The organism is Staphylococcus sp. HMSC077D08, assembly GCF_001837945.1.
GTDB classification, from domain to species: Bacteria; Bacillota; Bacilli; order Staphylococcales; family Staphylococcaceae; genus Staphylococcus; species Staphylococcus epidermidis.
In genome coordinates, this window is the sequence record NZ_KV834754.1 from 57,672 (window position 1) to 108,740 (window position 51,069).

Annotated in this window: 49 protein-coding genes and 1 pseudogene (1 of these 50 cut by a window edge); 12 read left to right on the top strand and 38 right to left on the bottom strand. The window is 32.6% G+C overall.

All coding sequences use genetic code 11. The annotated features are described in order from the left end of the window. On the top strand, positions 1-11 hold the 3' end of the coding sequence (locus HMPREF2663_RS02570; protein WP_002484947.1) for a GNAT family N-acetyltransferase. It extends 271 nt beyond the left edge of the window; 11 of the gene's 282 nt are visible here — the last part of the coding sequence; its start codon lies beyond the left edge, outside the window; its stop codon occupies positions 9-11. A 261-nt stretch (positions 12-272) separates the two neighbouring features. Then, positions 273-1,070, top strand: a complete 798-nt coding sequence (locus tag HMPREF2663_RS02575; protein ID WP_070845732.1) for a VOC family protein — start codon at positions 273-275, stop codon at positions 1,068-1,070. A 324-nt stretch (positions 1,071-1,394) separates the two neighbouring features. On the opposite strand, the gene HMPREF2663_RS02580 is transcribed toward HMPREF2663_RS02575, so the two are convergent. The 3 genes and pseudogenes from HMPREF2663_RS02580 to HMPREF2663_RS02590 form a co-directional block, all read right to left on the bottom strand. Further along, the gene (locus HMPREF2663_RS02580; RefSeq protein ID WP_002458205.1) at positions 1,395-1,700 is read right to left on the bottom strand and encodes a TM2 domain-containing protein; all 306 of its coding nucleotides are present in this window, start codon (positions 1,698-1,700) and stop codon (positions 1,395-1,397) included. Positions 1,701-1,900: 200 nt separating this feature from the next. Next, positions 1,901-3,394, bottom strand: coding sequence for an aldehyde dehydrogenase family protein (locus HMPREF2663_RS02585; RefSeq protein WP_002447113.1), 1,494 nt, complete (start codon positions 3,392-3,394; stop codon positions 1,901-1,903). Between the two features lie 379 nt (positions 3,395-3,773). Next, positions 3,774-4,435 (bottom strand): annotated as a pseudogene (locus tag HMPREF2663_RS02590) (NAD(P)H-dependent oxidoreductase). Positions 4,436-4,680: 245 nt separating this feature from the next. On the opposite strand from HMPREF2663_RS02590, the gene HMPREF2663_RS02595 reads away from it, so the two are divergent. Further along, positions 4,681-5,673 (top strand): D-lactate dehydrogenase, encoded by a 993-nt coding sequence (locus tag HMPREF2663_RS02595; protein ID WP_002447110.1) that lies wholly within the window; start codon positions 4,681-4,683, stop codon positions 5,671-5,673. A 184-nt stretch (positions 5,674-5,857) separates the two neighbouring features. On the opposite strand, the gene HMPREF2663_RS02600 is transcribed toward HMPREF2663_RS02595, so the two are convergent. Then, on the bottom strand, positions 5,858-6,667 hold the full coding sequence (locus HMPREF2663_RS02600) for a Cof-type HAD-IIB family hydrolase (protein ID WP_002447109.1): 810 nt from the start codon (positions 6,665-6,667) through the stop codon (positions 5,858-5,860). A 343-nt stretch (positions 6,668-7,010) separates the two neighbouring features. Continuing rightward, positions 7,011-7,622 carry a class A sortase SrtA gene (srtA, locus tag HMPREF2663_RS02605; protein WP_002447108.1) on the bottom strand — a complete coding sequence of 204 codons (612 nt, stop codon included), beginning with the start codon at positions 7,620-7,622 and terminating at the stop codon, positions 7,011-7,013. A 172-nt stretch (positions 7,623-7,794) separates the two neighbouring features. Here srtA and HMPREF2663_RS02610 point away from each other — a divergent pair, with 172 nt between their 5' ends. Then, positions 7,795-8,289, top strand: a complete 495-nt coding sequence (locus HMPREF2663_RS02610) for a GNAT family N-acetyltransferase (RefSeq protein WP_002475106.1) — start codon at positions 7,795-7,797, stop codon at positions 8,287-8,289. A gap of 62 nt (positions 8,290-8,351) precedes the next feature. Here HMPREF2663_RS02610 and HMPREF2663_RS12650 read toward each other — a convergent pair whose 3' ends face one another. The 14 genes from HMPREF2663_RS12650 to pgsB form a co-directional block, all read right to left on the bottom strand. Next, positions 8,352-8,528, bottom strand: a complete 177-nt coding sequence (locus HMPREF2663_RS12650; RefSeq protein WP_002447106.1) for a hypothetical protein — start codon at positions 8,526-8,528, stop codon at positions 8,352-8,354. Between the two features lie 197 nt (positions 8,529-8,725). Then, on the bottom strand, positions 8,726-9,625 hold the full coding sequence (gene sdaAA / locus HMPREF2663_RS02615) for an L-serine ammonia-lyase, iron-sulfur-dependent, subunit alpha (protein ID WP_001832363.1): 900 nt from the start codon (positions 9,623-9,625) through the stop codon (positions 8,726-8,728). A 12-nt stretch (positions 9,626-9,637) separates the two neighbouring features. Further along, a complete protein-coding gene (sdaAB, locus tag HMPREF2663_RS02620; RefSeq protein WP_002458212.1) occupies positions 9,638-10,318 on the bottom strand; it encodes an L-serine ammonia-lyase, iron-sulfur-dependent subunit beta in 681 nt (226 codons plus the stop codon). 2 nt (positions 10,319-10,320) lie between these two features. Further along, positions 10,321-11,364, bottom strand: a complete 1,044-nt coding sequence (locus HMPREF2663_RS02625; protein ID WP_002490645.1) for a PTS sugar transporter subunit IIC — start codon at positions 11,362-11,364, stop codon at positions 10,321-10,323. Positions 11,365-12,016: 652 nt separating this feature from the next. Further along, positions 12,017-12,802 (bottom strand): hypothetical protein, encoded by a 786-nt coding sequence (locus tag HMPREF2663_RS02630; protein WP_002490593.1) that lies wholly within the window; start codon positions 12,800-12,802, stop codon positions 12,017-12,019. 273 nt (positions 12,803-13,075) lie between these two features. Then, positions 13,076-14,566 (bottom strand): xylulokinase, encoded by a 1,491-nt coding sequence (xylB, locus tag HMPREF2663_RS02635; protein WP_083319962.1) that lies wholly within the window; start codon positions 14,564-14,566, stop codon positions 13,076-13,078. Between the two features lie 290 nt (positions 14,567-14,856). Further along, positions 14,857-15,780: a ribokinase gene (gene rbsK, locus HMPREF2663_RS02640; RefSeq protein ID WP_070593125.1), complete on the bottom strand. Its 924-nt coding sequence runs from the start codon at positions 15,778-15,780 to the stop codon at positions 14,857-14,859. A gap of 53 nt (positions 15,781-15,833) precedes the next feature. Continuing rightward, positions 15,834-16,238: a D-ribose pyranase gene (gene rbsD, locus HMPREF2663_RS02645; protein WP_070845734.1), complete on the bottom strand. Its 405-nt coding sequence runs from the start codon at positions 16,236-16,238 to the stop codon at positions 15,834-15,836. Between the two features lie 21 nt (positions 16,239-16,259). Then, positions 16,260-17,141 (bottom strand): ribose/proton symporter RbsU, encoded by an 882-nt coding sequence (gene rbsU / locus HMPREF2663_RS02650; protein ID WP_002447102.1) that lies wholly within the window; start codon positions 17,139-17,141, stop codon positions 16,260-16,262. A 251-nt stretch (positions 17,142-17,392) separates the two neighbouring features. Then, positions 17,393-18,997 carry a gamma-glutamyltransferase gene (locus HMPREF2663_RS02655; protein WP_002447101.1) on the bottom strand — a complete coding sequence of 535 codons (1,605 nt, stop codon included), beginning with the start codon at positions 18,995-18,997 and terminating at the stop codon, positions 17,393-17,395. Between the two features lie 2 nt (positions 18,998-18,999). After that, complete coding sequence (locus HMPREF2663_RS02660; protein ID WP_001832373.1) at positions 19,000-19,161, bottom strand: hypothetical protein; 162 nt, start codon at positions 19,159-19,161, stop codon at positions 19,000-19,002. After that, positions 19,151-20,224 carry a CapA family protein gene (locus tag HMPREF2663_RS02665; RefSeq protein ID WP_002447099.1) on the bottom strand — a complete coding sequence of 358 codons (1,074 nt, stop codon included), beginning with the start codon at positions 20,222-20,224 and terminating at the stop codon, positions 19,151-19,153. The genes HMPREF2663_RS02660 and HMPREF2663_RS02665 overlap by 11 nt, the downstream gene beginning before the upstream one ends. A gap of 23 nt (positions 20,225-20,247) precedes the next feature. Beyond that, positions 20,248-20,700 (bottom strand): poly-gamma-glutamate biosynthesis protein PgsC, encoded by a 453-nt coding sequence (gene pgsC / locus HMPREF2663_RS02670; RefSeq protein ID WP_001832320.1) that lies wholly within the window; start codon positions 20,698-20,700, stop codon positions 20,248-20,250. Between the two features lies 1 nt (position 20,701). Next, entirely contained in the window at positions 20,702-21,859 is a 1,158-nt protein-coding gene (gene pgsB, locus HMPREF2663_RS02675) for a poly-gamma-glutamate synthase PgsB (RefSeq protein ID WP_070845736.1), read from the bottom strand. A 448-nt stretch (positions 21,860-22,307) separates the two neighbouring features. On the opposite strand from pgsB, the gene HMPREF2663_RS02680 reads away from it, so the two are divergent. After that, positions 22,308-22,625: a hypothetical protein gene (locus HMPREF2663_RS02680; protein WP_002458219.1), complete on the top strand. Its 318-nt coding sequence runs from the start codon at positions 22,308-22,310 to the stop codon at positions 22,623-22,625. 71 nt (positions 22,626-22,696) lie between these two features. On the opposite strand, the gene HMPREF2663_RS02685 is transcribed toward HMPREF2663_RS02680, so the two are convergent. The 3 genes from HMPREF2663_RS02685 to HMPREF2663_RS02695 all read right to left on the bottom strand — a co-directional run bounded on the left by HMPREF2663_RS02685 (position 22,697) and on the right by HMPREF2663_RS02695 (position 25,118). Then, the gene (locus HMPREF2663_RS02685; protein ID WP_002491014.1) at positions 22,697-23,677 is read right to left on the bottom strand and encodes an alpha/beta hydrolase fold domain-containing protein; all 981 of its coding nucleotides are present in this window, start codon (positions 23,675-23,677) and stop codon (positions 22,697-22,699) included. Positions 23,678-23,759: 82 nt separating this feature from the next. After that, positions 23,760-24,608, bottom strand: coding sequence for a YitT family protein (locus HMPREF2663_RS02690; RefSeq protein ID WP_002458221.1), 849 nt, complete (start codon positions 24,606-24,608; stop codon positions 23,760-23,762). A gap of 183 nt (positions 24,609-24,791) precedes the next feature. After that, positions 24,792-25,118: a thioredoxin family protein gene (locus HMPREF2663_RS02695; protein ID WP_002447094.1), complete on the bottom strand. Its 327-nt coding sequence runs from the start codon at positions 25,116-25,118 to the stop codon at positions 24,792-24,794. Positions 25,119-25,341: 223 nt separating this feature from the next. Here HMPREF2663_RS02695 and HMPREF2663_RS02700 point away from each other — a divergent pair, with 223 nt between their 5' ends. Then, the gene (locus HMPREF2663_RS02700) at positions 25,342-26,394 is read left to right on the top strand and encodes a zinc-dependent alcohol dehydrogenase family protein (RefSeq protein WP_070845737.1); all 1,053 of its coding nucleotides are present in this window, start codon (positions 25,342-25,344) and stop codon (positions 26,392-26,394) included. A 64-nt stretch (positions 26,395-26,458) separates the two neighbouring features. Here HMPREF2663_RS02700 and HMPREF2663_RS02705 read toward each other — a convergent pair whose 3' ends face one another. From HMPREF2663_RS02705 to HMPREF2663_RS02735, 6 genes are all read right to left on the bottom strand, one after another. Beyond that, complete coding sequence (locus tag HMPREF2663_RS02705) at positions 26,459-27,226, bottom strand: CPBP family intramembrane glutamic endopeptidase (protein ID WP_083319963.1); 768 nt, start codon at positions 27,224-27,226, stop codon at positions 26,459-26,461. Between the two features lie 347 nt (positions 27,227-27,573). Beyond that, complete coding sequence (gene ptsG, locus HMPREF2663_RS02715; protein ID WP_070845741.1) at positions 27,574-29,601, bottom strand: glucose-specific PTS transporter subunit IIBC; 2,028 nt, start codon at positions 29,599-29,601, stop codon at positions 27,574-27,576. A gap of 242 nt (positions 29,602-29,843) precedes the next feature. Then, complete coding sequence (locus HMPREF2663_RS02720) at positions 29,844-31,583, bottom strand: pyruvate oxidase (protein WP_002447089.1); 1,740 nt, start codon at positions 31,581-31,583, stop codon at positions 29,844-29,846. A 49-nt stretch (positions 31,584-31,632) separates the two neighbouring features. Continuing rightward, positions 31,633-32,322 carry an LrgB family protein gene (locus tag HMPREF2663_RS02725; protein WP_002447088.1) on the bottom strand — a complete coding sequence of 230 codons (690 nt, stop codon included), beginning with the start codon at positions 32,320-32,322 and terminating at the stop codon, positions 31,633-31,635. Next, a complete protein-coding gene (locus HMPREF2663_RS02730) occupies positions 32,319-32,711 on the bottom strand; it encodes a CidA/LrgA family protein (protein WP_070845743.1) in 393 nt (130 codons plus the stop codon). The genes HMPREF2663_RS02725 and HMPREF2663_RS02730 overlap by 4 nt, the downstream gene beginning before the upstream one ends. A gap of 313 nt (positions 32,712-33,024) precedes the next feature. Continuing rightward, positions 33,025-33,909, bottom strand: a complete 885-nt coding sequence (locus HMPREF2663_RS02735; protein ID WP_002458227.1) for a cidABC operon transcriptional activator CidR — start codon at positions 33,907-33,909, stop codon at positions 33,025-33,027. 187 nt (positions 33,910-34,096) lie between these two features. Between HMPREF2663_RS02735 and HMPREF2663_RS02740 the strand changes: the two genes are divergently transcribed. After that, positions 34,097-34,312, top strand: a complete 216-nt coding sequence (locus tag HMPREF2663_RS02740) for a sterile alpha motif-like domain-containing protein (protein WP_002447085.1) — start codon at positions 34,097-34,099, stop codon at positions 34,310-34,312. 257 nt (positions 34,313-34,569) lie between these two features. Then, positions 34,570-35,004: a CHAP domain-containing protein gene (locus HMPREF2663_RS02745; protein ID WP_001832340.1), complete on the top strand. Its 435-nt coding sequence runs from the start codon at positions 34,570-34,572 to the stop codon at positions 35,002-35,004. 76 nt (positions 35,005-35,080) lie between these two features. Here HMPREF2663_RS02745 and HMPREF2663_RS02750 read toward each other — a convergent pair whose 3' ends face one another. After that, on the bottom strand, positions 35,081-36,358 hold the full coding sequence (locus tag HMPREF2663_RS02750) for a hydroxymethylglutaryl-CoA reductase, degradative (protein ID WP_001832354.1): 1,278 nt from the start codon (positions 36,356-36,358) through the stop codon (positions 35,081-35,083). Positions 36,359-36,603: 245 nt separating this feature from the next. Between HMPREF2663_RS02750 and HMPREF2663_RS02755 the strand changes: the two genes are divergently transcribed. After that, positions 36,604-37,770, top strand: coding sequence for a hydroxymethylglutaryl-CoA synthase (locus HMPREF2663_RS02755; RefSeq protein WP_001832323.1), 1,167 nt, complete (start codon positions 36,604-36,606; stop codon positions 37,768-37,770). A gap of 236 nt (positions 37,771-38,006) precedes the next feature. Here the strand turns inward: HMPREF2663_RS02755 and HMPREF2663_RS02760 are convergent, their stop codons facing one another. The 7 genes from HMPREF2663_RS02760 to HMPREF2663_RS02790 form a co-directional block, all read right to left on the bottom strand. After that, positions 38,007-38,543 (bottom strand): methylated-DNA--[protein]-cysteine S-methyltransferase, encoded by a 537-nt coding sequence (locus HMPREF2663_RS02760; protein ID WP_070845745.1) that lies wholly within the window; start codon positions 38,541-38,543, stop codon positions 38,007-38,009. Between the two features lie 304 nt (positions 38,544-38,847). Next, positions 38,848-39,312: a hypothetical protein gene (locus HMPREF2663_RS02765; RefSeq protein ID WP_002475791.1), complete on the bottom strand. Its 465-nt coding sequence runs from the start codon at positions 39,310-39,312 to the stop codon at positions 38,848-38,850. Positions 39,313-39,493: 181 nt separating this feature from the next. After that, the gene (locus HMPREF2663_RS02770) at positions 39,494-39,676 is read right to left on the bottom strand and encodes a FeoB-associated Cys-rich membrane protein (protein WP_002447079.1); all 183 of its coding nucleotides are present in this window, start codon (positions 39,674-39,676) and stop codon (positions 39,494-39,496) included. A 14-nt stretch (positions 39,677-39,690) separates the two neighbouring features. Continuing rightward, positions 39,691-41,685 carry a ferrous iron transport protein B gene (gene feoB / locus HMPREF2663_RS02775; RefSeq protein WP_002475792.1) on the bottom strand — a complete coding sequence of 665 codons (1,995 nt, stop codon included), beginning with the start codon at positions 41,683-41,685 and terminating at the stop codon, positions 39,691-39,693. 5 nt (positions 41,686-41,690) lie between these two features. Beyond that, positions 41,691-41,918 carry a FeoA family protein gene (locus tag HMPREF2663_RS02780; protein WP_002447077.1) on the bottom strand — a complete coding sequence of 76 codons (228 nt, stop codon included), beginning with the start codon at positions 41,916-41,918 and terminating at the stop codon, positions 41,691-41,693. Positions 41,919-42,220: 302 nt separating this feature from the next. After that, positions 42,221-43,765, bottom strand: coding sequence for an L-glutamate gamma-semialdehyde dehydrogenase (pruA, locus tag HMPREF2663_RS02785; protein WP_002475786.1), 1,545 nt, complete (start codon positions 43,763-43,765; stop codon positions 42,221-42,223). A gap of 506 nt (positions 43,766-44,271) precedes the next feature. Continuing rightward, a complete protein-coding gene (locus tag HMPREF2663_RS02790; RefSeq protein ID WP_002447075.1) occupies positions 44,272-45,141 on the bottom strand; it encodes an SDR family oxidoreductase in 870 nt (289 codons plus the stop codon). Between the two features lie 202 nt (positions 45,142-45,343). Between HMPREF2663_RS02790 and HMPREF2663_RS02795 the strand changes: the two genes are divergently transcribed. The 3 genes from HMPREF2663_RS02795 to copZ all read left to right on the top strand — a co-directional run bounded on the left by HMPREF2663_RS02795 (position 45,344) and on the right by copZ (position 48,511). After that, the gene (locus tag HMPREF2663_RS02795) at positions 45,344-45,550 is read left to right on the top strand and encodes a hypothetical protein (RefSeq protein ID WP_002447074.1); all 207 of its coding nucleotides are present in this window, start codon (positions 45,344-45,346) and stop codon (positions 45,548-45,550) included. A 238-nt stretch (positions 45,551-45,788) separates the two neighbouring features. Further along, a complete protein-coding gene (locus tag HMPREF2663_RS02800) occupies positions 45,789-48,173 on the top strand; it encodes a heavy metal translocating P-type ATPase (protein ID WP_070845746.1) in 2,385 nt (794 codons plus the stop codon). 131 nt (positions 48,174-48,304) lie between these two features. Further along, positions 48,305-48,511 carry a copper chaperone CopZ gene (copZ, locus tag HMPREF2663_RS02805; RefSeq protein WP_002476992.1) on the top strand — a complete coding sequence of 69 codons (207 nt, stop codon included), beginning with the start codon at positions 48,305-48,307 and terminating at the stop codon, positions 48,509-48,511. 53 nt (positions 48,512-48,564) lie between these two features. On the opposite strand, the gene HMPREF2663_RS02810 is transcribed toward copZ, so the two are convergent. Both HMPREF2663_RS02810 and HMPREF2663_RS02815 read right to left on the bottom strand, forming a co-directional pair. After that, positions 48,565-49,563: a D-lactate dehydrogenase gene (locus HMPREF2663_RS02810; protein ID WP_070593155.1), complete on the bottom strand. Its 999-nt coding sequence runs from the start codon at positions 49,561-49,563 to the stop codon at positions 48,565-48,567. Between the two features lie 12 nt (positions 49,564-49,575). Next, positions 49,576-50,736, bottom strand: coding sequence for an aminotransferase class I/II-fold pyridoxal phosphate-dependent enzyme (locus HMPREF2663_RS02815; RefSeq protein ID WP_002490660.1), 1,161 nt, complete (start codon positions 50,734-50,736; stop codon positions 49,576-49,578). Positions 50,737-51,069: the final 333 nt, after the last annotated feature.

The following is a 51,069-nucleotide window of genomic DNA, read 5'->3' on the forward strand; positions in this document are numbered from 1 at the left end:
ATTTAGGATAGTTTATGTGAATGTACTCATATCAATTTGAGATATACGTCGTTCGCTTATTTCACCGAAAATTTATAGCAGTTGACTAAATATGCAATACGTTTATCAAATGGGCACACATATAGTTAACTATGTAAGGGTAGGACTAATTTCAAAATAATTTAGTTCTACTCTTTTATTTAGATTTTATATTAGTTCAATATATTAGCTATTTTAGTATCTTTTAAGTATATTAATTATACTTATTTTAAAATTGAAAGGAACACGAAACGATGACAAATTTTCATTCTATAGATGCTACACAAGTAACAAACGTCACTTTAAATGTTAAAGATTTAAATAAATTAACTGATTTCTATTCTAATGTATTAGGTTTTTCTATTGAAAAACAAACGAATCAACAGACCGTATTCAACATCGGAAATCTTGGTTATACTTTAACTTTAAATGAACTCAACAATGGTCGACAACCGGAATTTAGAGAAGCAGGTTTATTCCATGTTGCTTATCTTTTACCGACTCGTAGCGATTTAGCAGACTTCCTTTATCATGCTAACAATCACAACATCGCAATGGGTGGCGGAGATCACCTTGTCAGTGAAGCGCTATATTTCGCTGATCCTGAAGGTAATGGTATTGAAGTCTATCATGATCGTCCTTCAGAAGACTGGGTATGGCGAGACGGTTTTGTCAAAATGGATACATTGGAAGTTGATGTCAATGATTTAATGGCTCAACGCTCAAACGAAGGTTGGCAAGGTTGGCCGGAAGAAGGAAAAATCGGCCATTTACATCTCAAAACCCACAATTTAGAATCAGCTTATGAATTTTATGTTGAAAAGCTAGGGTTCGAACATATATCTAATTTCCCACAAGCACTATTTATGTCTACTCAAAAGTATCATCATCATATAGCGACAAATACTTGGCAGTCAAATAAGATTAGAACTCAAAATGAACAAACTTATGGTTTATGTCACTTTGACATATATCAACCTAATGCAAATAGTAGTCATGTTACTTCACCTGAAGGCTTTGACATTACAATTCATGGTAACAAAACAAAATAACGATGATAACTTACCGTAGTTGATACACACCTTATTTTGAATAAGTTATCCAAGTTACCGACAACTTGCTTTGCCCTGGGAATTTTTCGGTGAAATTCTCTTTGTTGGAGCCTCGAACCTCAACTTTTCTAATCCATTGAATTCCAACATATACTTCGTCTTTATGGGGTTTGTTGAAAGTGTTTGATATAAGGTAGATGTAATTTCTAGTGTTTTGTCTATATATTAAGAAAACCTGAGACAAGATTGATGTGTACTATACCTCACAATGTTAGAATTTAGTCTAACTTTACGTTGCACTCAATGTCTCAGGTTTTTATAATTTTATTTATTTTTCATTAATTTTACTTCGCTTAATGCTTGCTGACGTATTCTTTCTTCATCTTCTCTAACCCAGTTTGGAATTAAAAAAGCATCAATAATAGCCCAAATTAATGTAGGAATTCCAAAAGTAAACCAAACAGTTAATAATGTTAAGACTAATAATCCAACTCCACTTCCTACTTTACCATGATAAAATCTATGTGCTCCAAATCCTCCTAAAAAGAACCAAAGTACATAAGATACAGCAGTAGATTTTCCACGATTCGTTACTTGTTGTTCAATATAACTCTTTTCTTCTAAATTCATAAAATCCCTCACAACATTTTCATATTTAAAATTATTGTACCATACAAAATATAAAAACAAATATTAATTTATTATTTTTCACCAGATAAATAAATTTTTGTGTAATACTCAAAAATATTTTCTGCTTTTAATTGAAGTAAAATTTCAACAAAAAACAGGATGCACGCATACGCATGCATCCTGTAAAGTGCCTCTTTTTATTAATATAAACCTTTAGTTTGGTTGCTTGTATCAATAAAGATATTTTTAACTTGTTGATAGTTTTTGATAGCATCTTTATATACTTCGCGCCCAATACCTGATTTTTTATATCCTCCGAATGGCGCACCTGCAGGAATTTGATTATAAGTGTTAATCCAAATACGACCTGTTCTCATAGCTTTAGCTACATTTAATGCACGATTTAAATTTGTAGTAAAGATACCTCCAGCTAAACCATACTCAGAATCATTTGCAATTTCGATAGCTTCTTGCTCATCATCGAATTTTTCAACTACTACAACTGGACCAAAGATTTCTTCTTGAGCAAGTTGATGTTTATTATCGTTAATCTCAATAATTGTAGGCTCAAAGAAGTAACCTTTGTCTAAGCCGTTGTCTGTGATTCGATGACCACCAGTTAAGATGTTAGCTTTGTCATCTTCTTCAGCAATTTTTATATAACTTTCAATTTTATCTAATTGTTCTGGTCCAGTTTGCGCACTCATTTTAGTATCTTCATCAAATGGATCGCCAACTTTAATATTTTCAAATGCTTCTTTCAATTTTGGCAATAATTCATCGTAAATAGATGATTGTACTAATAATCTTGAACCTGCACTACATACTTCACCTTGGTTAAATAATATACCAAGTTGAACACCTTCAATCACTTGCTCTAAATTAGCGTCATCAAAGATAATATTAGCACTTTTACCACCTAATTCTAATGTTGTAGGAACGATACGTTCAGCACCTGCTTGTGCTACACCGTAACCCACGTCAGTAGAACCTGTAAATGATAATTTGTCTACACCTTCATGATGGAAAATAGCGTCTCCTGATTCAGACCCTTTACCAGTTAAGACATTAACTACTCCTTTAGGAAGAACTTCTTGGAAAATTTTAGCAAGTTCAATTAATGATAAAGGCGTAGATGATGATGGTTGAATTACTACTGTATTACCTGCTGCTAAAGCTGGTCCTAATTTCCATGATGCTAATAAAATTGGGAAGTTCCATGCTACTACTGCACCAACAACTCCAACAGGTTCATTAACAACTAAACTCATTGTATTTTGATCAATTTCATTAACTGAACCTTCGTCAGTTGTTAAAACGCTAGCAAAATACTTAAATTGATTGGCTGCTTGTGGTACATCAATTGTTGATGTTTCACGATAGGGTTTACCATTTTGCAGTGATTCAACTGTCGCTAAATGTTCAGTTTTCTCATGAATACGTCGACTAATTTCTAATAGATAATCTGCACGTTCTTCTTTAGAAATCTTACTCCAACTATCAAATGCATCATGAGCTGCCTGAACAGCTTTATCCACATCTTTTTTACCAGCGCGTGCAACTTTAGCTAAATCTTCACCATTAGCTGGATTAGAAACAGTTAATGTTTCCCCACTATCACTAGCTTGGAATTCATTGTTAATAAACAAGCCGTAACTTTCATCTATATAATTTCTTACGTTAATATTTGTCATTAAAACCCATCCTTTTTTAGTGATATTTGAAGTAATCGCTTATCCCTAATAAAATGTAAGCGTTTACTCAATGTAACACTTATTTTAACCTCTTTTGTAAATAATGCAAAATTATCTGTTTGCATCATCAATAAAAGTGACTATGTTTGTGTTGTACCCGCTTCGAGTTTTATTATTCAACGTATAAAAATTTTATTATATTCAACAAAACAATCTGAGGCTTCAAGTAGAAGTCTCAGGTTGTTTATATATTAATTATTGATAACTCACTCAATTTTAAATTCATATAATCGTACTTGATTAAAGTTCTCACTATCAGGAGTAAACTATAGTATTTAACATAAACCTATGCTATACCTTGTGGTTTCATAAAATTTCTTTATTCAATCCAACTAATGATGTCGTCTTCATTTTGTCTAACTTTGCCATGTTTAGGCTCTTGTGCTCTGTAACCAAAGCCTACCATAACTGAAATACCAAATTGTTCTGTATCTAAAACACCTCATCAGAAAGAATTTCAGTCACTTTGTCTAAATCAAATCCTTCAATTGGACATGAGTCGATACCTAGTAATGCAGCACTTGTCATCATGTTTGCTAACGCAATATATGTTTGTTTACTCGCCCAATCATACAATGTTCGTTCATTATCGGCGATATGGAAACTTTCTTGGAAATCATCAAATTTATTTTCAACAGCTGGAATTGTACTTTCTTCATATTTTTTAACACCACGAAGTAAATGTTGCACGTATTCTGTATGAGCCGTCACATTCTTACGGGCAAAAATTAATACAAAGTGACTTGCTGTATCAAGTTGCTTTTGTGCTCCCCAACTATAGGCTTTCAATTTTTCTCTCAATTCTTTATTTTGAACCACTACAAAGTGCCAAGGTTCTAAACCTAGTGAACTTGGAGATAATCTACCTGTTTCTAAAATCGTATTAAAATCTTCATCACTAATTTTTTTCGCAGGGTCAAATTCTTTTGTCGCATGTCTAAAATGGAATGCATAAACAATCGTTTGATTCATTTGATTCACAATCATACCTTCCTCTCTTTACTTCTGTTGATACAAATTATATACGACTTCAAAGTGTAACTAAAGTAATTGATTTCTAATCTCTTCAGCTCACTTATATAGTTAGTATAATTTAGAAATTTAAAAGACCTATGAAATAACTTGTTTAGTGAATTAAATCACATATAATAAAAAAATCATAAGTACTGACTTGTGAATGTTTTTACTATTCATTAATTCTAAATTTTAGAAATGAGGTAATTTTAATGACAAAAATTATGTTTTTCGGTACAAGAGCATATGAAAAGGACATGGCATTACGTTGGGGAAAGGAAAATAATATCGATGTTACTACATCAACAGAACTTTTAAGTGTAGATACAGTCGATCAATTAAAAGATTATGACGGTGTGACAACAATGCAGTTCGGTAAATTAGAACCTGAAGTTTACCCTAAATTAGAGTCTTATGGTATTAAACAAATTGCACAACGTACGGCTGGATTTGATATGTATGACTTAGAACTTGCAAAAAAACATGGAATTATTATCTCGAATATACCTAGTTATTCACCTGAAACAATTGCTGAATATTCGGTATCTATCGCTCTGCAGCTCGTACGAAAATTCCCAACAATTGAAAAACGTGTGCAAGCACATAATTTCACGTGGGCGTCCCCTATTATGTCTCGTCCAGTAAAAAACATGACCGTAGCAATCATCGGTACAGGACGTATTGGTGCTGCAACAGGTAAAATCTATGCTGGTTTTGGTGCGAAAGTAGTTGGTTATGATGCATACCCTAATCATTCTTTATCTTTCTTAGAATATAAAGAAACAATAGAGGATGCAATTAAAGATGCTGATATTATCTCTTTACATGTACCCGCTAATAAAGATAGTTTTCATTTATTTGATAACAATATGTTTAAAAAAGTTAAAAAAGGTGCCGTTTTAGTTAATGCTGCAAGAGGAGCTGTGATTAACACGCCTGATTTAATTGAAGCAGTAAATAATGGTACATTATCAGGTGCTGCCATTGACACATATGAAAATGAAGCTAATTATTTCACCTTTGATTGGTCAAATCAAACGATTGATGACCCAATATTATTAGACCTAATTAGAAATGAAAATATTTTAGTTACACCTCATATTGCCTTTTTCTCTGATGAAGCAGTACAAAATTTAGTCGAGGGTGGTTTGAATGCTGCATTATCAGTAATTAATACTGGCACATGTGATACGCGATTAAACTAATACGAATAAAGTCAGTAATCACTGTAATCAAGATATTATTTATCATTATTTCGATTTACTTACCCTATATCATTACATTATCACTTGGTATTAATGTGAATAAAATAAAAAACATTTTACTTTTCTAATAAAAAAATGGTTAAGCGTCTGTACATGTTAATGTTTCAGACATTTAACCATTTTATTATTTATTAGAATAACCGAGAACAACATTTTCGATTGTTGATAGTACGCCTTGTTCATCATTGGAAGGTGCCACATGACTCGCTATATTAAATAATGATTGATCTTCACTATTAGCCATGACATAACTATGTTCGGCGAGTTCCAACATATCTTTATCGTTATTTGCATCTCCAAATGCCATTAAATGTGAAGCAGACATTTGCCATTCTTTTAATAATCTAGACAAAGCTTGACCCTTAGTCATATTTGGCATAATAACATCTATACTATCTCTTCCACTTGATACTAGTTTAATATCATCTTTAAACTTAAGAGCTAATTTCTCATCTAAGTCTGGATGAGTTTGACGATTAATATTGAAAGCAATTTTTACATAATCATCGTCAGGTAATGTTTGTAAGGAGTCAATCTCTATGAGTTGGTGATAATATGTACGTGCATCTTGCTTAAATGCTTCGCTTGTCTCTTTTAAAATATATGCACTTTTTACGCCACAAATAATCAAATTGTTTATCTTTTGATTCAAATTTAAATAATTTACAACTTTTTGAAAAATATACTGATCAAAACTTCGATAATTATAAAGTTGATTCCCTTTATAGATGACTGCTCCATTTTCAGATATAAAGAACATTTCCCTATCTCCAAAAATTGATTTTAGCTTTGCAAATTGATTCCCACTCGCAGCTATAAATTTGATATTTTTATCTATTAATTCTTTAAAAATAGTTTCAAAACGATTTCTATCAAACTGTTTATTTGAGTCAAGAAATGTTCCATCCATATCTACCGCAATGGCTTTAATCATCGTTAAGCCCCCTATCTATAGATTAAAATTCATAATCATTATATAGCTGTTGGATTTGGGATTGAAGCAATATCAAATATAGTGAAAACATATTCATATATTGAAATTGTTTTCAACATAAAAAATAATTACCTTTGTCATTCACACTATCGCTTAATATATAAGATAAATCTCTTATTTTCATTTATATAACTTGAATCGACATATTAAAAAGAGCCAAGGACAATCACTTTGTCCTTAACTCTCTAATCAATAAGTTATTAAAATTCATTTTAACAAAGCTTCTTCTCGAAGCAGAACATAATTCATACAGTTTATTACGTATCTTTCACTTATAAGAATATTAGTTAATTTGTGTAGCTATGAATATTTTCCTTGTTTCCCAAACACCCGTTTCTTCATTATAGTCATCACAAGTAATTAATGTTAATTGATTTTTCTTATTAGGATGTTCGTCTAATACCTTAACCTCTGTAGGTTTAACATCACGTATTTTAGTTATTTTATACTTTCTAGTTTGATTTCCAGTTTTAAAATACACTTTACTACCGATTTTTGCTGATTTTAAATTTGTAAATTGATAGTGCGGACGATCAGTAAACGTATGACCAGCAATTGAAATGTTCTGTTGATTAAGAGATTCGTCACCTTCTGCAAAACTTACACCTCTATTGAGTTGTTCTGGCGTTGCTGGACCAGGGTATACAGGTTCTTTTATTTGCGCATCTGGAACTTCTATATAACCAGCCATTTTAGATTTATCGGAAGGTATCTTTGGCGTCGATTTAGATGTCTTTGTCTGTTCTTTTTCCTTTTTATCATAATTTTCAATTTTATGATCGTTATCTTTTTCATGAAGATAATTATCGATATATGGCTTTGAGAATAAATAAATAGCTAAAATGATTAACAATACGCCTATTAAGGTGATTAATCTATTCATCCACTGCTTCATTTATGTTACTCCTTTATATTTATTTCGCAAATTATATAATTTTAGTTTAGTATAGCATTAAATTAAAAATTCAACATTACATGATGTGATATCTGAACTAGATGAGAATGCCTGAAGATGATGCATTGTCTATTGAATAAAAATAATAATTTTAAAGATTTGAGGGATTGAGATGATTAGATTTGCACGACTAGAGGATCTTCAAGATATTTTGACAATTTATAATGATGCTATCCTTAATACAACAGCTGTTTATACGTATAAGCCACAACAATTAGATGAACGTCTTCAATGGTATCAATCTAAAGCAAAAATAAACGAACCTATATGGGTTTATGAAAAAGAAGGGAAAGTGGTTGGTTTTGCCACTTATGGTTCCTTTAGACAATGGCCGGCCTATTTATATACTATTGAACATTCAATATATGTTCATCAACAGTACAGAGGACTAGGTATCGCTTCTCAATTATTAGAGAATTTAATTCATTACGCTAAAGAACAAGGTTATCGCACCATTGTTGCCGGGATTGATGCATCGAACATGGACAGTATCGCATTACATAAGAAGTTTGACTTCTCACATGCAGGTACAATTAAAAATGTAGGTTATAAGTTTAATCGATGGCTCGATTTATCATTTTATCAATATGATTTATCCGATTCATAAGAAAGTGTGGAGTTATTATTAAATAAGTTAATCCAAAAAGATACTCTTTATTTTTTATTTCTTCAGTCTTCTTTTTTATCTTCAATAACAAAACGAATGTAATAGAATATAAAAACAATTATCATGCTCAATGATAATGATTTAAATAGCAAGTTGGGCCATGTTCCCTCGATGGTCCATAAATAAGTTATCGTCGTGTTAATGATGAATGCGATGAAGATCAAAAATAATCTCAGCATTTCATCAACCCCTTTTTAGCTATTTTATGTTGTTGTCAGAAAATTTGCAATATATAAAACGCCTATAATCATATGATTAAAGGCGTTCTTAATATAAGAACTTTATCTTTTATAATTTTTTCTTTATTTTTAACATCTTTTACTACTAAAAATGCTCAAGCTTTATAATTTATAAAGCCTGAGCATTTAAATATTAATTATTTATTTTTAACCATGTTGTCTGCTTCGCCGAATATTTTACGTTTGATTTCTTCGCCAGTAGGTGTACCTGCTAAACCACCTAAACCTGTTTCTCTTAATGATGCAGGTAAATTACGACCCACTCTATCCATAGCACCTATGACTTCATCTACTGGAATTTGACTTTCAACTCCAGCTAGTGCAAGGTCTGCAGATATTAATGCATTTCCTGAACCAATAGCATTACGCATTACACATGGAATTTCAACTAAACCAGCAACTGGATCGCAAACTAAGCCTAATAAGTTACTAATTGCCAATGCCATGGCATGTCCTGATTGTTCAGGTGACCCGTTAAAAATTGATACTGCAGCAGCTGCAGCCATTGCAGATGCCGAACCCACTTCGGCTTGACAACCACCAGTTGCACCGGCAACGCTCGCATTGTTTGCAACTACTCGCCCGAATAAAGCTGATGTGAATAGAAAATCTATCATTTGATCTTCAGTGATATTATGAGTTTTTTCTAATTTAAATATTACGCCGGGAATCGTTCCCGAGGAACCAGCTGTCGGAGTAGCACAAATAATACCCATTGCTGCATTAACTTCGTTCGTTGCAACTGCACCTTTGACTGCATCAATCATTTCATGACCTGATAATGCATGATTATTCTCGTTGTAATCTCGAAGTTTAGCAGCGTCATGTCCTGTATAACCTGTCACACTTTCTACACCGTCGCCAGTCGTACCTTTTTCAACCGCCTCACGCATAACGTTTAAGTTTTGTCTCATTAAATCACGCACTTCTTCGCGAGATTTACCTTCTCTTTCCATTTCATCATTAATCATCATATCAGCAAAACTGATGTTATTTTCAACTGAATAATCTATTGTCTCTCTAATTGAATCAAACATGTTAATCCCCCTCTATTTGATATAGGAAACGTTTAAATCACTATGTTTATCTTTAATAATATTTAATGCTGATTCTGAGATTGCTTTATTTAAAGGAAATACAACTAAACCTTCATTATCATTTGTTTTTATTAATTCTTCACCTAGGTCTAAGTTCATATCTGATAAATCATTAATAAGATGATTTATTTTAGCTTTATTCATATTTCCATCTATAACTAACATTGGAAGCCCATGATTCAGTTCCACATCTAAACCATTTACATTGATACCTTTTAGTTTGATTGTACCGCCACCAATAGAAATACCTATCACTTCTATATAACGTCCGTCTTTCGTATTTGCTTTGATATAAGCACAGTTAGGATGTTGACCAATACTTTCTCCTTCATCTTCAATAATATCAATTGTAATATTTTCATCTTTTGCTATGTCTAAGGATGATTTAATTCTACTATCGAAAGTGCTGTAGCCCATAGCACCTCCGACAATAGCAACGTCTGTACCATGCCCTTGATGCGTTTTAGCAAAAGATTCATAATAACGAATTTCTATATGCTTAGGCATATCTCCTAACACAGCTCTCGCTGAATTACCAATTTTTACTGCACCTGCTGTATGAGAACTTGAAGGTCCCATCATTACTGGTCCAATAATATCGAAAGCACTTTGATAATCATAGCTTTTAGCCATCATTAAACACTCTCCTTAACTTGGTTTTTTCTACGTGGTAACTTGAATCCGACATTCATCAAGTTAAATTTATTAATAATAGCACTAATAACGTACGCTAATATCACACTTGCAATTGCTACTGCGATAATTGTAATTGTAGATCTTACAGCATCGTTAAAGCCATAAAGTACAATAGCACCTGCTATAGGTGTTGCCATACCTTTAATATCAATAACTAGTCCACTGTATGTGACAATACAAGCATTTACAACACCAATAATGGCATTCGCACCAAACAGTTGTAGCGGATATTTGGCAATTAAGTCAATTTGAGTTAACGGCTCTACAAATACCGCGAAGGCATTACCTTTATTACCAATTTTTAATTTGCTAAATAAGATTCCATTAACAAAAGATGCTCCTGTACATGTTAACGCACCAATTGCCATTGGAATACCAGTTAAACCTAATAAGCTTGTAAGTACCATTGAGCTTAATGGCGTCATACCAGTTACAGGAATAACAAGTCCTAAAATGACTGCTAATGCATATGGGTTGTTATCACCTACTGAAGTGATTGCACTACCAATTTGTTTAAGTACTGCAATAACCCCTGGAGAAATTAAGTTTGCAAGACCAAATGTAACTGCTGGAGCCAATAAAATAACAACAATTAAATCTAGTCCCTCTGGAACTTTTTTCTCAACAAACTTGATTCCAAATGCAACAACATACGCTGCGATAAACGCAGGTAATAATTTTGAGTCATGTAATATTAAACCTACAATGACTGCAAATACTGGAGACACTTCTAACTTTAGACAAGTTAATATACCAACAGCTATACCACTTAAACTCCCTGCTAAATCACCAATTTCTTGGAAAAATTTAACATGGAATACGCCACCAATTGCGTAACTTAAGAACGCCTGTGGTAAAAACGTGGCACAAGCAGCCCCTGATAAAGCTTGTAAACCTTGTTTACCATATGGCGCAAAATTTAAGAAAAGCGTCATGATAATAAGAACGAGTACTAAAGTCCCTACTCCTAAAATAATATCCATTTCCCCAAAACCTTCTTTCTTTATTTTTAGGCCATAGTTATCGTACACCCTAAAGAAAGCGATTTCAACAATTTATTGAACACAATTAAGTCTATATTGTGAATTAATTCACAAAACCGTTTTAATAGTCTTTCTAAAACATTTATATACACGAATTTTATATTTTAAGATGGTTTCAAATTACTTTTTTTAGTTAATTGGTTTTATTTATCTACTTTAAATACTGTAAAAGTAAAATGTTAATCACAATAATTCAATATTTTGTCAATGCATAACTAAGATGACTCCATGTATTCTAACGCTAAAAGTCATATTTGTAAAAAATTAGTCACAATTAAAAAAGGAGCGGAACTGAATTCATCTAAGAATTTTATGTCCCGCTCTATCGCTCTTATTGACTGAGTTTATAAAAAACTTAATGAACCAAAAATTTCATTTCAATCAATGATTGCGAAAAGATTGAGAATCTACACGTAATTTTATGGTATAGATTCTAAGCAATATGAATGTTTATGTTAAATAATGTGTTTTAATGACTTAATATCAAATAAATGAAACGAATTTTATCATACTTTAACCTTCTTATAACTTACCTTTCGTACCTTTTATGGTGGTGCTCGACATCTCACTATCAAATGTTTTAAGTGTCCATTTAATCTTTTGTATGGCATTGCGAGTAAAAATAATATTGACTCAATGAATATTCTTGTCTCGCGAGATGTTCAGGTAATTGAAATATAAGTAAAAAAAGCTTTTGTATATGGAAAATAAGATCATTCAAAGACGGTATCATGAAGGTATTTGAGATTTCGAGATATTGGAAATCTCTATGCCATGCGTGGATGCTATATTGTAATGGATATAAATGGTCTTGCTGTTCGTGATAGTTTAAATCGACCTTTATGATATAGTTTGGTAGTTTTATTTCGAAAGAATTATTCTTTAGAGAAACAGGAACTTGGCATTTGGTAATTTCGTTGATTAATTTTTGTAATAGACAAATTAAAATATCATTGTCTTTGTCAGAGCTTTGAGGTGGTGTAATTTCTTTACGAATAGAATGCTGATCTAAGGGGAATTTGAGTTTTAAACAATGTAATTGAGGCCGTAACTTTAGACTTTTCATTCTAGAATAAGCACTCAAAATTAAATGTATTTGCTGACGTGAATAAAAATGCAGGAAACTTAATTGTTCATTATTAATTGGGGTCGGAATTTCATCCTTTAAATGAATATAACAATTGTCTACGCGATTCTTAGGCTTCATAATTTTACTTCCTCGCAATGTTTTTCGAAGTTGATGAATCGGTGGAATAGATATTTGATGCTCTTCAATTATCATTAATAAGTTATAATAATCTATTTCATTCAAGTAGGCAAACGTTCTTGGCGTAACATATTGTAACTTTTCATATAATTCTTGTTTTGAAATAAACATAGTATCATCCTCTCGATGCTTATATAGTCTTGAGTGCTCAAATCTTAAAAATGATATCTATATTAAACGTATAATTTAAATCAATGTCAATATTCATTTTAATAATTAAATTTTTACTTATCATTTTTAGTTGACAGTTTTTCAATTTTTGAACTTTTCTACGACGAAATTGTATGTACTGTTGATAAATATAATTATTTTTTCATTTTCTTATAATTGACTATAATAAAAAGACTCATCGCCATTAAAAGTGAGCGATAAGTCTTTAATATTTTAATTCGTTATCGTTAACAAATCAGCAGTAAGCTGTTTCGTTTGTTTATATATAGCTTCATAAACTGAATAGTATTGTTCATAAAGGTCATGATTTTCATTATTCGGCTCAAACACCTCGTCTACTTTAATAAATGCCTCTACACAAGACTCAATTGTTTTAAACCATCCTAGACCGTATGCCGCTAAAATTGCCGCTCCCATGCTTGGTCCTTCTTCATGCTTCAACCTTTTTATTTGTACATTAAAAATATCAGCTTGAAGTTGTAACCAAAATCTACTCTTAGCACCACCACCGATTGAAGTGATAGAGTTCATTTCATGACCAGCTCGTCTCATAATCTTTATAGAATCATATAAAGAATACGTTATGCCTTCGATTACTGATCTCGCAAAGTCAGCTTTAGTATGTTGCCCACTGATACCTATAAAACTTCCACGTATTTGAGCATCACCATGTGGCGTACGTTCTCCAGCTAAGTAAGGTGTAAATAGTAGTCCATTGGCACCTATCTTTGAAGATGCAGCTAAATTTAAAATCCCTTCAAAAGAATCATTTTCAAAAAAAGTTTGTTTTAACCAGTTTAAACTATAGCCTGCTGCCAACGTTACTCCCATTGCGTAATAAGTGTCTGGAACACTATGATTAAATAAGTGTAAATTACTATCATATGAAGTCACACGTTGGTATTCAACATTTAATACAACACCTGAAGTACCTATGCTACATAATGCACTTTTATCATGGATGACACCAGCACCAATTGCACCACATGCATTATCGCCACCCCCAGCATATACAGCAACATCACTAGATAATCCTAATTCATTAGCCAGTGATTCAGTCACATTTCCAACATATGAATGTGATTGTACTAAGGGTGGGTAGATATCACCAATGTTAAATGTATCTCCAACATCTCTTGTCCATTCACAATTCTCAGGATTGAATAATAATGTACTACATGCATCACTATATTCCATATGAATTGTCTGAGTTAAGCAATAACGTAAATAATCTTTAGGCAACATAAAAACATCAACTCGACTCCAAATTTCAGGTTCATGTTGTTGTACCCATAACATTTTGGGAAGTGTAAATCCTTCTAATATCGGATTATAATTCAATCTTTCACCATATATATTTTCAATTTGTCTGCATTGTATTGAATTTCTAGTATCATTCCATAAAATCGCTTTTCTCAAAGGAATGCCGTTATCATCAACTATGACCAACCCATGCATTTGACCAGAAAAAGAAATCCCCTTTACTATCTTATCTGACATTTCTGTTGATTGAATTAATTCTTTTATCCCTTTCTTAGTAGCCTCAAACCATTCATTAGGGTCTTGTTCGCTATAACCAGGATGCTCTTGGTATAATTTTAATGTTTCACTTACTGATTCAATGACATTTCCTAATTGATCAACAGCAATAATTTTTATTGCGCTTGTGCCTAAATCAATTCCTAGAACTACTTCTTTCACCATCGTTCACCCTTTGTTTAAAATGTTAATTAATTATAAATATATTATAAATAGTTAGACTGAGAATTAAAACTTAAAATTAAAAAGTATCCATTACACAAAATAAGGGCGTGGAGAAGAATTCGTGTTAAATTTCGTCCTCGTCGTGCAACTGGCTTAATCTGTTCGATCTTTCTATAATTCCTTTTAATTGAGCCTTTGATATTATTTAAAAAGTTATAAAATTTAAAGATTCCCTCTTTATAAGTGAAGAAAGTCTGCGACATTATTTCATGTCACAGACTCTCATTTCATTAATTATATTCTCCCTCTACTTCTTTCCGTGTTGGTATAGAAGCTTGTGCTCCTTTTCGTTGTACTGTTAGAGACGACGCTTGATTTGCAAGTCGAATAGCCGATTCTAAATTGCTCAAATCTTTATTTAACTCACTTAAAAAAGCACCTATAAATGTATCTCCTGCTGCTGTCGTATCTACTGCTTTTACATTACAAGCAGGAATCATTTTGTATTGTTCTTGATATGCACAATACGTGCCTTGCTCCCCTAAAGTAATTAATACTGCAGATATACCTAAATCGAGAAAATATGTTGCTGTTTCTTTCATATCACTTTCATTATTGATTGAAATACCTGTTAATAATTCTGCTTCTGTTTCGTTTGGAATAATTATATCAGTTAACTCTAAAAGTGACTTAGGCAATTCAATTGCTGGTGCAGGATTTAATACAGTAGTGATATTTTGCTTACGAGCAATTTTAAATGCTTGTTCTATCGCCTCAAATGGAACTTCAAGCTGCGCTACAACAAAGTCTGCACCAATAAACGCTTCTGCACTCATCTCAACATCAGTTGCACTTAATGTCATATTCGCACCACCGTAAACAAGAATCGTATTTTGTCCTGCTTCATCAACAGTGATAAATGCTTGCCCAGTTTCTTCACTTTCTGACGTTAAAATATATTGTGTATGAATACCTGCTTTTTTGAAATCTTCCAATATAAAGTTGGCATTGCCATCTTTACCAATTTTACTGATAAATGTTGTATCTGCTGCTAATCTACTAGCTGCTATGGCTTGATTGGCTCCCTTGCCCCCACCAAACTCCTTTTGAGCTTGATTAATATGTAACGTCTCACCAGGTTTTGGAAACCTTTTAACATTAAGAAATTTATCTACATTTGTTGATCCAATTACAATCACTTTATTTTTATTCATTTCAACTTCACCTACTTTATCTTTTTAAAAGCACAATCACATGACTATTAAACTTAAAAAGTCACATTAGATTCTAGGATAATGTTAGAAAAAGGGGTGATTTCACCAGTTCGTATATTCCCTTTATTTAAAGGGGATTTTAACATTTCTTTCATCTCAGAATGCGCAATAAATTTAATTTCTACGTCATCATTGATTAATTTCTTAATTGCTTTTAATTGCTGTGCATTCGTAGTTTTAATTTCTTCTGCTAAATATACTTTTTGTATTTCCATTTCAGTTAACACTGTCTCCAACATATCAATAAAACGTGGCAATGACTTAGTCACTGCTAAATCTATACGTCTGTCATCATTAGGTATAGGCATACCTGCGTCATTAATCGTTAATAACTCATAGTGACCTAGTGTGGAGATTGCGCTTGAAATGTGACTATTTAATACTGCTGTTTTCTTCATCTTATTCTTCCCTTCTTAATATTATTTAATAAACACTGTGATTGATGCTGCAACTAAAATAAGAACTAATCCCACAATTGTAATCATTAATTCTTTTGATGTTTTTTTCTGATTTAAGAAAAAAATGCCTGTTAGCGTTGCTAATACTACAGATGTTTGAGATAGAACAAATCCTGTTGCTAAACCATTCATATTAGGTTGTGCTGAAATTAAATAAGTTAAAGCAGCAAATGCAAAGAAAAATCCGGATATTATTTGTTGCCAACTTACTTTCTCTTTAAAAGCATTACCTTTAGACATATTCATCAACGCATAGATAACAGCCACAATGACCATCCCTATAGCTTGAGGTAAAAATGCTTTAAAACCACCAATATCCGTTGCTTGAGGTGCAGCAGAATATATCCAATAGCCAATTTCACCTACAAGTAATAAGAGCACTGCACTTCTTAGATTTTTACTATATTCTTGTTGTTTTGTTTCAGTCCATACAGTCATACGTGCACCTATAAGAATTACGAGTAAAGCTAGAAATCCAATGATTTTGTTTGTTATACCTGGCCAGTTGCCAAGCGCAAAAACGCCCCATAATGATGCACCAAGTAATTGAAATGCAGTAGTAATTGGCATCGCTCTTGATGAACCTACTAATTCGAACGCTTTAAAAGTAATAATTTGACCAAATGCCCATCCTGCACCTGATATGAGCGAAAATACTAATGCCATACCTCCTGGTAAACCGATACCTTTAAATAGTGCTAGAACAATTGCGAAAATCAAAGTACCAACAGTAGCGCCAAAGATTTGATTGACTGGACGTCCACCAAACTTAGAAGCAATCGTTGGAAATAATCCCCAACCTAATAGTGGCCCTAATCCGATTAAAATAGCTATAAAGTCCATAAGACACCTCTATATATTTCATTTTTTTATGTAAATCTTCCACTCAATCATCATACTACTTCTTTTATTTATTGTATACGCTTACACTCTTTGTCAAAAAATTGTCTTAAATTATATTCATATTTGAGTTATTTTTGTCGTTAAACTTGAAAGCAAATAAATATATATAGTTTGTAATTTAATACACACAAAAAAGCACCTTAAATGTTTTCGTTACTCATTTAAGGTGCTTTTTAAATTAAATATTTATTTTAACGGTTACCTACATCATGACCGACATCTACAGTATTTTTATCTTTATCATAAACAGCACCTTGGACACTGCCAAAGTTTGGATCATTATGCTTTTCTTCAACACCATAACCAAGACTTTTAAAGATATTTATATCTTCATCAGTCATAGCATTTTCGTAAAATATCGTGCCGCCGTCATTATAAAATCTTGGTTTATTAATAGATTCTTGTAATGAACCATCACTGTTTAAATAATCGACAATCACTTCATTAAGAATTGTTGGAATTTTGTTCCCACCTGGTGTACCAATGCCCATATAGAAATTAGGGCCAACAATTACTGACGGAGAAATAAATGATCTAGGCGCCTTGTGAGGTTCACCGTGGTTTGGGCTTAATTTATCCTTACTAAAGTCGCCTAAAGAGTTATTCATATAGAAGCCCTCTTTCATATAGTCTCCTGTCCCGAAGTAACTAGATAGTGTATTAGTCGTACTTGCTAATTTACCATTCTTATCAATAATTACAAAATGGGTTGTACTTGTATTATCCGTTCTAATTTGATTAAAATCACTGCCATTATCTGTGTTTTCACCAATATTAACTTTGTTAAGTTCACCAAGTAAATAATCATCAGTCAGATGTTGTTCATTACTAGGCTCATTGCCATTAACTATGTCCCTATTCTTATACATGACATCACGTGATTTAATCATTGCTGTGATAAAATTATTGCGATCCATATTGTCTACGTTTTCTTTTTCATCAATTTTCAATCCTTGAAGCATTAATGTGCCACCTAAAGGATTAGGTGCTGAATACACTTGATTATTCTTATAATCAGTACTTACCGCTTCTTTTTCTTCTGTTTTAAATTCTTTGAAATCTCTTTCAGTTAATTTATTATCTAATTGTTTTGAGACACTCTTACCAATATCTTCATAGAAGTAATCAGGACCTTTATCTTTGATTTTAGTTAATGTATTAGCGAGTTTATCTTGTTTTACAATATCTCCTTCGCGAACACTTTTATTTCCTTTATAGAATGGTGAGTTGTGATCAATATCACGACCGTATAATTTTAAACTTCTTTCTAGTTCTGAATCTACCTCAAAACCATCTTTAGCAAGCGGAATGACGTAATCTAAAATCTTTTTCTCATCCATTTTTCCTTCTTTCACGTGCATATCATGTAATCCTCTCACTAAGCCAGGAACTCCAATTTTGTCTCCTTCTTTATATTCATATGAGGACATCGTTTTATATTCATAAGCTTTAGGTGTTTCATTCTCTTTACCATTATATGTAAGTGTCGCACCACCACCTCCTAGTCCTGATGAATGAGGTTCTGTCACTGCAAGTGCATAAGAAACACCTATTGCCGCATCAACCGCATTTCCACCATCTTCAATAATCTTATTTCCGACTTTCGTAGCTATTTTATTATTAGATGCGACACCATAATTCTTAGGTTTACCTGCTTGTTTATGATTTGTAATTTTGTTTTCATACAATTTATCTTTGTCCACTTTTTTCTCTGTTGTATAAAAATAGAAGAGGAACGAAATGATAATTGTTATAACTAAAATGACAGATAATGTCACTTTATTATATATATTCATAATTAGCTTGCCCCTTTTGAAAGATATTGCTGTTCACCATTATTTAATTCATGTTGCTCATAATTATCTAAACCTTCATTTGCTCTAGCGAAAGTAACTAATAAAAAGATAACAACGACAAGAATGACTACAACAATTGGTAACCAATGCTTTTTAATATTCAAAAGTATAACCTCCATTTTGATCAGACTTTAAATCAATTGATTTATCTTTAATGTTATTTTTGAATCGAATATGATCCATTTTGTTCATATTATCTTTAGAGATTTTTCCATCTTTTGATTGTATTGGTGTGATATGGAACTGATTATGCGAACCTTTCCAGTCTTGTTGTACAATCATTCCTTTCTGATTTTTTGATAAGAAGTTATCAGACGTTGTGTTACCTAAACTATAAAAAATAGGCGTTCGCTTATAATTTTCAACTTTTTGAATTACTGTATTATGACCAATAATGACATCTGCACCAGCATTCGCTAACGCATGCGCATATTCTTTTTGACGTGTAGTCACATTTCGTTCATTAGGTATCCCCCAATCTACATTGACTACGACGTAATCATTATTTTCCTTTAATTTTTTTATTAAAGGATAAAATATATCTGGATCTAAACTGATTGACGTTGTGTTTTTTAAAGAGTTAGTATAGTTAGATTCGATATCGGTAAATGAAACATTAGCTATTTTTTTACCTTTAATGTCTTGTTGTACAGTTTTACTATTAATTGGATTTGAACCATTACCTGTTAAAAAATTATAACCTGCTTGGGAATCTATTTTTCTCATCATTGCTGTCGCTTGAATATTATCCATAGATTCATTGATTAAGTTAACACTTTTTACATTATGCTTGCGTAGAAACATGATATTTTCAATATTTTTATTTATGTTATCTTTTTGCTTTTTTGAAAAATCATTTACTATTAATGAACCTGTTGAAAAATCACTATGATCTAGAGTATCTTGAATACCTTTAAAAACATCATTCAAGTTAGTTTGTCGAATATGTTTGTTTAAAGTGACGTTACCTAAATATGTGAGACGAATGCTATCTTTGTCTCTAGTATCACTTTTTACAGGTTCTACTTTTATTGAATTAACAGCAAATATGAGTAGAACTAACGCTACTAAAAGTACAATTGCCGTGTAAAGTGTATTTTTCCTTTTATGTCTTTTAGATTGTTTAAGCAACCACTCACTAGGCGATAAACGTTTTTTCTTTGTCATTAATACGCGCTCCTTGTTCGTGATTAATTAATAAAACTATATAAAAATAAGATGATATATGTAATACATGTTAATAACATTGTTGTTGAAAGTGTAATGACTACACCTTGTTTTTGAATTGTATTCGCAATAATACCAGGAATGACAACACCTATACCTGAAACTTCAACCATTTCAAATGGGGTCAATGGGTACAAGAGATCAAATATAAATTTAATCACCATTCCTGTCAGTATCATGGCAGCGAATTTTCTTCTACCATATAAAATAACCCACTTACTAATACCGTTGCTTACGATAAAATAAGTTAAGCAACTAATGATTAATACTGATAACAACATAATCGGTTGATCAAAAATCAAAGCTAAATAACCTGGAACGACTAACCCTGCTGGATTAATCCCAAATTTCTCAGCAAATATCAAACTGAGTACGACACCTACGAATAAGGAGAAATATAATTCTGAACCTATCATTTTATTCTATCCCTTCTATGAATTCCGCTATTCTACCACCCGGGCCGTGGATGTTTCCTACACAAAAAACAAGTGCATTCTCAGCTTCATGTAGAATACCTTTTTCAATCTCTACAAAGTCTCGTCCTTCATAATTGATATAAGTTTTTTCTGGCATTGTTTCCATGAACTGTGTCACCATTTGTGTACTTTTTCCTGTACAAATGAGAACATCGTAATCGACTTCACCTAAAAAGTTATCAACAAAGAGTTGTGTTCTATCAACCCTGTCTGAACGACAATTGAGAATGATTATTTTCTTATCGTATGGATATTTATATGATTCCACTTTATTCAAAATCGCTTTTGTAGACTGCGGTTCATTAGCAGCGAATGCATTAACAAATACATTTTTTGTGCGATTTGCATGGAAATATTTAATTCTAACAGCACCTGGATCGGCTGGTGCATTTAACATGCCTTGTAATGCAGTTTCTTCGTCTACACCAACTGCTTGCGCTATTCCTAACACAATAGCTACATTATCAGGAAATACTAAATAATCGAACTTCCGCAAATATGATTCTGGTATGACATCTTTATTTACAACAATGAGTTCTGAATTACGTTTTTTAGCTTCCTTTGCAAAGAAACTAGTATAGTCATCTTTCATTACAACTAATTTCCCGTTATATGGAATTGTTGCAGTAAATGCTTGCGCTACATCTTTAAGTGTCGGTCCTAAGACATCCATATGGTCTTCCATCACATTAACAATTACACCGATATTTGCTTTTACTAAATCATTTTGAAAGGTAATTTGATAATCTGGATTTACAGCCATACACTCATTAACTAGGGCATTTGCTTTTTGTTTAACCACCTTACGAATAATATCTCGTTGTTCTCCAATGTTGGCGCCTTGTGGTTTTCTGATTACTGGATATTCCTTTTCCGTAAACCAATAAAGCATTCGTGCATCTGTTCCTGTTGTCTTTCCAATCACTTTATAGTTGTCCTCACGTAGAACACTGTAGGCCATCCGAGTAATCGTAGATTTCCCACGAATTCCATTAATATTGATACGTAATGGAATTTTATTAAGTCGATTTGCATGACGCTTCTTCTCTTTAATTCCTAGCCAGAGAATAAGCGCAACACACGCTATAATGAGTAACAATCTGCTTTACCTCTCTTTTCTTATGTATGTAAATCATGATACCTATAAATCTTTTTAATATTAAATTGTAAATTTTAAAGATAGTTAAATAACCTTAAATCATCAAATATAAATAAACTAACCATTTGTTAATTTAATATTCTACATATTTAAGACTTATACTATAAGTGGCTTAATCTTTTGCTAGTAGTAGACTATCACTTCGATATTGATTCAGTTTTAAAAAGTTTAAATCAATGTTATGTTAACGTAAATTTATGTAAATTCATACCATAATAACAATTTGTTTGTGAATATAAATTAAATTTCAAAGAATTAAATTACGCTAATCACAATAATTATAGCTTATCATAGTTGGGTCATAATAAATTTACTTATAATTTACATTAGATTAAAACAACGATGTTACATTATATATGAAAGATATTACGACTTTAGGAGGAGAGGTATGGAGAAGTCAGTTAAACTTGCTGTTGGCATCTATCTAGCAATTATTTTAATTATTTGTAGTATTTACCTCGCATTTATACTTATTGGAAGCTTAAATGGTAAAGACATGAGTAATTCTGTTCTAGATACTGATCACTCTCGTATCAACAATACTTCAAGAAACAGTAACGAAGATGTTACGTCATCAAATAATGAGTCAAACGATACAAAAGCACACTCATTTTCAAACTCTGAATATAAAGCTGTAAACATAAACGAAGCATATAAAAATAATAAACATATTAAAAAAGCGAATTCGAGTTATCAATACTATTGATAACAAGATTTCGCTTTATTTTTGGGAATACATAATTATAACTTTTCATTAAGTATCCGCATCTCATTTGATTATAACTCTTTTGTGACAATGATTTTTTTAAGCTGTTCTAAAAAGCGTTGGCGTTCTGGGATAGGGAATAAAGGATAAATATGAAATAAATTGTATCCTGGTATAAACTGATGCTTAATGTTTTGCTCATTCAGCATATGAGAGAACTTAACTGCATCAGGATATAATGTTTCTTTGGTTCCTACAGTAAGTGTAATATGTCCTAGGCCTTCTAAATCACCATTCATTGGAGACATCTTATAGTCATCTAATGGTGTATCACCAGCCCATAACTCTACAAGATATTTACTGCCGTCAATACCAAGCATTGGATCTTCTTTTTCATATTTTCTTGCTTCTGGATTCTTAAATGTCGCATCAAGCACCGGTGAAATAAGAACAATATGGCCAGGTTGACTGAGTTGCTCTTTTTTTAACATTTGTGCGAAAGCTAATGCAATTTGTCCCCCGGCTGAATCTCCAATAATGACTAAGTTTTCAGGTTTATCAATTTTAGTCAATAATCGCTTATATATTTTTGTTAATAATTCAAATGTCGTACGATAATCTCTGTGTGGTATTTTAGGATATACGGGCATAATTACCCTAGCATCGAGCGCATCAACGAGTAAGTCTAAATATTCAAAATGACTCTCCAAAGGATCTTGGAACCATGCGCCGCCATGTACATATAAGACCGTGCGTTGATCTGGAAGACCATGATCATTAACAACATAGACTAAAGAACCATAGTAATCTCTAATTTGAACTTTATGCTTAAATTCATATGTGGTTCCACTATATTTACCTGCAGTTTGATATTTCGTTTCATTCAATGCCTTTTTGGCATCATCTACACTTTCAAATGTCTTTTTCATTCCTGACATTCTAATCATTTTCTCTTGTAAAAAACTTTTATAACTACGCTTTTCTTTCACTTTTGCGAATAAAACTGTACCAAATAATGTCGAACCTATTATAGTAGCAATCTTTTTAAACATGAATGTGCTAACCTCCTCAATCTATAATCATTTTAAACCATCAGCGTCTAAACGTTGAGTAATTGGCTCGATTTATTAAATCTTATTTAATATTAATAAAACCATTACCTAAGACATCACGCACATCATGAATCACTAAAAAGGCATTTTCATCATTGGCATTAACAATCTTTTTTATTGCTCCAACTTGATTTTGGGATACCACGGCATAGAGAACCTCTGTATCACTTTTTTGGTAAGCACCTTTACCACTTAATAAGGTTGCCCCTCTTCCAGTCATTTCATATATATCAGCACTGATTTCTTTATTATATTTTGAAATAACTGTCACAGCTTTTTTAGGATTAAATCCTTCAACAACAAAAGACATAGACTTCTCAACAATAAATAGCATCACAATGGTATATAATACATTCGTTATAGGTAATACAACGATAAATGATAACACGATAATTGCATCTAAAATGAGTAACGCTTGTGACGTTTTTATCTCACTATACTTTGAAATAATACGTGCAATGACAGATGTCCCACCTAATGTACTATGAGCTGTGATGACTAAGCCAGAACCGATTCCCAACATTAAACCTGCAAAAATTGAGTTAATAAAATTATCATGAATACCTAATCCGAATGTGTGCGTTAAATCAAGAAAGATTGAACTTGCGGTGATTGTTATAGCAGTGTAAATCGCTGTCGTTCTACTAAGAAATTTCCAACCTACAATTATTAATATTGCGTTAATGATGAAGGAACTGAGTGCGGGTGAAATACCTAGAGTATAATTCAGAATTAATGAAAGGCCTATAGAACCACCCTCACCTAAATTGCCCGGTATAACAAAACTATTTACTGCGATTGCAATAAGTAATGTTCCTATAAGGCATAAAGATATATTAATCATATGGACTTTATTCTGTTGCTTCTTCATTTTGGCCTCCTTCATCTATTGACTGTTTAATTTAAAACATACGAGATTAATCATAACACGAATGAAGATACAGCCCAATGATTAAAAATACAAAAAAAGAAATGCCTGAAAATCAATAATTATTTTCCAAAGCATTTCTTTACAAATTCGTTATTTGATTTTGATTTATTTTACCCCGGTATCTTAATCAATGGCATTTTGCATCATATACAATTGTTTTTCAAACGATTGCATATCGATAAAACGTGCTTGTCTATGCATTTCTTTCCCATTAAAAAAAATTAAATCAACAGGTACTGTAAAAATAGAAAGTTCTCCGGCAATCTCTTCAACATTAGATTGATTAATCACACCTAATTGTGCTTTCGGATAGTCCTTTAGTAAATCTTGAATTTGGGGTAATACTGCATGACATACTGTACAATTATCTCTCATAATATGAACAACAGCTAAATCATGTACATTTATAAATCGATAAAAATCTTCAATATTTTGTAAATTCTCATACATGATATACACCTACTATCTTTCAAAGATTTAACTCAATCATAAATGATTTAAGTGTAAATGAACAATGTATCGCACTTCACTAATTTAAATACTCTATTTTAATTTCAGAAAGAACTGAACACACTGATTAAAATGTATTTTTTCACGAAAGTTATATATATCCATTCAAAAAACGTGGTATAATTATTGTGAAAAAATTCACATAGTAAATGGAGGTATTGATATGAAAGCTTATGAATACTTAAAACCTGGTCACGCACAACTTACGGATAAAGAGAAGCCAACAATTACGAGCAGTACTGACGCTATTATGCGCATAGTTAAGACGACAATTTGTGGTACAGATCTTCATATCATAAAAGGAGATACACCTGAAGTTCAATCACATACGACACTAGGTCACGAAGGTATTGGAATCATTGAAGAAATTGGTGACAACGTTAACAACTTCAAAGTTGGAGATAAAGTGATTATCTCTTGCATTTCATCATGTGGCAAATGCTACTATTGCAAAAAAGGTATCTATGCACATTGTGAAAACGGAGGAGGATGGATATTAGGACATTTAGTGAATGGTACTCAAGCAGAATATGTTAAAGTTCCTTTCGCAGATAATTCTTTATATCACGCCCCTTCAAATTTAAAAGACGACGCCCTTGTAATGTTATCAGATATACTTCCAACCGGTTATGAAATTGGTGTTTTAAAAGGTAAAGTTAAACCTGGCTGTACAGTAGCCATTGTAGGTGCTGGTCCTGTAGGTTTAGCAGCATTACTTACAGCACAATTCTATTCACCTTCAAAAATTATTATGATTGATTTAGATGATAATAGATTAGAAACCGCTAAAGAACTAGGTGCTACACATTTAATTAACTCTAAAGAAACTGAAACTGCAATAAAAAAGGTAAAATCGTTAAATCCACGTGGTGTTGATGTTGCTATTGAAGCTGTCGGAATTCCACAAACCTTTGATCTATGTCAAAATTTAATTGGTGTTGATGGTACGATTGCTAATGTTGGTGTGCATGGGTTACCTGTACAACTTGATATAGATAAATTATGGATTAAAAATATTAACGTAACTACTGGATTAGTTTCTGGAAATACAACTGAAGAATTACTTGAAGCGTTAAAAAGCAAAATAATACAACCAGAACAACTCGTGACACATTATAGTAAACTGAGTGAAATCGAAAGTGCCTATGATTTATTTAGAAATGCAACAGATCACAAAGCTATTAAATTAATCATAGAAAATGATATCACAATTTAACATGTAAAATAGACCTGATCAAAAGATACATCTACTTTTAATCAGGTCTCTATTCTTATGTTTACTATCTAAAATATAGCCATAAATAACCAACAAATACCGGTAATGTTGAAACAGAATTATTCAGCATGTGAACCATCATACTATCTTTAATATTACGTCTTCTGTTATAGGCAAGGTATAATACACAACCCATTAGAAAATAAATTGCATATGAAAATATATTTGTTGATAAATGTTGTGAACTAAAAATAATAGAAGATATAATGAATGGTAGCCAAAATCGATATTTCATAAATAATGTTTCTTTAAAAATTCCTCGAAAGAGTAATTCCTCTAAATACGGACCTATAATACATATCATTAAAACAACAGTTGCAACAATTGAAATATGTGGTAAATGGTCTTTTTGTAAAAGTAGATCTAAACTTTCATTGATTTCTTTCTCATTAGCTGTAGTATCGTTACCAGTAAATATGACCATTAATAGACTACTTAGAATACTAAAAACCATTGCTAATATCAGAAAGCCAATATTAATAAAGATATCTTTTCCCCTCATTGATTGATATTGTCTTTCATATGTATGACTCAAATAATAATTCCTAACTAACCATATGATTAATAGTGCTATACCAGTTATTAGCATACTTAATGCGATGGAAGTTAACTGACTGAATTTCACTGAAAATGGTAAAGCTATTAGTGACACGCCAATAGGTATTTGAATTAATAAAATCATTCCGATGAATATCAAAATATTAACTATTTTATTACCTTTAGGTTTTTCGCTAGCAGATTGATTTTGCTTCAAGTCATCCATGATTATCAACTTTCCTTTCACTTTAAAATGATATGTCCAATATCAACATTGCCTATAATTATCACGCTTGTCAACTTTGTAAAATTTCCCCTATTAAAACGAGCGCCAAATTAGGATAGAAATCATAGTCCCCTGTCTTCTACCCAACCCCAACCTGCTTTGTCCGTGGAATTTCTTCGGAAATTCTCTCTGTTGGGGCCCCAACCCCAACTTGCTTTGTCCATGGTATTTCTTCGGAAATTCTCTCTGTTGGGCTCATCTCATAAGAATTTGTATATACATAAAGAAAGTCTGGGACATAAAATATCATTGTCCCAGACTTGTTTGTTTTAGCCATCAAGTTATTCTTATAGACTTTATTTAATTGTCATAATCGCTTTACCAGGATCGACTTGTTTTACATCTTCAATTGTTAATGTTTTGTCTTCTTGGTTTGTTATGATTACTGGTGTAATAATACTTGGAGCATGTTCTTTTAAGTATTCTAAATCAATCTTCATTAATGGTTGACCTTGTGTTACTGGTTCATCAGTATTTACTAAACTTTCAAAACCTTCACCATTTAATTTAACTGTATCGATACCAATGTGAATTAACACTTCAACGCCACTATCAGATTCCAATCCTATCGCATGTTTTGTAGGGAAAATTGTTTTAACCGTACCATCGAATGGTGCTACAATTTCTCCTGAATCTGGTACAAATCCGATACCATCACCCATCATCTTTTCAGAGAAAACTTTATCAGGTACTTCAGATAACGGAATTATCTCGCCATGTCCAGGTGCGTAAATTTCTGTTTCTACAATATCTTCCACATGTACAGGCTCATCTGACACTTCTTCATCAATTGTTGTTTCACTTGGTTTTGTAATTTCTCCACTTATTATCTTAGCCATATCGTGTTTGATTTGGTCAGATTTAGGACCGAAAATGGCTTGCATATTGTTACCGACTTCAAGTACTCCTGAAGCGCCTAATGATTTAAGACCGGCAACATCAACTTTTGATTTTTCATTTACTTCTACTCTTAGTCGAGTAATACAAGCATCTAGATGTTTAATATTTTCTTTACCACCCATTGCTTTCAAAACATTGAATGGCAGTTGACTAGCTGATGTTGTTGTTACTGTTGATTTTTTATCTTCACGACCTGGTGTTTTATAGTTAAATTTAACAATAAGGAATCTAAATACAAAGTAGTAAATCACTGCATAAATAATACCTACTGGAATGACAAGCCACCATGCCGTTTTATTAGGTAGAATGCCTAATAAGACATAATCTATAAATCCTCCAGAGAAAGTATATCCCAAATGTACATTTAACAAGTACAGTGTCAAGAATGATAAACCATCTAATACAGCGTGAATTACGAATAAGAATGGTGCTACAAATAAGAATGAGAATTCTAATGGTTCAGTAATACCAGTTAAAAATGATGTTAATGCAGCAGAAATCATTAAACCTGCAACTACTTTCTTATTCTCAGGTTTTGCTGTTTGATAAATAGCCAATGCTGCAGCCGGTAATCCAAACATCATGACTGGGAATTCCCCTTGCATGAATTTACCAGAAGTTAAGTGAGCACCTTCACGGATTTGTTCAATAAAAATACGTTGGTCTCCTCTAATTATCTCGCCGGCAGCATTTTTCCAAGAACCAAATTCAAACCAGAATGGTGCATGGAAAATGTGATGTAAACCAAATGGTATTAATAGTCGCTTAATAAATCCAAATAAAAATACAGCTAAACCTGTATTAGAATCTAATAACCCCTCACTAAACGCATTTAAACCGTTTTGAATCGTTGGCCAAATAATTGCCATCGGAAAAGCTAAAATAAAAGATGTTGTTGCCATCATAATTGGTACAAAACGTTTACCTGCAAAGAATCCTAAATATGATGGTAAGGTAATATTATAGAATTTGTTATAACACCAAGCCGCTAGTGCACCTATAATAATACCTCCGAACACACCTGTTTGAAGTGTAGGAATCCCTAATACATTTGCGTATCCATTAGTTGGATCTGATAATTTATCTGGGGTTACATGCAGGAATGCACCCATTGTTTTATTTAAAATGATAAAACCAACAAATGCAGCAATAGCAGCTACACCATCTCCACCTGCAAGACCAATTGCTACACCTAAAGCAAAGATAATAGGTAGATTATCAAATATGATACCACCAGCACCTGTAAGCATATTAGCGATTTGTTGAACAATATCATTTTTTATAAATGGAAGATAATGTTGTAACGCTTCGCCTTGAAATGCAGTCCCAATTGCTAATAGCAACCCTGCAGCTGGTAAAATAGCAACTGGTAACATTAAAGCTTTACCGATACGTTGCATTTGACCAAATAGCTTTTTAAACATAATCAATTCATTCCTCTCTATCTTCTTATTCACGTGCCACAAAAAAAGCATGAACAAATAAGACTATCAATTTCATATCACGAAAGATAGACACTCTTATTTGCTCATGCCTGCATAACCAGTAACACGCAATGATTTTATTTACCTCTAGTATACACATTCAATAAAGCGTTTACAATAATTTTTGAAAATTTACATAAAAAAACTCGACTACTTAGAGTCGAGTTTCTACAAATTTATTATTATAAGAAACGTTTAGCTGCTACAGAGATTGGTGGGATTTGATCAAAGTCTAAGTTTTTATCTTCAGTAATTGATCTATAAGCCCATTTACTGTAACCAAATGCTTCTTCGTTTACAATTTTACCTGGTAATGGTGCAGCATTAGGATCAACATGAACGTCAACGATTGTTGGAACATCTTGAGCCATTGCCTCTTCAACGATGTCGTCAAGACGACTTACATCTCTCACAACATAGCCTTTACCACCAGCAGCTTCAGCAAATTTAGCATGATCCATATCAGAGAAATCAATGGCATACTCTAATTCACCAGCAGCTTGTTGTTCATATTTAATGAATGACAATTGTTTGTTATTTAATACAAAGATTGTCATTGGTAAGTTATATTGAACAGCTGTAGCAAAGTCTTGCATTACCATTTGGAACGCACCGTCGCCTGTGATAGCTACTGCTTGACGGTTTGGATAAGCAATTTTAGCTGCCATAGCACCTGGTAAACCACAGCCCATAGTACCTAACCAACTAGAAATAATGAATTTATTATTTACAGATAAGTTTAAGTAACGCGTAGACCATACTGTAGATGTACCAACATCTGCTGAGATAATTGCATCATCTTTTAAGTTAGCATTGATTGCTTTCATTAAACGTTCTGGACGTAATGGTGAATTGTCATTATTCAAATCTTGTTTCATCCATTTATCCCAAACTGCTTTACGTTCTAATGTCTTATCTAAGAATGGACGTTTTGCAACATGCTTAATGTTTTCAGTTAGTTGATGGAAAGCAACTTTACTATCGCCTAAAATACCTACATTAATTTTAAAGCGTGCACCAATATTTTCTTCGTTCGTATCAATTTGAATAGCTTTAATGTTTTTCTTAGGTAAATAGTTAACATACGGATAGTTTGTACCAGCCATAATTAGTAAGTCTGCATCTTGAATTGTTTGATAAGATGTTTTAGTACCAATTTTACCTAAGTTACCAATACTATAAGGATGATCATCAGGTAAAATTGTTTTTGCAGGTAATGTGTGAATAACTGGAATTTTTGCAGCTTCAATAAATTCACGTAATTCATCTTTAGCGTGTTGTGTACCTAAACCAATAAGCATTACTGGTTTTTTAGCTTTATCAATTAATTTAGCTGCTTTTTTAATACTTTTGAATTTTGGTGAAACTGGTTTTGGTTTAGTTGTATCAACTGCACGATTTGTAGTGTCTTTAATTTTTTGAGTTAATAAGTCATTCGGACAAATGATAACAGAGACACCTTTTTTCTCGTATGCCGTACGAATTGCTTCATTTGTAATTTCAAATACGTTATCACCTTTTTGAATTTGGTGGTGATATACAGCAACATCATCAACCATTTTAGAAATGTTTGTCTCTTGGAAGAATTTTGTACCTAATAATGTACTATTTGTTTGTCCAGCAATAATAAGTTGAGGTACATTATCCATTTTAGCATCGTACATACCATTTAATAAGTGTACAATACCAGGTCCCCCGATACTTAAAGCTACACCAATTTTACCTGTCATTTTTGTGTAACTTGCAGCAGCTAAACTCGCTACCTCTTCATGACGTACGTGATAGAATTTAAATTGATCTCTGACCGTACGTAAGCTATCAACAACAGCATCTACTGAGTCGCCAGGAATACCATATAAATGATCAATATTCCAAGTTTGTAATGCTTTAACTAATGCTTCATTTGCTTTAATTTGTGCCATTTTTACAAATAGCCTCCCTTTCTATTAATATGAGTAAATCTTTTTCCCTTTAGTAAAACAATAAAATCAGTACTGGTATAAGAACAGAACTAATGACTGCTGTTAAAATCATACCAATTGAACTGAACGCTCCTGATTCAATATCAAGCTCTAATGCTTTTGCGGTACCAAATGCGTGAGAAGCATTTCCATAAGTTAGTCCTCGCGCAATGGAAGATTTAAAACCTCCCATACGTAAAAGCATTGAACCTAAAATACTGCCGATTAAACCTGTAGTTATAATAAAGAGCACAGTAATTGTATCTGTTCCTCCCAACTCTTGAGAAACCTCTATACCTACTGCTGCTGTAATTGATCTAGGTAATAGGGTAACAATTGTGTCTTTAGAATAACCAAAGATTTTCAACGTTGTAAATACTAACACAAAATTGAGAACTACACCAGTCAACACGCTTGTGAAAATAATTGTTAAATATTTTTTTATTTTCTTTTTATTTTGATAAAGTGGGTATGCAAGACATACAACTGTAGCGTTTAAAACATGGTTAATCCAGGTACCACCTTTCATATACCCCTTATAACTTACTCCGCAAACCAATAAAACAATAATTATTGCAATTGATGCAATAAGAGCTGGATTTAATAGTGGATTTTTATATTTATCTTGAATCTTTTTGGAAATATAATATAAAACGATGGTTAATAAAATCATTAGAACTGCTTGTAAGTATTCATTCATGAGTGATCAGTTCCTTTACGTCTATTGTTTTTTTCTAGCATTTTTTCAGCGATATAACCTGATGAAAGTGCTACAAGGCATGTACCAAATATAATAACAATAAAGAATAATATATAATTCATCGTGATATTAGATGCAACATCCATAATTCCTACCACTGATGGGATAAAGAAGAAAACCATTGTTTTAAGTAAAAAGTCTGCTCCTACATTAATCCATGATTCAGGTATGATTTTAAATTGTAACAATAGGAAGAAAAGCATTAGCCCTACAATACTACCTGCTAGAGGTATATGAAGTAATTTTTGAACTTCAGTGCCTATAAAAGTAATAAGCATGATAAGGGCAAGTTGAAGTATTAACTTAATGACAAATTTTGCTTTTTCCATCAACAACACCCCTTTCTAAAAATGTGTCCAAATTGTTACTGTGTTTTTTAGTGACATTTTCCATTATAGTGTTTACTATTATATATTAAAAATATTTATTCATGATATTTTATATTCCTTAAATCTATGAAAACGCTAGCAAATTAATAGTGCTACAAAATTAATAATTGATAATAAAAAACGTAAGGCAGAATTAATCTATAATTCAAAACCCTACGTTTTCGTTGTAATATGACTTTGTGAAAATAAATCATTTCACATCTTTAACAACTTCGCTCTTTTATTAAATGCGTTGTTTATTATTATATTTATATTATTCTTCAGATAATCTTTCTTTCAAAAATTCTATCCATTTATTTGTCGCATGACTTAAACGTTTATCTTTTTTCCAAACGACACCAAGCTCCCAAGTTGTATGTGCATTTTCCAAACGTACAATTTTGACGTCATCATTAAGTAATTGTGCTATAGTGGCTGGCAATATGGAAATACCTAATTGATTAATGACAAGATTCTCAATCACATTCCATTGTGAGATTTGTGAGGCCATGTTCGGCACGAATCCTGCATTCTTCGCATTTTCAATAATTTTATCGTTGAGATAGAAATCTTCATTAAATAAAATGAAGTTCTCATCAGCTAATTCTTCCATTTTAATAGAAGATTTTTGTGCTAAAGGATGTTCTTTATTTAAAACTACAGTCAGTTCTTCTTTGTTTAAAGATATACATTCAAATTTGTGATGATCTACTGGCAATGTTGTCACACCAATATCCACTTCATCATTAAGTATAAGGTTTTCAGTCGTCTTACCACCACTTTCGATTAAGTTGTAGGTGATATTCGGATAAAGTTGATGAAAGTCTCCTAATACGCCAATAAATTTACGCATGCTCATCACTGCAGACATACTAATAGTGATGTGACCTGTTTCTAAACCATACAAACTATTAATTTCAGTGGGCAAATTATCATATAGTGCGATGATTTCTTGACATTTCTTGAAAAAAATTTTACCTGCATCAGTAAGTACTAAACTTCTTTTACTCCGGTCAAATAAAGGGACAGCCATCTCTGCTTCTATATCCTTAATTGCTTTACTGATAGTTGGTTGCGCAATATACAAAGATTTTGAAGCGTTTGTCATACCACCTTGTTTGACAACTTCAACAAAGTATTTCATGTGTTTTATATCCATGCATATCCCCCTAGTTTTTATATGATTCAATAGTAAGTTTAATTATACAATAAAATTGACCTTTCTTGCGATTAATAAATTTAAAAACTATAATTCAAAACATTTTATTTTGTTTTTCAAGTATTTTAAAAAACGAAAATATGTTACAATGAGAGTCGGCTCATATAATATATTATGAGGTGAGATATTGAGCTTTTACGAATTTATGCAAAATTTCCTTGGTGATGACACGCCATTAGGTGAATTGGTTGATTGGATTAATCAAGATATCAATTTCCCTAAAGACGTGAAGAGCCAAAACGAAATCTTGACATATTTTCGAAATCATCCATGTCCGGAAAACATACCAGTGGCGAGTATCAAACGGGCACTAGCTGTTTTCAACCAATTCACTAAAGTATAAATTGATGTTATGACATGACTTTAACATTAACGCATACTTATATACATGGAGTTAATCATCTCGTACCTGAGTGAGATTACATTTAATATAAATGTAGTCTCTCTCTTTTTTTACTCAAACCATTATTACGATAAAAATATGTATATTTCATTAATGTTACATTTACTTTGATAATTCGTTTCTTATATTGTATAGCGCATTTTCAAATATTATTATTATTACTGTCTTTAAATAAAAACATTTTTTGGGAGAAAGAAATGAAATTTAAAAAATTATTATCACGTATTATTATCGCTACCATGATTACGTTTACTGGAACACTCTCATATCAAGCTATTGAACAAACGCATATTTCACATGCTGCTTCACATAATTATTATGGTAAAAAACAATGCACTTGGTGGGCATTTAAACGTCGTGCTCAATTAGGCAAACCTGTATCAAATCGATGGGGTAATGCTAAGAATTGGTATAGCAATGCACGTCGATCTGGTTATGCAACTGGACATAAGCCTCGCAAATACGCTGTTATGCAATCAACAAGAGGCTATTATGGGCACGTAGCAGTAGTTGAAAAAGTATATAAGAACGGAAAAATCAAAATTTCTGAATATAATTATAATGTGCCATTAGGCTACGGCACACGCATTATTAGTAAATCGTCTGCACGAAACTATAATTATATTTATTAAACAAATCAAACAAACCGTCAAATAAGTATATCCTTAAAGCTATATATCAAGATATACCCGTTTGACGGCTTTTTAATTATGATTCTCTTATATTCATCAAGATTTCTTGAGCTTTAGCAGTATTAGCTTGTGATTCATATTTGAGCGCTTCAGCTACTTGCGCAATTTCTTCACCTTTTGCACCTACAACAATCGCTAATGATTTATATTGTAAACTCATATGTCCTTGTTGTATCCCCTCAGACACTAGCGCTCTACATGCGGAGAAATTTTGTGCTAATCCAACAGCAGCAACAACTTGCCCTAGTTCCTGTGCATTTTCAACATTGAGCAAATCTAAAGAGGCTTTAGCAATAGGTAAAACTTTCGTACCTCCACCTACTGTAGCTAAAGTCATAGGAACTTCAATAGTTCCAACCAATTTATTACGTGAGCGATCATATTCCCAAGTAGCTATCCCTCTATAATGACCATCTTTGCTTGCATATGCATGAGCACTTGCCTCAACGCCTCTTGTATCATTGCCTGTAGCCAATACTACAGCATGTATACCATTCATCACACCTTTGTTATGTGTTGCAGCACGATGTATATCTACTTGTGCAAGAACCGACGCTCGTTCCATACGTTGCGCTACCACTTCGCCACTTCTCTCTCCTCTATGTAAATCTTCAATATCTATTTCTCCTTGTACTTTTACTACTGATGCTGTCGCATGATTAGATAAAATGCTCATTAAAACATTTTGATTTGAAAATTTAACTTTAAGATGTGCAGTGATTGCTTCTAATATCGTATTTAACATATTGGCACCCATAGCATCTTTAGTATCAACAAAAACCTTTAAAGATAATAATTGTTGATCAGGAAATGTATCTATTTCAATACGTTGATATCCTCCACCTCTTGCTTTAATAGAAGGGTAAGCCTCATCAGCAATTTGATGAATTTGTGATTCAATTTGATATATTGAGTTAGCTAATGAGCCTGTGTCATCTACATCATCAAAGACAATTTGTCCAATCATTAGACGTTCACTTGAAATCGTCTTAAATCCTCCACTTTGATTAACGAGTTTTGCACCATAACTTGCTGCTGCTACGACTGACGGTTCCTCTACCATCATAGGTACTACATATTCTTTACCATCAACTATAATTTGAGGTAATAATCCTACTGGTAGTGCACCTTGACCAATGACATTTTCAATTAAACTGTTAGCGACTTCCTCATTAATTAACGGATAATTAAGTAATATTTCATAGTTTTCATCCTCTAGCCAACCGTATTCAACAAGTTCTTTTAATTTATCTTTTCGTGTTAAATGTCTAAATCCTTTATCTAAACTTTTCATTCATATACTCCTTTAAAATATCTTTATATTAATGTAGTGATGTAATCATTTATACTTCTCTTTAAATATCAACTGCCAACATTGTCTTGCACAAAAATAATTCTAAACTTTTTACAATTGTTGTAAAGCGCTTACAAATTTATTATATATTCCTGGTCATGTCTGTTATATTTCATTGTATAAAAAGAATTTTCTTTGGTATGATACTAGTGCTACTTCTAAAAAAAGAAAGGATGTCACACCTTATGAATATAGGTATAGATAAAATAAGTTTTTATGTACCCAAATATTATGTAGACATGGCTAAACTTGCAGAAGCGCGCCAAGTCGATCCTAATAAATTTTTAATTGGAATCGGTCAAACTGAAATGGCTGTGAGCCCAGTGAACCAAGATATCGTATCTATGGGAGCCAATGCTGCTAAAGATATTATAACAGAAGAAGATAGAAAGAATATTGGTATGGTTATAGTAGCAACTGAGTCTGCGATTGATAACGCTAAAGCAGCAGCCGTTCAAATTCACCATCTTTTAGGTATTCAACCCTTTGCAAGATGCTTTGAAATGAAAGAGGCTTGTTATGCAGCAACACCTGCAATCCAACTTGCCAAAGATTATCTAGCTCAACGCCCTAACGAAAAGGTTCTTGTCATTGCCAGTGATACAGCTCGTTATGGTATTCGTTCTGGTGGTGAGCCTACTCAAGGTGCCGGTGCAGTTGCAATGATGATTTCACATAACCCAAGTATTTTAAAACTTAATGATGATGCCGTAGCATATACTGAAGACGTTTATGATTTCTGGCGTCCAACGGGTCATCAATATCCCTTAGTTGCTGGTGCATTGTCGAAAGATGCCTATATCAAGTCATTCCAAGAAAGTTGGAATGAATATGCACGCCGCCATAATAAAACACTCGCTGATTTCGCTTCACTATGTTTCCATGTACCATTCACCAAAATGGGACAAAAAGCTTTAGATTCTATTATTAATCATGCCGATGAAACTACACAAGAACGCCTTAACTCTAGTTACCAAAATGCAGTTGATTATAATCGTTATGTCGGTAATATTTACACAGGGTCCTTATATTTAAGTCTCATCTCTTTATTAGAAACACGTGATTTAAAAGGCGGACAAACGATTGGTCTCTTTAGTTATGGTTCTGGTTCTGTAGGCGAGTTCTTTAGTGGAACATTAGTAGATGGGTTCAAGGAACAATTAGATGTTGAGCGCCACAAATCTTTATTAAATAATAGAATAGAGGTTTCTGTTGATGAATATGAACATTTCTTTGAGCGCTTCGATCACTTAGAATTGAATCATGAACTTGAAAAATCAAATGAAGATCGTGACATTTTCTATTTAAAATCTATTGATAACAATATTCGCGAATACCATATAGCAGAATAATCTAAACTCAATTCTTTTGCTCTTTTAATTTTTTAATATGAAATAATCAAACTTGCTGTTCATATTTACCCCTAAAAACAACGTCATATAGCTGTTTTTAGGGGCTTTTTTAATCCCACGATAATACAATTTCATCTAGTATAGACCTCTACTATTTATATACTCTTTATCTACTATTCATAGATAAAAAACGAACCCTATCCATAGATCAACATTAACAAATAACTAAAGCAATTCTATATAATGACGTATCTCAAGGTTTCGTTGTTTTTTTTAGGTCTATATAAATGTGTCATATCTATTTCTTCCAATTTTAATAATTTTATTTTGTTATCTAAAGTACCTCCATATCCTGTTAAATTTCCATCCTTACCAACCACTCGATGACATGGTATAAGTATAGAAATAGGATTACTCCCAACAGCACCTCCTACAGCCTGAGCTGACATTGCTGGTTTATTCATTGCTCGACCTATTGTTTTAGCAATCTCTCCATATGTTTTAAGTTCTCTATAACGAATTGTCTGAAGTTCATTCCATACCTTCTGTTGAAAATCAGTGCCTTTTGGTGCTAACGGTACTTTTATCTCAGGATAATTCCCTTTAAAATACTCTCTTAACCATGCTTTAGTATCTTTAAAAATATCTAAAGTATCCTTTGTTTTAATTCCTTTCAAATGTTGATTGGGATATAAGACATGTGACAACGAGATGCCATCGTTTGTAATTAATTGCAATAAGCCGACGGGCGAGTCATACATAGACTGATACATATTTCACCAACTCCTTAAGTGTGTATATCATTCTAGTCATATCCTTATAAACTAACGCATTCTATCCTGAACATCATTTTATAATATAGATAATTGCTATATTTATGAAATTGGATAAACACTTGAATAAAATATGATACACCAACAACGATAACTAAAATTGAAAAATGTCATTATCTTTATATTAAGTCAATTATTGACAGTCCATACTTTAAGAAAGTCTGGAACTTTGTTTTACGTTCCAGACTCGTCAAGATTTAGAATTTAAAGTCCAAATCAACCTTTTGATTAGATGTCATTGTATTTATTGAAAATTATAAAGTTCATACCCCTTATTTTTTGCATATTCTAATGCTAGAATTTCTAAAACATTAATGAACGCAGGTTCGTCTTTTACTTTTATATATTGGAAAGTGAAGCCGTAATTATCTGCAGTAATGTCTTTTAAATGGTTTTGATTTAAGTCTTTATTTTGAGCAAAAGCTTTTCTAAATTTAGTCGTACCTGTTTCTGAATGTGAATTGTATTGTCCTAATTTTGTATACAAATCACTATTAATAGGTTGATGTGTGGATGAGTATCCTCCAGTTTGACCTACAAACACTGGTTTTTCCTCATCGAAAATCACATAGACACCAAACTTATCCTTAACTTTTTCTCTATCCTCTGGTGTAAACGCCAATGCCTTTTTATGATCATACTTAAATAATTTTTTTAGTTTCTTATGATTATCTTCTAGTAATTCATTTAATTTTTTGCTACCCTTCATACATTTATTCCTCCCAATTAGTAATTGACTTATATACATACATTTTACATGTAGTATATCACTTTTTAAAACTTTTAATCATTATTGTACGGAGGTAACATGTCAAAATTTTATCAATACAAATAACCTCTTTCATTCGTAAATACATTTCCGAATGAAAGAGGTTTGTTATTGTAATTATCTATGACTTAATATGTGGAATATTTAATTTATTTTTATGAGGTGAAGGATTCGTATCGCATTTGCAATTAGATTTACACCCACCACAATCACCTTCTTTTGAACGTTTAAAGAATTTTACTAATGTCATTGCTGTATAACCAAAAATCGCTATGAACAATATTGTATTGACTAAAATAAACATGACGAATTCATCCTTTATATAAGTAATTGACTAACTTGATAAAATATGAACGTTAATATATATGCTGTTACTATTGGATAAACAACCGCTAATAATGTCCATTTCCAAGAACTTGTCTCTTTACGAATCGTTGCGACTGTTGAGATACAAGGAACGTAAAGTAAAATAAAAATCATGAATGCATAAGCTGAGAGTGGGGTGAATTGATGTTGAATGACTTGTGTTAAACCACTTTCGCTAGAGGAGTATAAAATAGCCATAGAACTGATAATCACTTCTTTAGCAAGAAAGCCGGGTATTAAAGTCGCTCCTGCCTGCCAAGAGCCAAATCCTAAAGGTGCAATTAAATTCGCAAACCCTTGACCAATCATGTGCATAAAACTTTGATTAATTGGCACATTAACACCGTGCGGACCGATGTATGTAAGTGTCCAAATAACGACTGAACCACCAAAAATAAAGGTACCTGCTTTTTTGACAAAACCTTTTGCTTTTTCCCAAGTACTGCGCCAAAGTGTTTTAAATGATGGAAAACGGTATGTCGGTAACTCCACAATAAAAACAGACTGATTATCTTTTAATATCAATTTATTCAATAACGTACTTACTAGTAAAGCGACAACTATACCTAAAATATATAAGCTTAATACAACTAGTGATTGATGTGCTGAAAAAAATGCTCCTACAAAAAGTGCATAAACCGGTAAACGTGCTGAACATGACATGAAGGGTGCAACCAATATTGTAATCAAACGTTCTTTCTCATTCTCTATACTTCTTGCTGCCATAATACTTGGTACATTGCATCCAAATCCAATAATCATAGGAATAAATGATTTTCCACTTAAACCTATAGATTCCATTGTTTTATCCATTAATACAGCTATTCTTGCCATATAACCTGAATCTTCTAATAAAGAAATAAAGAAAAATAACACAACAATTTGTGGTACAAATACCAATACAGAACCCACACCAGCGATAATTCCATCTGTAATAAGATCTTGAAGAAACGACGTAATATGTAATGTATTCATAACAGATTTAATCCATTCTGATAAAGGACCACTTATAAAAGCGTCTAATTGATCAGATAATGGTGTTCCTATCCATGTAAAGGTTGTTTGAAAAATAAGCCACATAATGCCTAAAAATATAGGTATACCTAGATATCTATTTAATAATAATCGATCCACTTTTGAAGTAAAGAATTGTTTATCCTCTTCGGGATATTCTACGATATCTTCCAATAGCTGATTAATGTAATCATTTCGCACAGCTTCAATTCTTTGTCGTGTTGATTGTTCTGTCGCGTTACTCAACCCTCGCTTAATGGGCTCTAACTGTTCTAAAGTCATGGCGTCGAGTTCTTGATAAATTTGAACATTGTCTATTAAATACTGTATGGCTATAAAACGTAAACGTTCAGTTGGATACATATTATCTTGTTTGATAATTGAACAAATTTGTTGAATTGCAGTTTCAATTTCAGTTCCATAATTAATCTTAAATGCACGACGTTGATGTGGTTCTAAATAATTAAGCTCTCCTAAAAGATTATGTGTCCCCTTTGCCTTTCTTGCAACAATTGGAAATACCGGTATTTTTAATTTTCTCATCAATGCCTGATAGTTAATTTTAATACCTCTTTGTGTTGCAACATCTATCATATTTAAACCAATAATCATAGGTTTGTTGAGTTCCATCAACTGTATAGTAAGATTAAGATTTCTTTTAAGCTGACATGCGTCAATAATGTTAATCATTCCTGTGAACGATGTTGACATTAAATAATCTGTGACAACCGTCTCATCTTTAGAAATAGGTGATAAATCATAAATGCCTGGTAAATCAACTAAATCACCTACATTATCTTTCAATTTTCCTACTTTCTTTTCAACGGTTACGCCACTCCAGTTACCTATATATTCATAAGAACCGGTTAACGCATTAAATAATGATGTTTTGCCTACATTAGGGTTTCCAAGAATACAGTAGCTTTGAGTCATTATAACTACTCCTCTAATGTTATGAGTCGCGCATCACGTTGTCGTAAACTTAAATATTGACCATTTACTTCAACAACGCTAGGACCGTTGAGTAAACATTTCTGTTTGATGCTAATTTCACTTCCAATATTTAAGCCTAATGCTCCTAAGCGATACAACATATTTTTATTTGAAATCCCTATATGTTTCACTCTATATTTTTTATTTTTTACCCCATTGTTTACACTAATCATATTGTTCACACTTTCTAATTAATAATCATTATCATTATCATTTAACAACAGAATATGCTTTAAACTACTTTTTTACAATAACCAATTAACAGAATGTGTGTCTTTTTTGTGAACAATACATTATTTTAAACGTTTATTCATATAGTTAGTATTGATGAAAATATTATTTTTAATATATGACTAAACATTCTTCTATCAATTGCAATAATTATTTCCTTTCTAAACTAAAAAGTCGTTGTAAAGTGGTTATAAGTCATCTTCCCTCATTCACGCACATTACAACGACATATTATATATATAAATTAAAACATTTCGGAAACAACTTTTTGTTCTAAGAAATTAAGCAAGTAATCTGGACTTCCTGTTTTAGCATCTGTACCAGACATCTTGAATCCTCCAAATGGATGATAACCCACTACTGCAGCTGTACAGCCTCTATTCAAGTAAAGGTTACCTACATCAAATTCATTCACAGCCTTAATCCAATGTTCACGACGATTAGTAATTACGGCGCCTGTCAAACCATAGTCAGTATCATTTGCTACTTCGATAGCCTCATCAAAATCCTTGACCTTAACAAATCCTACGACTGGTCCAAAAATTTCTTCTTGCATAATACGATCCGCAGATTGTAGTCCGGAGAAAATTGTTGGTTCAACGAAATAACCGGTAGAATCATCTGTTCCGCCGCCAGTCTCTAGTTTGCCTTCTTTTTTACCAATTTCAATATAATTTTTAATTTTATCAAATTGTTTTTGATTAATTACCGGCCCCATAAATGTGTTCTGTTCAGTATTACCTAAAGTTAATTTTTGAGTTAATTGAATTGCTTTTTCCAATATTTCATCATGCACGTCTTGATGGACTATGGCACGAGAACACGCAGAGCATTTTTGACCAGAGAAACCAAAAGCAGATGTAACAATTGCTTCAGCTGCTAAATCAGTATCTACATTATTATCTACAACTATCGCATCTTTGCCACCCATCTCTGCAATAACACGTTTTAAAAACTGTTGTCCTTCTTGCACTACAGCACTACGTTCATAAATACGTGTGCCTGTAGCCCGGGATCCTGTAAATGTGACAAAATGTGTCTCTTTATGGTCGACTAAATAATCTCCAATTTCTTTTGGATCACCAGGAACAAAATTTACAACACCTTGTGGTAAACCTGCTTCTTCTAATATCTCCATTAATTTATAAGCAGTCAAAACTGTATCCTCAGCAGGCTTTAATAATACAGTGTTACCTGCAACAACAGGAGCTAAAGTTGTCCCAGCCATAATTGCAAATGGAAAATTCCATGGTGGAATTGTCACTCCTGTACCAATAGGCTTATAAAAATAACGATTATGTTCACCCTCTCTGTCTAATACTGGTTTACCATCTGCAAGTTCCATCATTGATCTTGCATAATATTCTATAAAATCGATACCCTCAGCCGCATCTCCAACTGCTTCATCCCAAGGCTTGCCAGCTTCATAAACCATAATAGCGGAAATTTCTTCTTTTCGACGACGGATAATTGCTGCTACACGTAACAATAATTCTGCACGGTCCTTATGCGACCACTTCTTCCATGATTGATACGCATGATTTGCTGATTCGAAGGCTTTTTCAACATCATCTTGCGTTGCTTTAGACACTTTCGCAATGAGCTGTGATGTATTCGCAGGATTCACTGAATTAAAAGTATCGGTTTTAGTAAGTTTTTCACCGTTAATCACAAGTGGTATATCTTGTCCTAGTTGCGCTTTTACTTTCCTTAATTCTTCATTAAAACGCTCAACATTTGCCTGTACTGAAAAGTCAATACCAGGTTCATTTTTGAAAGGTACTACCATTATTAATTACCCCCTATGAATTTATCATTTCTACCATCCTTTGTGCATAAAGGTATGACTAGTCATCTTCTTTTATTTTAAAGACTTTTCTTCGCCATAACCTTTGTCTTATTTTACTATGTAAGCTCACATATTTGCAAACGCTTTCATTTTAAAATGAGTGACTTTTCAAACCGTAAAATTTTCGTTTTCTATAAATAAATTTACAGTTTTAAACATTACCTATGTTTAGACATCTCATTTAACTTATACTTTTCATGGAAGATTTTTTTAAAATTAATCGCTACATGGACTTATTCTTATGTTCACTTTCAATACACATAAACATTTATTCGATTATTGTATAGACATCTAATAGAATCAAGTCTATCAAAATGATATTCTTTTCACCCATCTCCTCGTCATATTACATCTATAAAGTCGTTTAATTTCAACTAATCTTCTCTTAAAGATTTAGCACTACTTAGAATGCCAAACATCAGTTCCAAGTAGTGCTATTAATTTTGTTAAGATGTGATAAAATCGCCACCATTGACATGAATGACTTGACCAGTAATATAGGAACTATCTGCATGTGTTGCTAAGAAGACATAAGAAGGTGCAAGTTCTGCTGGTTGTCCACGACGGCCCATCGGCGTTTCGCCACCTTGATGTTCTACTTTCTCTTCATCAAATGTCGCAGGAATTAAAGGTGAATAGATTGGGCCGGGCGCAACGGCGTTAACCCGAATTCCCTTTTCCATTAAAGTAGTAGCAAGAGAACGAGTAAACGATACTATGGCACCTTTTGTAGCTGAATAATCAATGAGATGTCCCGATCCTCTATATGCTGTAACACTTGTAGTGTTAATAATTGTGTCTCCTTCAGATAGGTAAGGTACTGCTGCCTGGGATAAAAACATCATGCCAAAAATATTCGTCATAAAACTTTCTTTCACTTGTTGTGGAGTGATATCTTCAAAATGATCGCGTGGAAATTGTACGCCACCATTATTTACTAATATATTTAAACCACCGAAGTCATTTATGACGTCTTTGATTAACTTTTGAGATTGCTTTTCATCTTTTAAGTCATGGGCATAAGCTTTAGCTTTTACACCAATTTCTTGAAGTCGATTAACTGTGTCTTCGGCATCTTGATGTTCGTCATAATAACCAATAGCAACATTTGCCCCTTCTTTAGCATATAGTATTGCTACCGCACGTCCAATACCTGAATCTCCACCTGTTATTAGAGCAACTTTATTCTCTAACTTTCCTGCTGCTTTATATTCTTCTAATTCTGCAATGGGTTTAGGTTCCATATCCGCTTCAATACCTGGTTGTCTATTTTGAGTATATCCTTTGATTTTGTTGTGAAATTTTAATAAATCCACTTCTCATCACCTCAATTTATGTTTTACATTTAAATTCCCATAAGGTTTTATCATCAAACACGTACAGCAATTATATTAGAAAATCTAATATGCTATTGCTTAATCAAACTAAGGAATGAGTCAATATCCATTCTATAGACGCATGTTTATCATCATAAAAAAATGTACACTCATATATAATTCAATAAAGGAGTTGTATCCTATGAGAAAAATACTTAAGGGAATTATATTATCATTAATAATCATCGGCTTAATCAAAACGTTCAATGAATACGATGTTATACATTGTGCAAATCATTATTTCGAACAAATCAAAAGTGGAAAAATGATTGAAGATATCAAAATTGACCATTTCAATAATTATCATAATATTAATTTTGAAAACCTAAATCCTTCTGACTTTTTCTAACACTTATGCAATACTAATTGAGAAAAAGATAAAAACATGATGTTATGCATTGTTTCCTATTAATAAATTAAACGATGTATTTTGTTATTTTTATCCATTAATTATTTATACCTATATAGATTTATTGATTAATTTTTCTTAAAGGTAACACATAATACTATCCCATAATATATAAGAGCTAAGCAGTTGACTTGTATACCTATAGGGGGTATATTAGATGTGAAATGGAGGCATTTAGATGGCGAATACAACGTTGACTTTGGATATTATTGGTATGACATGTGCTGCGTGCTCAAATCGCATTGAAAAGAAATTGAATCGTATGAATCATGTTCAAGCTAAAGTGAATCTGACTACTGAGAAAGCAACTATCGACTATGAGTCTGACGATTATCATCTCGAAGATTTTGTAGAGCAAATTCAAAGTCTCGGCTATGATGTTGCTGTTGAGCAAGTAGAATTAAATATAAATGGTATGACATGTGCTGCATGTTCTAATCGTATAGAAAAGGTTCTGAATCAAACGCAAGGTGTACAACAGGCAACAGTAAATTTAACTACCGAACAAGCACACATCAAATATTACCCTAGTGCTACGAACACGGAAGCATTAATTAAACGTATTCAAAATATTGGATACGATGCTGAAACTAAAACTTCATCAAAAGCGCAATCAAATCGTAAAAAACAAGAGTTAAAACATAAACGCAATAAATTAATCATTTCAGCTATTTTATCATTGCCACTATTACTAGTAATGGTGGTGCATATCTCACCTATTTCCATTCCATCCATTTTGGTCAATCCTTGGGTACAATTAATTCTTTCGACACCTGTCCAATTTATTATTGGTTGGCAATTTTACGTTGGCGCGTATAAAAATTTACGAAATGGTTCAGCTAACATGGATGTATTGGTTGCTGTTGGTACCAGTGCCGCATATTTTTATAGCATTTACGAAATGATGATGTGGCTCACACATCAAACACATCACCCACATTTGTATTTTGAAACAAGTGCTATTTTAATTACGTTAATTCTTCTTGGTAAATATTTAGAAGCACGTGCCAAATCACAGACTACCAATGCATTAAGCGAATTGTTAAATTTACAAGCAAAAGAAGCACGTGTAATTAAAGAAAATAAAGAAATTATGCTTCCACTTGATAAAGTTAAAGTCGGAGATACTTTACTAATTAAACCCGGCGAAAAGATACCTGTAGATGGCAAAGTCACTAAAGGAGATACTTCCATAGACGAATCCATGCTAACTGGTGAGTCTATACCTGTTGAAAAAAGTAGTGGCGATTCAGTGATTGGATCTACCATGAATAAAAATGGTTCAATCATGATTGAAGCAACTCAAGTAGGTGGTGATACTGCATTATCACATATAATTAAAGTGGTTGAGGATGCTCAAAGTTCTAAAGCACCGATTCAACGCTTAGCTGATATTATTTCTGGATATTTTGTTCCGATTGTGGTTAGCATTGCGATTATTACTTTTATCATATGGATTATATTCGTTCACCCTGGACAATTTGAACCTGCACTTGTTTCAGCAATATCTGTTTTAGTTATTGCTTGTCCCTGTGCACTTGGTTTAGCAACACCTACATCTATTATGGTGGGTACGGGACGTGCTGCAGAAAATGGCATATTATTCAAAGGAGGCCAATTTGTAGAACGCGCACATTATGTTGATACAATCGTGCTAGATAAAACAGGTACAATTACTAATGGGCAACCTGTAGTAACTGATTATGTTGGTGACAATGATACATTACAACTTTTAGCAAGTGCTGAAAATACTTCAGAACATCCTCTTGCTGATGCCATTGTTACTTATGCTAAAGATAAAGGTCTTAATTTACTTGATAATGACTCTTTTAAATCAGTTCCCGGACATGGCATTAAAGCTACGATTCATCAACAACAAATCCTCGTGGGCAATCGAAAATTAATGAATGATTACAATATATCTATTAGTAATAAATTAAATGAGCAATTAAATCACTATGAATATTTAGGTCAAACGGCAATGATGATTGCCGTGGATAATCAAATTAATGGAATCATTGCTATAGCTGATACAGTAAAAAATGATGCTAAACAAGCTATAAAAGAGCTTAGAAATATGAATATCGACGTGGTTATGCTGACTGGTGATAACAATCGAACAGCTCAAACCATCGCAAAACAAGTTGGCATTGAACATGTCATTGCAGAAGTATTGCCCGAAGAAAAGGCACATCAAATCTCTTTATTACAAGACAAAGGTAAACAGGTTGCCATGGTCGGCGATGGAATTAATGATGCGCCTGCACTTGTAAAAGCCGATATTGGAATGGCTATAGGCACTGGAGCTGAGGTAGCGATTGAAGCTGCAGATATTACGATTCTTGGTGGTGACTTGCTATTAGTTCCAAAAGCTATCAAAGCAAGTAAAGCTACGATTAAAAATATTCGACAAAATTTATTTTGGGCATTTGGATATAACGTAGCTGGCATCCCAATAGCTGCTTGTGGTTTATTAGCACCTTGGATTGCTGGTGCTGCTATGGCATTAAGTTCTGTTAGCGTAGTTACGAATGCCTTAAGACTGAAAAAAATGAAACTATAGTATATATATAATGATGATAAATATCTTACAAAATGATTTACTTTCTAAACAATTTATACAGAAAGCTTTAAAAATTTACATTTGAGCTTTATGATAGTATGTAATATGTGGAGTAAAAAGGAGTGATAATGATGACACAAAAAATCATAAAAGTTGAAGGTATGAGTTGCGAACATTGTAGAAACGCCGTAGAATCGGCACTAGCTAAACTAAATGGCGTATCAAGTGCTGAAGTAAATTTAGATGAAAATCATGTACGCGTTGAGTATAATGATTCAAAAGTTACATTTGACAATATGAAAGAAGCAATTGAAGAACAAGGTTATGATGTTAAATAATCGCTAATGTTAAAAAGCATAAAGGGAATGCTTCTCGCTACCCTTTATGCTTTTTAATTTACTCTTAACTGTGTCGTGCCAGTATTTAATACTTCCATTGTTGCATCTAAAGCATCAAAAATCAGATGTTTAATTGCCGCTTCAGTATAAAATGCTATGTGAGGTGTAACAATAATATCTTCTCTAGTAATTAATTCCTCTAAAAGTGGGTCATTCAAACCGTCTTCACTTCTATCTGTCGTATATACGCCAACCTCATATTCATAAGTATCAAGTGCCGCACCTTTAATTTGACCTTGATTTATTGCAGATAACAAAGCCTTGGTATCTACTAAGGATCCTCTAGCACAATTTACAAACACAGCACCCTTTTTAAACATTTGAAACATATTTTCATTAAACAGGTAGTTGTTATACTGTGTTGACGGCATATGTATTGTGACGATATCTGCATCTTGAATAGCCTCATTTATACTTTGTTTATAGGTAACGTAAGGTTTCACATGTTCACTTGGAAATGGATCATACGCTACAACGTCACATAGATATCCTTCTGAGAATATTTGTGCAACAATGCCACCAATATGTCCCGTGCCAATAACCGCTACCTTTAAATCTTTGATAGATTGAGATAAAATTGATGCCTCCCATCTAAAATCATGCAATCTCATTTTTCTTTGAACATGATTAAAGTGACGTACAATATTGATGGCTTGAGTCACGGTAAATTCAGCAATGCTTCGAGGTGAATAGGAAGGCACATTAGATATAATAAGACCATATTTAGATGCTAACTCTAAATCATAACCATCAAATCCAGCACTTCGTTGAGCAATCTGCCGAATTCCAAGTTGATTTAATTTATTATAAATTGTTTCTGATAATGGTAATGTTTGAGACAGTGATAGTCCATCAAATCCTTCAATAGATTGGACATTGTCTTCAGTTAACTGTTCTTTCGACATCTCTACCTCCACTTCATGTTGTTGTGACCACAGTTCAATGTAAGGTTCATCTTCTTCTCTGACACCCATTAATTTAATTTTAGTCATTTTATAACTCCTTTATCTTTCATACAAATACCGTAACTGTGCTAAGCGATTCGCCGCTTCTTCTAATTGTTTATCATCGAGCGCTAATGAAACCCTCACATATTGATTACCATTTTCACCAAATGGTTTACCAGGTGCAACTAAAATTGACTTTTCTTTTAATAACAACTGTTCGAATGCTTCACTATCATAACCCGGAGGTGTATGTAACCAAATGTAAATACCTCCCTTAGAGTGAACAAACGGTAAATGTGCACGTTGTAGTTGTGATTCAAAATTATCACGTCTACGTCTAAATATTTCATTTTGCTTTTCTAAAAATTCATCATAATGATTGAGTGCGTATGTAGCAGCATCTTGAAGCGCTCCAAACATACCTGCATTTGTATGAGTTTGATACTTCTTTAACGCTTGAATCATTTTTTTATTCCCAACAGCAAAACCAACACGAAAGCCTGACATATTATATCCTTTAGATAAAGAGAATATCTCGATAGCAACATCTTTTGCATTATTAGAAGCTAATATGCTTGGATTTTTGGCGTCAAATCCAAAAGCACTATATGCAAAGTCATGAACTATCTTTGTTTGAGTACCTTTAAAGCGATGAATTGCTTCATCAAAAACATCTTGTGTGGCTGTCGAACCGGTAGGATTATTAGGATATGTTAAATAAATTAGCTTAGTCTTCTCAAGAACTTTAGCACTTATAGTATTCCAATTCGGCAAATAATTTGGTGGCGACAATTTTAAAGGGAGTGGCTTAGCATCAGCTAACATGACCCCCGCTAAATAATCTGTATATCCCGGATCTGGTAAAAGTACGATTTCACCAGGATTAACAACACAAGTAGGTAATGCGACAAGACCATTTTTAGTCCCATATAAAATACAAACTTCATCTTCTTTGTCTAATTCAACATCGTAATGTCTTTGATAGAAGTTAACAATAGCTTGTTTAAAGGTATCTTTGCCATGAAATGGACCATACTTTTGGTTTTCTGGAATACATAGCGCCTCTGAAAAATGATTGATAATACCTTTTGGCGTTTCTCCATCTGGAATTCCAACTGCCATATTTATAAGTGGTAAAGGACCATGTTCAACTTTTTGGCCCATTGTTTTGCCAAAGTAACTATCAGGAATTGAAGCTAGCCTTTCTGACATTTCCATGCTATGCCTCCTCATTAAAATAATCTAATTAGTAAGTACTTTATATTATAACAATAGTTAGAATTTTCTGAAATAAAAAAGAGCTATATCTCGTAAACTACTGAAGCATCCTGAAAAAGCACTAGTGAACCATATCAAAAAATGATCGGTTGTCCAAACAGCTTAATTTTGCGTTCCATTTTTTGAAAATTCCGTCATTCGGTACACAGCAATGTTAAAACTTTGTGATACTAAACTTATTAGAAACTAAAAAAGCATTAAACAACATCATACAATGTTAGTTTAATGCTTTAAATATCAGTATATGATTAGTGAATATAATTATATGAAGCA

Coding starts and splice junctions, on each gene's coding strand:
- pruA (WP_002475786.1), bottom strand. CDS start 43,765: ATGGTAGTACCTTTCAAAAATGAACCTGGTATTGACTTTTCAGTACAG.
- HMPREF2663_RS02765 (WP_002475791.1), bottom strand. CDS start 39,312: ATGAAGGGTAGCAAAAAATTAAATGAATTACTAGAAGATAATCATAAG.
- HMPREF2663_RS02690 (WP_002458221.1), bottom strand. CDS start 24,608: ATGAAGAAGCAACAGAATAAAGTCCATATGATTAATATATCTTTATGC.
- HMPREF2663_RS02780 (WP_002447077.1), bottom strand. CDS start 41,918: ATGATTAGTGTAAACAATGGGGTAAAAAATAAAAAATATAGAGTGAAA.
- HMPREF2663_RS02795 (WP_002447074.1), top strand. CDS start 45,344: ATGAGAAAAATACTTAAGGGAATTATATTATCATTAATAATCATCGGC.
- HMPREF2663_RS02595 (WP_002447110.1), top strand. CDS start 4,681: ATGACAAAAATTATGTTTTTCGGTACAAGAGCATATGAAAAGGACATG.
- HMPREF2663_RS02755 (WP_001832323.1), top strand. CDS start 36,604: ATGAATATAGGTATAGATAAAATAAGTTTTTATGTACCCAAATATTAT.
- HMPREF2663_RS02745 (WP_001832340.1), top strand. CDS start 34,570: ATGAAATTTAAAAAATTATTATCACGTATTATTATCGCTACCATGATT.
- HMPREF2663_RS02735 (WP_002458227.1), bottom strand. CDS start 33,909: ATGGATATAAAACACATGAAATACTTTGTTGAAGTTGTCAAACAAGGT.
- HMPREF2663_RS02585 (WP_002447113.1), bottom strand. CDS start 3,394: ATGACAAATATTAACGTAAGAAATTATATAGATGAAAGTTACGGCTTG.
- HMPREF2663_RS02580 (WP_002458205.1), bottom strand. CDS start 1,700: ATGAATTTAGAAGAAAAGAGTTATATTGAACAACAAGTAACGAATCGT.
- HMPREF2663_RS02730 (WP_070845743.1), bottom strand. CDS start 32,711: ATGGAAAAAGCAAAATTTGTCATTAAGTTAATACTTCAACTTGCCCTT.
- sdaAB (WP_002458212.1), bottom strand. CDS start 10,318: ATGGCTAAAAGCTATGATTATCAAAGTGCTTTCGATATTATTGGACCA.
- copZ (WP_002476992.1), top strand. CDS start 48,305: ATGACACAAAAAATCATAAAAGTTGAAGGTATGAGTTGCGAACATTGT.
- HMPREF2663_RS02760 (WP_070845745.1), bottom strand. CDS start 38,543: ATGTATCAGTCTATGTATGACTCGCCCGTCGGCTTATTGCAATTAATT.
- HMPREF2663_RS02700 (WP_070845737.1), top strand. CDS start 25,342: ATGAAAGCTTATGAATACTTAAAACCTGGTCACGCACAACTTACGGAT.
- HMPREF2663_RS02625 (WP_002490645.1), bottom strand. CDS start 11,364: ATGGATATTATTTTAGGAGTAGGGACTTTAGTACTCGTTCTTATTATC.
- rbsU (WP_002447102.1), bottom strand. CDS start 17,141: ATGGACTTTATAGCTATTTTAATCGGATTAGGGCCACTATTAGGTTGG.
- xylB (WP_083319962.1), bottom strand. CDS start 14,566: ATGGTGAAAGAAGTAGTTCTAGGAATTGATTTAGGCACAAGCGCAATA.
- rbsK (WP_070593125.1), bottom strand. CDS start 15,780: ATGAATAAAAATAAAGTGATTGTAATTGGATCAACAAATGTAGATAAA.
- HMPREF2663_RS02770 (WP_002447079.1), bottom strand. CDS start 39,676: ATGTTTATTTTAGTCAATACAATATTGTTCATAGCGATTTTTGGTTAT.
- HMPREF2663_RS02815 (WP_002490660.1), bottom strand. CDS start 50,736: ATGGAAATGTCAGAAAGGCTAGCTTCAATTCCTGATAGTTACTTTGGC.
- HMPREF2663_RS02655 (WP_002447101.1), bottom strand. CDS start 18,997: ATGAATATATATAATAAAGTGACATTATCTGTCATTTTAGTTATAACA.
- feoB (WP_002475792.1), bottom strand. CDS start 41,685: ATGACTCAAAGCTACTGTATTCTTGGAAACCCTAATGTAGGCAAAACA.
- HMPREF2663_RS02685 (WP_002491014.1), bottom strand. CDS start 23,677: ATGTTTAAAAAGATTGCTACTATAATAGGTTCGACATTATTTGGTACA.
- HMPREF2663_RS02810 (WP_070593155.1), bottom strand. CDS start 49,563: ATGACTAAAATTAAATTAATGGGTGTCAGAGAAGAAGATGAACCTTAC.
- rbsD (WP_070845734.1), bottom strand. CDS start 16,238: ATGAAGAAAACAGCAGTATTAAATAGTCACATTTCAAGCGCAATCTCC.
- sdaAA (WP_001832363.1), bottom strand. CDS start 9,625: ATGTTTGATTCAATTAGAGAGACAATAGATTATTCAGTTGAAAATAAC.
- HMPREF2663_RS12650 (WP_002447106.1), bottom strand. CDS start 8,528: ATGCTGAGATTATTTTTGATCTTCATCGCATTCATCATTAACACGACG.
- HMPREF2663_RS02630 (WP_002490593.1), bottom strand. CDS start 12,802: ATGTTTATTTCAAAACAAGAATTATATGAAAAGTTACAATATGTTACG.
- pgsC (WP_001832320.1), bottom strand. CDS start 20,700: ATGATAGGTTCAGAATTATATTTCTCCTTATTCGTAGGTGTCGTACTC.
- HMPREF2663_RS02680 (WP_002458219.1), top strand. CDS start 22,308: ATGGAGAAGTCAGTTAAACTTGCTGTTGGCATCTATCTAGCAATTATT.
- HMPREF2663_RS02610 (WP_002475106.1), top strand. CDS start 7,795: ATGATTAGATTTGCACGACTAGAGGATCTTCAAGATATTTTGACAATT.
- ptsG (WP_070845741.1), bottom strand. CDS start 29,601: ATGTTTAAAAAGCTATTTGGTCAAATGCAACGTATCGGTAAAGCTTTA.
- HMPREF2663_RS02665 (WP_002447099.1), bottom strand. CDS start 20,224: ATGACAAAGAAAAAACGTTTATCGCCTAGTGAGTGGTTGCTTAAACAA.
- HMPREF2663_RS02725 (WP_002447088.1), bottom strand. CDS start 32,322: ATGAATGAATACTTACAAGCAGTTCTAATGATTTTATTAACCATCGTT.
- HMPREF2663_RS02575 (WP_070845732.1), top strand. CDS start 273: ATGACAAATTTTCATTCTATAGATGCTACACAAGTAACAAACGTCACT.
- HMPREF2663_RS02720 (WP_002447089.1), bottom strand. CDS start 31,583: ATGGCACAAATTAAAGCAAATGAAGCATTAGTTAAAGCATTACAAACT.
- srtA (WP_002447108.1), bottom strand. CDS start 7,622: ATGAAGCAGTGGATGAATAGATTAATCACCTTAATAGGCGTATTGTTA.
- HMPREF2663_RS02695 (WP_002447094.1), bottom strand. CDS start 25,118: ATGTATGAGAATTTACAAAATATTGAAGATTTTTATCGATTTATAAAT.
- HMPREF2663_RS02600 (WP_002447109.1), bottom strand. CDS start 6,667: ATGATTAAAGCCATTGCGGTAGATATGGATGGAACATTTCTTGACTCA.
- HMPREF2663_RS02800 (WP_070845746.1), top strand. CDS start 45,789: ATGGCGAATACAACGTTGACTTTGGATATTATTGGTATGACATGTGCT.
- HMPREF2663_RS02750 (WP_001832354.1), bottom strand. CDS start 36,358: ATGAAAAGTTTAGATAAAGGATTTAGACATTTAACACGAAAAGATAAA.